The organism is Amycolatopsis sp. M39 (assembly GCF_001651785.1).
GTDB classification, from domain to species: Bacteria; Actinomycetota; Actinomycetes; order Mycobacteriales; family Pseudonocardiaceae; genus Amycolatopsis; species Amycolatopsis rubida.
Window position 1 is genome coordinate 1 of sequence record NZ_LWSF01000009.1, and the last position, 57,671, is coordinate 57,671.

Consider the following 57,671-nt stretch of genomic DNA (forward strand, 5'->3'; position numbering starts at 1 on the left):
ACCCTCGATCATGCCCACCGCGGCTTGACAACCACATAAGGACACCCCCTAGCTTGCCCCGACGGGGCCTTCGGATGATCTTTCGTCACGCTTCGCCCAGTCGTTACGAAACGGGCACCCCGAACAGCCCAGTGATCTCCTCGAAGGGGTGGACTCACGCGGGTGACCAGGAGAAATCGATGGTGGCGAGGCGACCACGTGGTGTAATCGCCCGTCCGGTCGTGAGAGGAGTTTCTGGATGCGCCGCTGGACTCCCGTGCTTGCTTTCCTCACCTCGCTGGCGGTCCTCGTGACCGCGATCGCGCCCGTCGCGGAAGCCGCCGGCAAGAAGCTGCTCGTACCCGGCTTCGGCTCGTACCCGCGGCTGATCCGGCTGGAGTACTCGCCGTTCGGTCGCGGGACCATCATCGCGTCGCTGACCAGCGAGGACGGCAACGGCCGGTTCGCGCCGATCCTGGAGAGCACCGACGAGGGCGCGAGCTTCCACCAGATCGGCGAGATCCGCGACCCCGACGCCAAGCTCGGCCAATGCTGCGGAACCCTCTACGAACTGCCGCGGCGGGTCGGCCGCATGCGGGCGGGCACGCTGCTGTGGGCGGCGACCTACCGGCAGGACGCGGGACCGCAGCGCCGGATGGGGATCAAGGTGTGGGCCAGCCGCGACGGCGGCCGCGACTGGCGGTATCTGTCCGAGGCCGCGCTCTCGCACAACCACGACGGCGTCTGGGAACCGGAGTTTACTGTGGACGCCGGCGGCACGCTCTGGCTGCACTACGCCGACGAGACGCAGGCGCCGAAGTACGGCCAGGTGCTCAACCGCGTCGCCTCGACCGACGGGGTCAACTGGGGCACCAAGCAGCTCACGATGGCCATCGGGCCGTCCCGGGTGCGTCCGGGCATGCCGATCATCCGCAGGCTGCCCGACGGCCGGTACTGGTTCGGCTACGAGATCTGCAACTACCGCGACCGCTACTGCGATCCGTACTACAAAATCTCCGCAGACGGCGCGAACTGGGGCGACCCGGCCGACCCCGGCGCCAGGGTGAACACCGCGAGCGGCAACTACTTCCAGCACGCACAGACCACCACCCTGTTCCCCGGCGGCCCGAACGGCGTGCGGCTGGTGATGGTCGGCCAGATCTACACGACCGCCGACGGCACCCCGGTGTCCGGAAACGGGCAGACGCTGCTGGCCAACGACAACTTCGGCACCGGGGACTGGTACGAGCTCCCCGCGCCGGTCCACATCACCGGCATCTACAACAACTACTGCCCCAACTACTCGTCCACCGTGCTGCCGGTCGAGGGCGGGAAGAACGTGCTGGAGATCGCCACCGAGTACGCGAACGGCTGCCAGGCGTTCTTCGGCAAGGGCCCGGCCTTCTGAGTTGAGGGAAGCCCCAGACGGCCTCCATGCTCACTCGGTACGGTGAACACCACCACCGCACGCGAGGAGGGGCTGTGAAGGGCATCGTGCTCGCCGGGGGCAGCGGAACACGTCTGCATCCGATCACGCAGGCCGTGTCGAAGCAGCTGCTGCCGGTCTATGACAAACCGATGATCTACTACCCGATCTCGGTGCTGATGCTGGCCGGGATCCGGGAGATCCTGATCATCTCGACGCCAGCCGACCTGCCGAACTTCCGCCGTCTGCTCGGCGACGGCAGCCAGTTCGGGCTGTCCTTCTCATTCGCGGAACAACCGAGCCCGAACGGCCTCGCCGAGGCGTTCGTGATCGGCGCGGACTTCGTCGGCGACGATTCGGTCGCGCTGGTGCTCGGCGACAACATCTTCTACGGCCAAGGCTTCTCCACGACCCTGCGCACCGCCGCGACCGACCTCGACGGCTGCGTCCTGTTCGGCTACCAGGTGAAAGACCCCGAGCGCTACGGCGTCGGCGAGGTCGACGAGAACGGCACCCTGCTGTCCATTGAGGAAAAACCCGAGAAGCCGCGGTCGAACAACGCGATCACCGGACTGTACTTCTACGACAACGAGGTCGTCGACATCTCCCGCAACCTGAAGCCCTCCGCGCGCGGCGAGCTGGAGATCACCGACGTCAACCTCTCCTACCTGCGCCGCGACCGCGCCAAACTGATCGAGCTGAGCCGCGGTTTCGCCTGGCTCGACACCGGCACGCACGATTCGCTGCTGGAAGCCGGTCAATTCGTGCAGGTACTGGAACACCGGACCGGAGTGCGGATCGCGTGCCTGGAAGAGGTCGCGCTGAAGATGGGCTTCATCAGCGCGGACGAATGCCACGCGCTGGGCACCAAGCTGGCCAAGTCGGGGTACGGCGAATACGTGATGAACGTGGCCGTGCTCGCGGGGGCGCAGAGCTGATCCTTTCCGGAAGGGATCTTGAGCTGCGACCTGGGGGTCTGGGCCGACGATCCCCCAGCCCGCTACGCCAGCCTTCGCGAGGGCTCGGGCCGGCTCGTCCTTGGCCGCGCGTTCTGTCGCGACTTGCGATCCAGCGCTCGCGCGTGTTGTCCTTGGCCTGGCTCGAAAACCCGGCTTGACGGTGTTCAATCCGCAGACCGGCGAAGTGCATCGGCCGAACGTGCTGGACCTGACCCGGTGCGACGGTTCCCGCGTGGAAAACGATCGAGGCGGCGCTGGGTCGGTTGTCGGCGAAGAGCCGGTGCGCCGTCTTGGAACGCGGCGACCACTATGTCCAAAATGGACACGGGAAGTTCGCGCTGGAGCGCCAGGACGGCGTTACCGCACGGAGGCGAAAGCCTGGCGGAGGTGGTGACGGCGTTCACCGGCTCCGCGGAGGGCGATTCGTCGTGGGTGGAAGGCTTTGAAGGGGGAAGCTCGACTTCTCTTGACGTGCTGCGAAGGGCTCCTTGGGGGAATCAGATTCCCCCAAGGAGCCCTTCACGGACCTACGATCAAGCAGCCTGCCGAATCTCCGAAGAAGCCGGCGTCAAAGCCAACTCCAGCACCTCCCGCACATTCGCCACCGCGTGCACCTCCAGCTGCGACAGCACCTCAGCCGGCACATCATCCAAATCCGGCTCGTTCCGCTGCGGGATGATCACCGTCTTCATCCCCGCCCGGTGCGCGGCCAGCAGTTTCTGCTTGACCCCGCCGATCGGCAGCACCCGCCCGGTCAGCGAAACCTCCCCGGTCATCGCCACATCGGCCCGGACCACCCGGCCCGACAGCAGCGAAGCCAGCGCGGTCGTCATCGTGATGCCCGCGGAAGGACCGTCCTTCGGCACCGCGCCCGCCGGGACGTGCACGTGGATTCCCCGCTCTCGCAGGTCTCCCACCGGCAGTTCCAGCTCCGCGCCGTGCGAGCGCAGGTACGACAGCGCGATCTGCACCGACTCCTTCATCACCTCACCCAGCTGCCCGGTCAGTTGCAGGCCCGAAGCTCCGCTCTCCGGATCGGCCAGCGACGCCTCGATGTACAGCACGTCACCGCCAGCGCCGGTGACTGCCAAACCCGTTGCCACGCCTGGCAAAGACGTCCGCTGGGTCGCCGTCGGCAGCGACGATTCCGGTACGTGCCGTGGCCGGCCGAGGTAGGTTTCCAGGTCCGCCGCCGAAATCGACAGCGGCAGCGAGACCGAACCGAGAGCCACCTTCGTGGCGATCTTCCGCAGCACCTTCGCGATCGTCCGGTTCGCGTCGCGCACCCCGGCCTCGCGGGTGTACTCCGCGGCGATCCGGCTGAACGCCTCGTCGGTCAGCACCACGTCGCCGGACGCCAGGCCGGCTCGTTCGAGTTCGCGGGGGAGCAGGTGATCCCGCGCGATGGTGACCTTCTCGTGTTCGGTGTAGCCGTCCAGCGTCACCAGTTCCATCCGGTCCAGCAGCGGGCCGGGGATGGTCTCCAGTGCGTTGGCCGTCGCGAGGAAGACCACATCGGACAGATCCAGTTCGACCTCGAGGTAGTGGTCGCGGAACGTGTGGTTCTGTTCCGGGTCCAGCACTTCGAGCAGCGCGGCCGTCGGGTCGCCGCGGTAGTCGGCTCCGACCTTGTCGATTTCGTCGAGCAGCACGACCGGGTTCATCGAGCCGGCCTCCTTGATGGCCCGCACGATCCGGCCGGGCAGCGCGCCGACGTAGGTGCGCCGGTGGCCGCGGATCTCGGCCTCGTCCCGGATGCCGCCCAGCGCGACGCGCACGAACTTGCGTCCCATCGCCTTCGCGACCGATTCGCCCAGCGACGTCTTGCCGACCCCGGGAGGGCCGGCGAGCGCGAGCACGGCACCGGAACGCCGTCCGCCGACCGGGCCGAGGCCCGATTCCGCGCGGCGCTTGCGTACGGCCAGGTACTCGATGATCCGTTCCTTGACGTCGTCCAGACCCGCGTGGTCCGCGTCGAGCACGGCCCGCGCGGCGGCGATGTCGTAGACGTCCTCCGTCCGCTCAGTCCACGGCAGCTCCAGCACCGTGTCGAGCCAGGTCCGGATCCAGCCGCCCTCGGGCGACTGCTCGGACGTCCGCTCCAGCTTGTCGACCTCGGCCAGCGCGGCCTTGCGCACCTCGTCCGGCAGGTCGGCGGCTTCCACCCGGGCGCGGTAGTCGTCGTCGGCCGCGGCGCCGTCGAGTTCGCCCAGTTCCTTGCGGATCGCTTCGAGCTGGCGGCGCAGCAGGAATTCCTTCTGCTGCTTCTCCATCCCGTCCGCGACGTCCTTGCGGATGGTCTCGGTGACCTCCAGTTCGGCCAGGTACTCCCGGCTCCACTCAAGGGCCTTCTCCAGCCGGACGCTGATGTCGAGCGCGCTCAGCAGCTCCAGCTTCTGGTCGGTGGACAGGTACGGCGCGTTGCCTGCCAGGTCGGCGATCGCGGACGGCTCCTCGACCTGCTGGACGGCGTCGATCATCTGCCAGCCGCCGCGTTGCTGCAGCACGGAGATGACCACGGCCTTGTACTCCGCGGCGAGCTGCGCGGTGCGGTCGTCGGAAGTTTCGTCCGCGGCGTCGGCGTGCACCCAGCGGGCCGCGCCGGGGCCGTCGGCGATCCGGCCGACGGAAGCGCGCGCGGTACCGCGGAGCAGCACCGCGGTCTTGCCGCCGGGAACGCGGCCGATCCGTTCGACGGTCGCGACGGTGCCCAGTTCGGCGTACTCGCCGTGCACGCGCGGGACGATCAGGACTTCGGCCTTGCTCGCCGCGCCCGAGCGGATCCCGGGGAACGACGCGGTCGCGGGGGTCTTGGCTTGGGCGGACTCCACTGCCTCCCGGGTCTCTGCGTCGCCGAGGTCGAGCGGGACCACCATGCCCGGCAGCACGACGTCGTCATCGAGCGGGAGGACGGGCAGGAGGCGGGGGTCGGACATGTGCACTCCTCGAATAGTTGAGTCGTAGGTGCTCAACTCTCTGAGGGGCGGGTTTGTTTCCCCGGGAGTGTTCGCTGGGAGAGAAGCCGGGGGGTCGTGAGTGGCAATCCCGGTTCTCACCGGCATGAACACTCACGACGGTTTCCGCGCGACCGCACCCCAGGCAAACGGCCGGACCTCCGCCGCGAACTCCGACACCGCTTCGTCCGGCCGCCAGTCCGGCAGCGCGCTCATCCCCGGCTCCAGCAGCGGCCAGCCGCCGAAGAACGGCAGGATCTCCTCGTCCGAGCGCAGGTACGCCGGGTTCGACGTGTCCCGGTACGCGTCGACGAACGCGCGGACCTCGGCCGCCCGCTCCGGCGGCGCGTCGTCCCGGCAGGTGCCGTGCGTGACGGCCAGCCACGAGCCGGGCGCGAGCTGGTCGCGGTAGGCGGCGACCAGCTCGTCCGGCCGGTCGCCGGGGCCGAGGAAGTGCAGCACGGTGATCATCAGCAGGCACACCGGCTGCGACCAGTCGATCAGCTCCTGGGTGATTTCGTCGGCGAAGATCGCCTCCGGATCGCGGATGTCGCGTTCGACGATCCCGGCCCATTCGGTCGCGTCCTCGCCTTCGAGGATCACTCGCGAATGCGCCGCCGCGACCGGTTCGTAGTCGACGTAGACGACCCTCGCCGGCAGCTGGTCACGGACGATCTCGTGCACGTTGCCCGCCGTCGGCACGCCCGACCCGAGATCGACGAACTGCCGGATCCCCGCGTCGAGCGCGGCCCGCACGACCCGGTTCATGAACGCCCGGTTCTCCCGCGACATCGGCCGGATGAGCGGCCACACCTTCTCGACGCGGCGGCCGAATTCCCGGTCCACCGCCCAGTTCTGGGTGCCGCCGAGGTACCAGTCGTAGATCCGGGCGGCGGAGGGCTTGTCGACGTCCACGCCCCGCGGTGCGTCGGGGGCGGTCACGGCTTGCGCGCCACCGCGCACCAGGCGAACGGGCGAGCCTCCGCCTCCACGGCGTTCAGCTCGCGCTCCGGCCGCCAGTCCGGCAGATGGGTGATCCCCGGCTCCAGCAGCGGCCAGCCGCCGAAGAACGGTTCGATCTCGTCGCGGTCCCGCAGCCACATCGGATTGCTCGTCTTGCGGTACTGCTCGACGAACCAGCGCAGTCCCTCCAGCGCGGGACCGCTGCCGTCGCCCTCGCTCATCTGCGAGATCGCCAGCCAGCTGCCGGACACGAGCTTGTCCCGATAGGCGCGCACAATGCCGTCCGGATCGTCGTCCGGGCCGACGAAGTGCAGCACCGCCATCAGCATCACGCACACCGGCTTGTCGAAGTCGATCAGCTCGCGGGTGCGCGGGTCGTTCAGCACGGCCCGGGGATCGCGCATGTCGGCCTGGACGATCCCGGCCCAGTCGGTGGCCGCCTCGTCCTCAAGGATCAGCGTCGCGTGCGCCACGGCCACCGGCTCGTAGTCGACGTACACCACGGTGGCCTCGTCGTCGTCGCCCAGCGCGGCCTCGACCACCTCGTGCACGTTGCCCGCGGTCGGCACGCCGGAGCCGAGGTCGAGGAACTGCCGGATGCCCGCGTCCAGCGCGGCGCGCACCACGCGGTTCATGAACTCGCGGTTCTGCTTCGCGCCAGGCCGGGCGAGCGACCACATCTTCTCGACGCGGCGGCCGAACTCCCGGTCCACCGCCCAGTTCTGCTTGCCGCCCAGGTACCAGTCGTAGACCCGCGCGGCCGAGGGTTTCTCGACATCGACGCCTTCCGGCGCTTTCGGCGCAGCGTCGGGTTTCTCGGTCACTGGGGCTCCCCTCGGATCGCCTGGCAACGCCAGACTAGCGAGAACGCACGGCGGGCCTTCGCTGCCAGCCGGTCCACAGCGGCCGGTAGCCCTGCGCGTACCAGAACGGCGTCGACCGAGGGTTCGCCACGGCGTGGTGCAGCAGCACGACATCCGCGCCCGCCTCGTCGAAGACCTGGTGCGCGTGCGCGGCCAGCGCGGTGCCGACACCGGAGGACCGAGCCGCCTCGGAAACCGCCAGCGACGACAGGTAACCCACGCGAGAAGCGGCCACCCGGTGCCGGATCCAGCCGGTCTCGTCGGGCATCTGCAGCACGACCATGCCGAGCGGCTGGCCGTACAGCTCCGCGATCCAGACCTGCGGCTCAGGCCGTTCGAGGTGGTGCAGCAGCTCCTTGGTGATCAGCTCCTCGACGCCGGGGCGGAGCGTGATCCGGCCGAACTGCGCGTCGTACCGCTGCAATTCGAGCTGCAGCGCGACCGCGGTGGAGAGGTCGTCCGGCGTCGCGTGCCGGATGCAGACGCCCGGTGTCGCGTCGGGTCCGGCGGCCATCCGCTGCGCCGGGCGGACCGCGAGCACGCCGACCGGGGCGAAGCCGTGCCGGAGGAGTTCGGTGGCTCCGGCGGTGTCGCGGCTGGGCCGGGAGAGCACCGCGGCGCACTCCGTATCCCCCACTCGGGCGAGGGACCGCAGGTGTTCATCCCATCGAGTGAGCAAGGCGTCGAGTCCGGCGGCCGGATCGGGGCCGGCCAGCTGGACCTCCAGCCGGTGCTCGACGAGTGCCCGCCACATCGACTGAGGGCTGTCCGGGCCGAGCCCGGTGCACGTCGTCAGACCGGCCGCGGTGGTGTCGCCGACCTCGGCGGAAAGCAGGACGGAATCCCCTCCGACCTCGAAGGGGAGTGGCGCGGGAAGCAGTGCGTCCACCGTGGCGATGCGCGCCGCATGGCCGGTGGCTGTCACGTCGTTGTGCATACCGCCATTGTCCGCCGACAGATGCGGAAAAGACCCCCAGAACACTCCCCGGCCCGGGGGTTCCGGGGCGAACCGGGAGTTTCACTCCTTGGTCCACGCAGGTCAGAGAAGAACGCCCATTGTTAACCCTGGGGTGATCTCCTACTGTCTCGAAAGGGACGCCGGTACGCCCTACGGGGTAAGGTGGCGCCCTCGCCCACACCTGACGTCACGGACGAGCGCGACCGGGCAGCCGGGAAGGAAGGTCGGATGCCGGACAGCAACGCCCATCCCGGTACCGCGCCGGAGGCGATGGGCTCGGGAGGAGCTGGCTCCGCACCGGCCGACGGCCGCACGGACGAAAGCCGCTTCCGCGTTTACACCTTCTTCGTGCTGGGCCTCGGCCTGCTCGCGGCCTTCGCCGTCGGCTCCTGGCTGCCGTTCCACGGCTCGGCGAAGCTCTGGTGGATCGGCCCGGTGCTCGCGGTCGCGTTCCTGCTCGCCGAACAGCTCGGCATCAACGTCGACGTCCGCAGCGGCATCTCGTGGACCATATCGTTCACCGAGATTCCGCTGGTAATCGGTTTCTTCGTCGCCCCGTTCGAAGTGGTGCTCGCCGCACATCTCGTGGCGGGAATCGGCACCCTGCTGGCGCGCAAGGTCGCCGGCCGCGTCCTCTACAACGCGGGCGCGTTCCTGCTCGAAATCACCGGCGCGTTCGCCGTCGCCGGGCTCGTGCACCTGGCCATGGGCGGCGGGCCGACCATGCCGTGGGTCGCCGCGCTCGCCGGAACGCTCACCGCGCCGCTGGTCAGCACGCTGCTCGCGCTGGCCGCGGTGCGCGTGCTGCGCCGCCGGATGCGCGTGAGCACCGCGATCCGGCTGACCGGCCGCATCCTCGTGGTCGGCTTCGTCAACGCTTCGGTCGGCCTCACCGGCTACCTCGTCATCGAGAGCACCCCGCAGGCCTGGCCGCTGGTGCTGGCGGTGTTCCTCGGCCTGACCGCGCTGTACTGGGCTTACTCCGATCTGCTTCGCGAACAGCGGGACATGGAAGCGCTGTCCGACGTCAGCCTGATGGTCGCGCGGTCCGGGCAGCAGGCGGCCGCTCGTCCGGCGAGCCGCGGCGAGGAGCTGGTGGGCGAGGTCGACGTGCGCGAATGGGCCACGATCGCCGAGCGGATCAAGGACCAGCTGGCCGCCGGACGCGTCGTGCTCCGCCTGCGGCTCGAGGCCGATGATCCGATGCGCGTCGTCGTCGCGGGCAACGAACTTCCGGCCTCGGACCCGGCCAGCGACGACCCGCTGCTGCGCCTGCCCGGTGCGCACGTGCGGCACTTCCGGATCACCGAGGCCAACCCGGACGTCCGTGCGGCGCTGCTGGAACGCAGTGCGCAGGAAGCGCTCGTGGTGCCGCTGCGCAGTGCGAACCGGCTGCTCGGAGTCGTCGAAGCGCACGACCGGCTCTCGCGCTGGCGCGGTTTCGGCAAGTACGACGTCCAGTTGCTCGGCACGATGGCCAGCCACCTCGCGACGTCGCTCGACAACCGGCGGCTGCTCGCCACGCTCCGCCACGACGCCTACCACGACCCGCTCACCGGGCACCTGAACCGGCCGGGATTCCAGCAGGTCTCGCGGGATCCGCTGCGCGAATCGGCGGAGGCCGTGGTGCTGCGGATCGACCTCGACGTCTTCTCCACGGTCAGCGACGCGCTCGGCTACTCGTGGGCGGACCGGATGGTCGTCGCCGCGGGCACCCGCATCCGCGGCGCACTCGGCCCGGACGTCCCGCTCGCCCGGCTCGAAGGCGCGTCCTTCGCCGCGCTGCTCGTGGACTGCACGATCGAAGACGCCCACCGTGCCGCCGAACGGCTGCGGGTGCAGCTGTCCGAGCCGTATCCGGTGGACCGGCTTTCGGTCGAGGCCAACGCGATGATCGGCTACGCCAGCTCCGTGGACGACGCCGGCGAGGTCGACGTCGACGGCCTGCTGCAGCGCGCCGACGTCGCCGTCCGCGCCACCCGCGGCGGCGAGGAAGTGCGCGGCTACGTACCGAGCATGGGCCAGATCTTCCTGCGCCGGTTCCAGATGGTCACGCAGTTCCGGCAGTCGCTGGAAGACGGCCACGTCTCGGTGCACTACCAGCCGAAGGTGACGCTGCCGAACCGGCAGGTGCAAGGCGTCGAGGCGCTCGTGCGCTGGGTACACCCGGAATTCGGCAGGCTCGGTCCGGACGAGTTCGTGCCCGCGATCGAGGCGGCCGGCCTGATCGGCGTGCTGACGTCGTTCGTGCTGGAGGAATCGCTGAAGCGCGTGCGCAAGTGGCTCGACGAGGGCTTGCGGATCTCCGCGGCAGTGAACCTTTCGGTGCGGAATCTGTCCGACGACGACTTCCCGGCGAAGGTCCAGCGCGAACTGGAACGCTTCGACGTGCCGCCGGAACTGCTGACGTTCGAACTGACCGAGTCCGGCGTGATGTCCGACCCGCAGAAGGCGCTGCCGATCCTGCGCGAGCTGCATTCGCTGGGCATCGTGCTGGCGGTGGACGACTTCGGCACCGGGTACTCGTCGCTGGCGTACCTGCGCCAGCTGCCGGTGGACCAGGTCAAGATCGACAAGAGCTTCGTGCTCGGCATGGGCACCGATCTNTATCTGATCTCGCGGCCGCTGCCGGAGGACCGCCTCGAGGCGTGGCTGCAGGCCCGCACGGCGCGCTCGCCGGGACGGCACTCGGAGACCGTGCTGACCCTGCTGACCTGAGGTTTTGTGGTTAACCGACCCCGGTTGCACAGCCGGGTGAACCCCCTTGCTAATCTTTCCAAGTCCTCGCGAGAGGCAGGCCCCTTTAGCTCAGTCGGCAGAGCGTCTCCATGGTAAGGAGAAGGTCTACGGTTCGATTCCGTAAAGGGGCTCGCGAGTAGGCGAGCTATGTCTGCGGAAAACGCGGACGTGGCTCGCTTCGCGGCGTCCATCTGGGGGTCGAACCCCCAGACCCCCGCCAGGGGCTAGCCCCCTGGACCCCCGGAGCGTTTCGGCCGGGTTGGGGTTGGCCGTCACGTAGGGCGGTGTAGCTCAGTTGGCAGAGCAAGCGGCTCATAATCGCTGTGTCGCCGGTTCAAGTCCGGCCACCGCTACGCGGTAACGACGGGGCTGGCCCCCGGATCTGAGAGAGAAGGAAACGCTGTGGCTGCCACCGACGTGCGACCCAAGATCACGCTGGCGTGCGAGGAGTGCAAGCACCGCAACTACATCACCAAGAAGAACCGGCGCAACAACCCGGATCGCCTGGAGATGAAGAAGTTCTGCCCGAACTGCGGTACGCACCGGACTCACAAAGAGACCCGCTGACGCAGGCGGTCTTTTACCAGCTTCGAAGAGCCGCCCCGGCACTGCGCCGGGGCGGCTTTTCGCTGTCTACTGGCCAGTTCTGGCACCCGCGCGGGTCGGCGCCGAGGTTCGGTTAGCCTTCTTCGCGTGCCTTTGGACCAGTCGTTCACCGGGCGGGAGTACCCGTCGGACAGCAAGTACTTCGTGAGCCGGGAGAAGATCCGCGAGTTCGCCGACGCGATCGACGACCCGAACCCGGTGTACCGGGACCCGGAGGCGGCCCGCGCGGCCGGCCACCCGGACGTGCTCGCGCCGCCCACCTTCCTCACCATCCTGAACCTGCCGAAGATCAACGGCATCGTGTCCGACCCCGCGCTCGGCCTCGACTACTCCCGGATGGTCCACGGCGACCAGGGCTTCCGCTACGAACGCCCGGTCCACGCAGGCGACGAGCTGGAAATCTCGGCCACGATCGAGGCGATCATGGCGAGGGCGGGCAACGACTTCATCAACCTCCGCGCGGAAATCACCGACGCGGACGGCAAACTCGTGTGCACGACGCGGGCGCAGCTCGTGGTTCGGGGGGCGGAAGCGTGAACGTCGGCGACGAACTGCCTCCGCTGGAGGTCCGCATCACCCGCGCGCAACTGGTCCGCTACGCCGGGGCCTCGCTCGATTTCAACCCGATCCACTGGAACGAGAACTTCGCGACCAAGGTCGGCCTCCCGGACGTGATCGCGCACGGCATGCTCACGATGGCCCTGTCCGGCCGCATCGTCACCGACTGGCTCGGTGACCCGGCCCGCCTCGTGGACTTCAGCACGCGCTTCACCCGCCCGGTCGTGGTGCCGGACAACGACGAGGGCGCTCTGGTCGAGGTGACCGGCAAGGTCGGCGCGCTGACGGACGAGGGGCTCGCGCGGATTGACCTGACGGTGAAGTTCGAGGGCAAGACCGTGCTGGGCAAACCGCAGGCTCTCGTCCGCCCCTGATCGCCCGGCTTCGCCCGCAGAGCCCGCTTCGCGCCCAATGTGGCGTTGGGTGCGCTCAACGCCCCTCACCCAGCGGAGCTACACGTAAAACTCCCCCCGCGGGTCTGGTGCCAGTCCGGCCAATGCCACGTTGGGTGCGTCGGGATACCCCAATGCCACATCGGGGGTTTCTCAGAAGCGTGCGGCCTCGCTGCGGAGGTGCACAGCCTGCGGGCCGAGCCGCGTGGTCCCGTTCACACCGGCGGGACCGGGGAGCTGCTGCACCAGTGTGCGGTGGTCGCGAACCCGCCGCGCAAGCAACCGGGAAAACCTCATTGGGCCGCCGCCTCAGTGCGCTCCGAGCACCGACTCCACCACGTCAGCCATCCCCGCCTCGCCCCGCGCGTTCGGGTGCAGGGCCGCGGCCGAGGACGTCGGGACCACCCCTTCGACCCATTTGACGTCCGAATTCGCGCAGACGTCGTGGCCCTTGCTCGGCTCGGCGGTGTCCGCGAATCCGGCGTCGTGCGACTTGGCCTGGTCGGACAGGGCGTCGTTGAGCTTGCCGAGGGCGTCCCGCAGGTACGCCACGTCGCCGGAGCCCAGCGGCAGCACCGGCCAGCAGCCGTCGCCGTCCGGGAGGACCGTGGGGTAGCCGACGACCACCACTCGCGCTTTCGGGGCCTTCTGGTGGATCTGGTCGAGCGCGGTGCCGACCTTCTTCGCGGTCCCGCTGATCCGGTCGGCCAGTTCGTCCTTGCCGCCCGCGGTGAGCCGGTCCTTGCACGGCGAGGCGCTCTGGTGGGCGGTCACGCAGGTCTGGGCCAGTGAGATGAATCCCACATCGTTGCCGCCGATGCCCAGGGTGACGAGCGTCGTGTTCGCGGTGACCGAGTCGAACTGCGGCGGGTTCGAGCCGTTGCGGGTCGACTGCGCGCCGGTCAAGTCCTCGGTCGTCGCGCCGCTGCAGCTGACGTCCACGAACTTCGCCGGCTTCAGCTTCGCCGACACCAGATGCGGATAGTTGTTGTCCGACCGCGCGCATCCGGTCGGCGAGCCCGCCTGCTTCCCGGTGCGCGGCGCCGACGTGTAGGAGTCGCCGAGCGCGACGTACCGGCCGCTGCCGCCGCCGGTGTCCGCGCCGGACGGCGGTGCGGACGACGAGTCGTGCTTCGACTTGTAGTAGCCGACGGCCAGCAGCGCCCCCACGACGACGAGGACGAGCAACCCGCATCCACCGCTTTTGTTTGCCCCCACCCGACCGTTTTACCGGTCCGGCCCCTCGCCGACGACCCGCTTACGGGTGATCACGCGAAGACAGCGGCATGCAACTCGCCCGCCAGCTCCAGCGCGTGCGGGACGGTTTCGGCCAGATAGTGCAGATCGACCAGGGCCTCGGTGATGCCGTCGGCTTCGGCGGCCTTCAGCTGAGCTGCGACGTCCTCGACGGTCGCCGTTTTCGAGCCCGGCGTCGGGTTGATCCGCAGCACCCGGCGCAGCGACTCGGGATCCCGGCCCGCCTTCTCCGCGGATTCGACGACCATCGCCCACTTCTGCCGCAGCAGCGGGATCGGGAGCCCGGCGGGCAACCAGCCGTCGGCGATCCGGCCGACGCGGCGCAGTGCCGCGTCCGACGCCCCGCCCAGCAGCACCGGCGGGCCGGGCTGCTGCAGCGGACGCAGGCCGATCAGGGAGTCCGGGATGTCCCAGCGTTCGCTCTGGTGCCCGGCCGGGTCCGCGGTCCAGAGCGTCCGCAGCACCTCGACCAGTTCGGCCAGCCGCGCGCCGCGGTGCTCCCACGGCACGCCGGCGGCGGTGTACTCGTCGCGAAGCCAGCTGAGCCCCAGTCCGACGTCGAGCCTGCCGCCGGACAGCAGGTCCAGCGAAGTCAGGGAGCGCGCCAGCAGCACCGGGGAGTAGAGCGGGCCGTTGAGGGTGCTCGACCCCAGCCGCGCGGTCTCGGTCGAATTCGCCGCGATGGTGAGCGCCAGCAGCGGATCGACGAAGCGGACGAACTCCGGCGGGTACGGCTGTTCGGGTGTACCGGACGGGTAATAGGTCTTCGGGGCGACCGGGGTCAGCACCCGGTCGCCGACCCACAGCGAAGCGAAGCCCATGCGCTCGGCTTCGGTGGCGAAGCCGGCGATGGCGGAGGGGTCGGCGAGCTTGCCGTACTGCGGCAAAGCGAGCCCAAGCCGGAATGAGGTCACCGATGCTCCTTGATCAGAGTTCCGCTTGCGAGTCAACGAAGATCATCTTCCCGTGGGCCGGTCTTGGCCGCCTGGCGGGGAAATTCGCGGGTGCGGAAGCGGTTTCGCTTGCCGTGCCAGCAATCCGGAACGGTTACGAAGCCGGGCGAGGCGGCGGTCGCCGGCGGCTTTGCGATTAATCGGATTACGGGCACGGGCTAATATTCGCACGATCAGGTGATCTTCGCCGAGGATTCCGGGGTGCTGCCCGAAGGGTCCGGAACGGCCGTCTCCGGGGTGCCGCGAGACCGCCGCGGCGCGGTCGAGGGGGCTGGGTTGCGAGGCTTCATCCGGCTTGCCGTAGACTTCGGAACTCGGAACGCACTACGGTCATCCCCGCCGGATGGTGGGGATGATGGAATGCGTCCTCCGGAGCCAGGGTGACCGGGCTCCACAGGGGTGTAGCTCAATTGGCAGAGCAGCGGTCTCCAAAACCGCAGGTTGCAGGTTCAAGTCCTGTCACCCCTGCGTACGGGAACTGGTGGAGCGGAGGAGTGGTCGTGAGCGACAGCGACGCCAGCGGCGAGCACGAGCAGGACGATTCGGGCAAGCAGTCCGGAGTCGAATCCCGCCCGGTGTCCGCCGCGGCTCGGCGCGAACGCCGCGCTTCCGCTCGGCCGGCAGGCAAGTCCGAGGCACGGCCGGGCTCGACCCGTCCGTCCGGCAAGGCGGGCGACAAGGTCGCGAAGCCCGCCGACGCCAAGGGCGCGCCTACCCCCAAACGGGACCGGAAGGCCAAGAAGGCCTCGGTGTTCGCCCGGTTCACGCGGTTCATCCGCGAGGTCTGGGCCGAGCTCCGCAAGGTCATCTGGCCCAACCGCAAGCAGATGGTCACCTACACCGCGGTCGTGCTGGTGTTCGTGGTGTTCATGGTGGCCCTCGTGAGCGGCCTCGATCTCGGCTTNCTCGGCTTCAAGGAGCTGGTCGGGCTGGTCTTCGGCTGACGCCCGCAACGGGCGCGCCACCGCGCTGGCCGGGCCCCGGTCCGGCCCGGCAAGCGATCAACTGAGAGGACGGAACGTGACCTCCGACAACGGCACCGAAGCCGGTCGCGACCTGACCGAGCTTTCCGACGAGCAGGTGCAGACGGCACCCGGCGACGAGGAGTCCGCCGACGCCGTCGAGGTGCCCGTCGCCGAGGACGAGGTCGTCGCCGAAGAAGCCTCCGCCGACGACAGCGACGCGGACGACGCCGACGTGACCGAGCCCGCCCCCGAGGCGGACGACCCGGTCGCCGCGCTGCGCGCCGAGCTCAAGGCCGCGCCGGGCGAGTGGTACGTCGTGCACTCGTACGCCGGTTACGAGAACAAGGTCAAGACCAACCTCGAGACGCGTACCCAGACCCTGGACGTCGAGGACTACATCTTCCAGATCGAGGTTCCGACCGAAGAGGTCACCGAGATCAAGAACGGCCAGCGCAAGCAGGTGCAGCGCAAGGTGCTGCCCGGCTACATCCTGGTCCGGATGGACCTCAACGACCAGTCGTGGAGCGCGGTCCGCAACACCCCGGGCGTCACCGGGTTCGTCGGAGCCACCTCGCGGCCGTCGCCGCTGACCGTGGACGAGGTGCTGAAGTTCCTCGCCCCGCAGGTCGAGAAGGAAGCCCCGGCCAAGGCGGCCAAGGGCGGCGAGTCCGCCGCCGCCGCGCCGTCCGGTGCGCCCGCCGTCGAGGTCGACTTCGAGGTCGGCGAGTCGGTTACCGTCATGGACGGCCCGTTCGCCACGCTGCCCGCCACGATCTCCGAGGTCAACGTCGACGGGCAGAAGCTGAAGGTCCTGGTGTCGATCTTCGGCCGGGAGACCCCGGTCGAGCTCTCGTTCAGCCAGGTCTCCAAGATCTGACGGCCGGGCCATCCCGGTCGGCAGTCCCCGCGTACTGGCAGGTGTGCGGGGGACTCACGTCAGTTAAGAAGGACACAAGGTAATGCCACCCAAGAAGAAGAAGCTTGCGGCGATCATCAAGCTGCAGATCAAGGCGGGTGCGGCCAACCCCGCGCCGCCGGTCGGCCCGGCGCTGGGTCAGCACGGCGTCAACATCATGGAGTTCTGCAAGGCCTACAACGCCGCGACCGAGTCGCAGCGCGGGGACGTCGTCCCGGTCGAGATCTCCGTGTACGAGGACCGGTCGTTCGACTTCAAGCTGAAGACGCCGCCGGCCGCCAAGCTGCTGCTCAAGGCCGCGGGCGTGGAGAAGGGCTCCGGCGAGCCGCACAAGACCAAGGTCGCCAAGGTCACCTGGGACCAGGTCCGCGAGATCGCGAAGACCAAGGAGACCGACCTCAACGCGCACGACATCGACCAGGCCGCGAAGATCATCGCCGGCACCGCCCGTTCGATGGGCATCACGGTCGAAGGCTGACCTTTCACCGCAATCCGTGGGAGAGCCGGGTGCGGCTCGCCACCACACTGATCCATTGATTTGAGGACAGAAGCATGACCAAGCACAGCAAGGCCTACCGCCAGGCCGCGGAGCTGATCGACAAGGCGCGGCTGTACGCGCCGCTCGAGGCCGTGAAGCTGGCGAAGGAGACCTCCAAGACGAAGATGGACGCGACCGTCGAGGTCGCGATGCGTCTCGGGGTCGACCCGCGCAAGGCCGACCAGATGGTCCGCGGCACCGTGAACCTGCCGCACGGCACCGGTAAGACCGCCCGCGTCATCGTTTTCGCCGTCGGCGACAAGGCCGCTGAGGCCGAGGCCGCCGGCGCGGACGCGGTCGGCACCGACGAACTGATCGAGCGCATCCAGGGTGGCTGGCTCGACTTCGACGCCGCGATCGCGACGCCGGACCAGATGGCCAAGGTGGGCCGCATCGCCCGCATCCTCGGCCCGCGCGGCCTCATGCCGAACCCGAAGACCGGCACGGTGACCCCCGCGGTCGAGAAGGCCGTGAAGGACATCAAGGGCGGCAAGATCAACTTCCGCGTCGACAAGCAGGCGAACCTGCACCTGGTGATCGGCAAGGCGTCGTTCGACACCGAGAAGCTGGTGGAGAACTACGCGGCCGCGCTGGACGAGATCCTGCGCGCCAAGCCGTCGTCGGCGAAGGGCCGCTACGTCAAGAAGATCACCTTCACCACGACGATGGGCCCGGGCATCCCGGTCGACCCGGCGCGGACCCGCAACCTCCTCTCCGAGGAAGCGGCGGTCTGAGTCGCACATCACGCGAAAGGGTGGTCACGCAACGTGGGTGACCACCCTTTTTTCGTGTCTCATGGACATATGCCAACGACGTTCCTCGCCCCCGACGGGCTCCAGCTGAGCTACACCGTTTGGGAGGGCGACGGACGGCACCGGCGGCCCGTCGTGCTGCACCACGGTTTCGCCGCCGATTCCCAGGTGAACTGGGTCAACCCCGGAGTCGTGGACGCGCTGGTCAAGGCCGGGTTCACGGTGATCGCACCGGACGCGCGCGGCCACGGCGCGTCGGAGAAACCGCACGACCCGGCGGCCTACGGCGAGGACATCATGGCCGCGGACCTGACCGCGCTGTTCGACGAACTCGGCCTGGACGAGGTGTGCCTGGCGGGCTACTCGATGGGCGCGATCGTCTCGCTGCTGGTGGCTACGAGTGACCCGCGAGTCCGCTGCCTCGCGGTCGGCGGCGTCGGCGCGGGAATCGTGGATTTCGGCGGGGTGGACGCCCGGGTGATCAACCGGACTCAGATCGCGGAGGGCCTGCTGGCCGAAGACCGGTCCCAGGTGCCCTCGGCGGTGCGCCCGTTCCGCCGGCTGGCCCGCCGCGCGGGCGCGGACGTCGAAGCGCTGGCCGCGGTCATGCACGCGACCCCGCACGGCCCGATGCGGCTGACGAACCTGTCGGCGGCGACGCTGATCCTGGCCGGGGAGTCGGACGAACTGGCGACTCAGCCGGAACGCCTCGCCGCGGGGATCGCGGGCGCGCGGCTGATGCGGGTACCGGGGAACCACATGGAAGCGGTGGCACACCCGGCTTTCGCGGCGGCGTTGGTGGACTTCTTCGCGTACTCGGACACGGGGGAGACCCGGTTGCCGATCAGTTCGCCTGCCTGACGGGTCAGCCCGGGGTGGAGGTCGCCGTGGGCGGAGGGCACTTCTCGGGTCCGGACGAGTGACCGGTGATCAGCCACTGGCCTTTGTCCACTTTGGTCACCTCGAACACGCCTAGCGCCGGACCGCCGCTCACGTTGAACGAGCAGGAATCGATCTTCACCACCGGCGGCGGAGTCGGACCGGAGACGTAGGACGGGAGCGATTCGGCGTAGTCGTTCACGTTCTTCACTTGCGCGTGGAGCTGTTCGACCGCGATCTTGCAATCCGGCTGGCCGGTGGTGTCCTTGGCGAACTTGTCCTGGATATCCTCACGGAATCGCCCGCAGGCGTCGGCGACCCGGCCCTGGGCGATGTTGTGGTAGACGAACCGCACCGCCTCGTTCGGATTGGTCGAGAAGATGTGGTTCGTGTGGTAGGTCCCGCCGCCCTCAGCGGCGATCTGGGCTGAGCTTTTGCCGTCGTCGCTGGGAAAGATCTGGTGATACCCCCAGTTGACCAGGATGCCGAGGATGACCAGTGCGATCACCCAGCCAAGGATTTTCCCGCCGAGCCGCTTGACCCAGCGCGGCACCGGGCGGCGGTTGCGCGGCGGTTGCTCGTACTCGGTCAGCGCGCCCGGCTGGTTCGGCGGGGCGGGCGGCTGCCCGCCGGCGAGTGGTTGCGGCTGGCGGTTGCCGGCCGGGACCAGGCCCGGGTCGGGCGCCGGAGCCGGTTCGGCGCCCCGCTGGGACTGGGTGAACCGCAGATACTCCTGGAATCGCTGGAATTCCTGGAACTGCCGCAGCTGCTCCGGATCCAGCTGCGGCTCGGCTGATCCGCTCGGCTGCGGGAGATTCGGCGCGGCCGGTTGGGGCGGGTTCGCCGACGGCGGGGCGGGAGTTCGCGGCGCGACCTCGTCCCTGCCGGGCTGCGGCAGTGCGGGCGGTTGCGCCGAGGATCCACCCGAACCGGGAGAGGGGGTTTCTTCCGGCTTTCCGTGATCACGCTGTTCCGCCACGTCACCAATGATGCCCGCTCCGCCGGGATTTCCCGAGACTGCCCCGGTTCTCGCAGCTCAGCAAGGGGGTGCCCGCTAAGGCCGCGGAGCCCTCCCGTATGCTGGTCGACGGTTCTACCAAAGACCGCTGGTTCTCTCCGGATTCCCGGGGAGCGAAGGTTCGCCCGCAACGGCGACGGCCCGCGCAGGAGGAACGAGGCCCTAACCCAGTCTTCATGGCTGGGCAACGCCCCGCGTCTGACTGCGCGTGGGCGTTTTTTCGTTCGGGGGCGCCTCCGCCGAAGCCAGTGGTGACACTAGCCAAGAGAGGAGGCGACCATGGCGAAGCCCGACAAGGTGGCGGCCGTCGCCGAGATCGCGGAGAGCTTCCGCAGCAGCTCGGCCACCGTCGTTACCGAGTACACCGGCCTCTCCGTGACTCAGCTGTCCCAGCTGCGCCGCGCTCTCGGCACCAGTGCCAAGTACCGGGTCGCGAAGAACACCCTCGTCAAGCGTGCCGCTGAGGACGCCGGCCTTGAGGGGATCGAGGACCTGTTCGTCGGCCCGACCGCGATCGCTTTTGTGCACGGCGAGGCAGTCGACGCCGCGAAGGCGCTTCGCGACTTCGCGAAGGACAACAACGCGCTTGTCATCAAGGGCGGCTACATGGACGGCAAGTCGCTGTCCGTGGACGAGATCACCAAGATCGCCGATCTCGACAGCCGCGAGGTGCTGCTCTCCAAGGCGGCGGGCGCGTTCAAGGCGAAGCTTTCCCAGGCCGCCGCGCTGTTCCAGGCGCCGGCGTCCCAGGTTGCCCGCCTGGCTGCCGCGCTGGAGGAGAAGCAGCGCAACGCCACCGGTACCGAAGCAGCCGAAGCACCCGCCGAGAGCTGAACCACCCCACCCCGAACGTCTCGTTCGTTTTTCTGAGAGGAAGCCATCATGGCGAAGCTGAGCACCGCCGAGCTGATCGACGCCTTCAAGGAGCTGACCCTTCTTGAGCTGTCCGAGTTCGTGAAGGAGTTCGAGGACACCTTCGACGTCACCGCCGCCGCCCCGGCCGCCGTCGTGGCCGCCGCCCCGGGTGCCGCGCCCGCCGAGGCCGCCGCGGAGCAGGACGAGTTCGACGTCGTCCTCGACTCGGCAGGCGACAAGAAGATCCAGGTCATCAAGGTCGTCCGCGAGGTCGTCTCCGGTCTGGGCCTGAAGGAGGCCAAGGAGCTGGTCGAGGCCGCTCCGAAGGCGCTCCTGGAGAAGGTCGACAAGGAGGCCGCCGACGCCGCCAAGGAGAAGCTCGAGGCCGCCGGCGCCAAGATCACCATCAAGTGATCCCGGGCGCGCAAGCGCCTGCCGCACCACCTCGAAAGGGGCGGACACCCGACACGGGTGCCCGCCCCTTTCGCTGTTCGGACAAAAAGCGCACAGTCGCCGAGCCGGACCCGCGGCACCCTCGTTCAGGCGAACACACTGTTCGCCCGACGGCCCCGAGTCACCCGCTGTTGGCCGCGTTTCCGCCGGTTAACCCGTCAGGGTGAGCGACGGTCGGCCATCTGAATCTGCGCCCGAACGTGACGTGCACTACCGTGCTGCCAGCGGTCGCCGTACTGGATCCCCGTCGCGTGAGGTGTGCACGGGGGCTGGCCAGCGAACAAAACTGGTGAGTAACCTGTTCGCGCTCAGCTCGTTGCACCTGGTTGAAGCGGAGTTCGCCGCGCGAGCTCCGCCGCTGCCAGCGGTGACGGGGCGGCGGTGCGCGACGACGCGGAACAGCTCCTGGAGGTGCGATGGGTGCCGAGGTGGTCATCGAAGGTCTGACGAAGTCCTTCGGAAAGCAGACCATCTGGCGGGACGTGACGCTGACCCTGCCTCCCGGCGAGGTCTCGGCGATGCTCGGCCCGTCCGGAACCGGCAAGTCCGTGTTCCTGAAGTCGATGATCGGCCTGCTCAAGCCGGATCGCGGACGGTGCGTCATCAACGGCGTCGACATCGTCACCTGCTCCGAGCACAAGCTGTACGAGATCCGGAAGCTTTTCGGCGTCCTCTTCCAGGACGGCGCGCTGTTCGGCTCGATGAACCTCTTCGACAACGTGGCCTTCCCGCTGCGGGAGCACACGAAGAAGTCCGAGACCGAGATCCGCCGGATCGTGCTGGAGAAGCTTGAGATCACCGGTCTCGCCGGCGCGGACAAGAAGCTCCCCGGCGAGATCTCCGGCGGTATGCGCAAGCGCGCCGGCCTCGCCCGCGCCCTCGTGCTGGACCCGGAGATCATCCTGGTCGACGAGCCGGACTCCGGTCTCGACCCGGTCCGCACGACCTACATCTCGCAGCTCTTCCTCGACGTCAACGCCCAGATCGACGCGACGTTCCTCATTGTGTCGCACAACATCAACCTCGCCCGCACGGTGCCGGACAACCTCGGCATGCTCTTCCGCAAGGAACTCGTCATGTTCGGCCCGCGCGAGGTGCTGCTGACCAGCGAAGAGCCGGTGGTCGAGCAGTTCCTCAACGGCCGCAAGCTCGGCCCGATCGGCATGTCCGAGGAAAAGGACAGCGCCCAGATGGCCCGCGAGCAGGCGGAGGCCGAGGCGGGCCACGGCGACGTGCTCAACGAGGACGTGCGTGGCGTCGTGCCGCAGATGCAGGTCAGCCCGGGCGTTCCGGAGCGGGCCGGGGCGAAGCGGCGGATGGACCGGGTCATGCGGATCCTGCACACGCTCCCGGCGAACGCGCAGGAGGGGATCATCGAATCCCTGACGCCGGAGCAGCAGCGCCACTACAACGTGCGGCCGCACGCGAGCGCCCCCCGCCAGCCCGGCCCCGAGGACACCCAGCAGCTGCCGCCGGTCACGTCACCGGGTCCGGTGCCCAACCAGCACCAGGGACAGCTTCCCGCCGACCAGGTCGCGCGCATTCCCGGTGCCGCGGACCGCCGGTCGCCCCGGCACGGGCAGGGTGGCGCGTGAGCACCACCTCGGCCAAGATCCCCGGCTACGGAATGCTGCGGGAGACCGGGAACCTGTTCGCGCTCGGCCTCGACATCATCCGCGGCATCTTCCAGCGCCCGTTCCAGTTCCGCGAGTTCATCCAGCAGGCCTGGTTCGTCGCGAGCGTGACGATCCTGCCGACCGCGCTCGTCGCGATCCCGTTCGGCGCGGTCATCTCGCTGCAGTTCGGCGCGCTCGCCCGCCAGCTCGGCGCGCAGTCCTACACCGGTGCTGGTTCGGTGCTGGCGACCGTGCAGCAGGCCAGTCCGCTGGTCACCGCGCTGCTGGTGGCCGGCGCGGGCGGCAGCGCTGTCTGTGCTGACATCGGCGCGCGGACCATCCGCGAGGAGATCGACGCGATGGAGGTGCTGGGCGTCTCCGCGGTCCAGCGCCTGATCGTGCCCCGCACGCTCGCCATGATGCTCGTCGCGCTCCTGCTCAACGGCATGGTCAGCGTCATCGGCGTGCTCGGCGGCTACTTCTTCAACGTCGTGCTCCAGGGCGGCACCCCGGGCGCGTATCTGTCCAGCTTCTCCGCGCTCGCGCAGCTGCCCGACCTCTGGGTCGGTGAGATCAAGGCGCTGATCTTCGGCTTCATCGCCGCGGTCGTGGCGGCCTATCGCGGCCTGCACCCGAGCGGCGGCCCGAAGGGCGTCGGCGACGCGGTGAACCAGTCGGTGGTCATCACGTTCCTGCTGCTGTTCGTCGTGAACTTCGTGATCACGCTGATCTACCTGCAGCTCGTGCCCGGAAAGCTGGACTGACCATGACGTTCCTCTCGGGGGCGAAGCGGATCGCCAACCGCCCGCTGGAGACCCTGGACACGCTCGGCGACCAGATGTCGTTCTACGGCCGGGCTCTGCTGTGGACGCCGCGCACGCTGCGCCGCTACACCAAGGAAGTGCTGCGGCTGCTGGCCGAGGTGAGCTTCGGTTCCGGCTCGCTCGCGGTCATCGGCGGCACGGTCGGCGTGATGGTCGGCCTGACGCTGTTCACCGGTGTCCTCGTCGGCCTCCAGGGCTACTCGGCGCTGAACTCGATCGGCACCTCGGCCTTCACCGGCTTCCTCACCGCGTTCTTCAACACCCGCGAGATCGCGCCGCTGGTCGCCGGGCTGGCGCTGTCGGCGACGGTCGGCGCGGGCTTCACCGCGCAGCTCGGGGCGATGCGGATCTCCGAGGAGATCGACGCGCTCGAAGTGATGGGCGTGCCGAGCCTTCCGTACCTGGTGACCACGCGGATCATCGCCGGGTTCGTGGCGGTGATCCCGCTGTACGTGATCGGCCTGCTGAGCTCGTACCTCGCCTCGCGGCTGGTCGTTATCTATATCTACGGACAATCCGCGGGTACCTACGATCATTACTTCGACCTGTTCCTACCACCGCAAGACGTGCTCTATTCGTTCATCAAAGTGCTGATCTTCAGCGTTTTGATCATTCTTTCGCACTGCTACTTCGGGTACCGGGCCAGCGGCGGGCCCGCCGGGGTGGGCGTGGCCGTCGGCCGCGCGGTGCGGCTTTCCATCGTCACGGTTTCGGTCGTGAACTTCTTCATCGGTTTCGCGATCTGGGGAACCGACGTCACGGTGAGGATTGCGGGATGACCACACTACGGCGCAGGTTGCTCGGCCTGCTGCTGGTGGCGGTGCTCGTCGGCGGGATCGCGCTCAGCATCGCGATGTATGACAAGGCGTTCAGCAAGTTCGTCACGGTGAAGCTCGACGCGGGCAGCATCGGCAACCAATTGCTGAAGCAGTCGGACGTGAAGGTCCGCGGTTTGATCGTCGGTTCGGTGGAGGACATCAAGGCCACCGGGAACGGCGCGGAACTGACGCTGGCGATGGACCCGGAGTCGGTGAAGCTGATTCCGCAGAACGTGTCCGCGCGATTCCTGCCGAAGACGTTGTTCGGCGAACGCTATGTGTCGCTGGAGATTCCGAAGGACCCGTCGGCCAAGACGCTTTCCCAGGGCGACGTGATCACCCAGGACCGCACGTCGAGCGCGGTCGAGCTGGAGCAGGCGCTGGAGCACCTCATGCCGGTGCTGCAGGCGGTTCAGCCGCAGAAGCTGTCCAGCACGCTCACCGCGATCTCGACCGCGCTGCAGGGCCGCGGCAAACCGCTCGGCGAAACGCTCTCGCAGCTCGGCCAGTACATCGGCGACCTGAACCCGCACGAGCCGGAACTGCAGCACAACCTGCAGGCGCTCGCGGAGTTCTCCGGTCACCTGAGCAACGCGACGCCGGATCTGGTGCAGAGCCTGGACAACCTGAGCACGACCACCCGCACCGTGGTCGCCGAGCAGGCGAACCTGTCGAGCCTCTACGGCAACCTCACCACCGCGTCGCAGGACCTGCAGTCGTTCCTCGAAGCGAACTCGCAGAACCTGATCAGTCTCGCCAGCACCGCGCGGCCGACCGCTGAGCTGCTCGCCAAGTACTCGCCGGAATACCCGTGCGTGCTCGGCCAGATGGCGAAGATCGTCCCCACGGTCGACAAGGCGCTGGGCAAGGGCACCGGCAAGCCCGGTCTGAACGCCACTCTGGAGATCGTGGTGAACCGCGGGCCGTACAAGCCGGGCGAGGAGCCGCGGTTCGAGGACAAGCGCGGCCCGCGCTGCTATGACCTCAACCCGCTGCCGGACCCCTTCCCGCAGCAGCCGCCGGACGGCCCGTTCAAGGACGGCACCAAACAGGGCCCGGCTCCGAAGACCGTGGGCGAGGGCCTGAACCCGGCCAACTTCAAGGCGGACGCGGCGGGGATCAACGGCGGCGGCGCCTCGGGCGGCAACCCGGTCAACACCGCGGCCGAGAACAACTTCCTCGCCGCGCTGGTCAGCCCGGAGATGGGGATTTCGCAAAACCAGTTCCCGGGCTGGGGCTCGCTGCTCGTCGGCCCGCTCTACCGGGGCACGGAGGTGACGGTCAAGTGAGGGGACTCGCCGCACCGCTGATCAAGCTGACGATCTTCGTGGTCATCACGGTGCTGTTCACGACCGTGCTGGGCATCAGCATCGCGAACATCAACACCACCAGCACCAGCGCATACTCCGCGCGGTTCACCGATGCCACGCTCCTGCTGCCGAACGACGACGTGCGCATCGCCGGCGTCCGGGTCGGCCAGGTCAAGGACGTGAAGATCGTCGACAAGCGCCAGGCGCAGGTGGACTTCGAGGTCGACGCCGGGCGCAAGCTGCCGGCCGGCGTCACCGCGCAGATCAAGTTCCGCAACCTGGTCGGCCAGCGCTACGTCTCGCTCGGCGAGGGCGACGACACCAGCGGCGCGACGCTCAAGCCGGGCGACACCATCCCGCTCGAACGCACCACGCCCGCGCTGGACCTGACCGAGCTGTTCAACGGCTTCAAGCCGCTGTTCACCGCGCTGAACCCGGCCGACGTGAACAAGCTGTCGTACGAGGTCATCCAGGTACTCCAAGGCGAGGGCGGCACGGTGGAAAGCCTGCTGTCGCACACCGCGTCGCTGGCCACCACGATCGCCAACAAGGACCAGGTGATCGGCGAGGTCATCGACAACCTCAACTCGGTGCTCGACACGGTCAACCAGCACACCCCGCAGCTCAACGACCTGATCGTGAAGCTGCAGCAGCTGGTCTCCGGCCTCGCCGCGGACCGCAAGCCGATCGGTGACGCGATCGAGGGGCTGGGCAACCTGGCCACCACGACCGCCGGTCTGCTCACCGACGCGCGGGCCCCGCTGAAGGACGACATCGCCGCGCTGGGCAAGCTCACCACGAACCTGAACCAGAACGAGCCGCTCGTCGAGCACTTCATCCAGTTCATGCCGAAGAAGGTCAGCGCGCTCACCCGCACCGCCGACTACGGCTCGTGGTTCAACTTCTACGCGTGCGAGATGACGGGGACGGTCGGCGCGCCGCCACTGCTGCCGAACACGGACTTCACGCTCTTGCCGACGAACCGGGACAGGTGCAAGGGATGAAGTCCTTCCAGAAACGCAACCCGATCCCGATCGCACTGGTCGGCATCGCGGTGATGGCGCTCGGCCTCGTCGCCGCGATGAACTCCGAGGACCTGCCGGTGATCGGCGGCGGCACCACCTACAGCGCGGACTTCTCCGAAGCGGCCGGGCTGCAGAAGGACAACGACGTGCGGATCGCGGGCGTGAAGGTCGGCAAGGTGTCCGACATCAAGCTGGACGGCGCGTCGGTGAAGGTGTCGTTCAAGGTCAAGGACGCCTGGATGGGCGACAAGACCACGGCGGCGATCAAGATCAAGACGCTGCTCGGCCAGAAGTACCTCGCGCTCGACCCGCAGGGCAACGGCAACCTCGACCCCGGCTCGCCGATCCCGCGCGACCGCACGATGTCGCCCTACGACGTGCTCGACGCCTTCCGCGGCCTGTCGCAGACGGTCGACGCGATCGACACGAACCAGCTGTCGAAGAGCTTCGAGGCGATCACCCAGACGTTCTCGAACACTCCGCAGGATGTGAAGGGCGCGCTGTCGGGGCTTTCGAAGCTGTCGGACACGATCGCCAAGCGCGATTCGCAGCTGGCGAACCTGCTGGCCAACACGCGCCAGGTGTCGCAGACCCTGGTCGACCGCGACGCCGAGGTGCAGAAGCTGATCACCGACGGCAACCAGCTGCTCGACGAGATCGGCAAGCGCGAGCAGGCGATCAAGACGCTGCTCGACGGGTCGAAGCAGCTGTCGGCGCAGCTGCAGGGCCTGATCGACGACAACGACGGCCAGCTGAACCCGGTGCTCACCCAGCTCGACCAGCTCACGTCGATGCTGCAGCGCAACCAGGACTCGCTGGCGCAGGGAATCCAGAAGTTCGCGCCGTTCATCCGGGTCTTCAACAACACGATCGGCACCGGGCACTGGTTCGACAACTACATCTGCGGCCTGGTGCTTCCTTCGGTCGGCCCGCTCAATCCGGAGGGGTGCAACTCCAAATGACCGACACCCGCTTCGGCCAGTCGCTCATGCGCGGCATGACGATCGCGATCGTGCTCGCGCTCGTGGTCGCGGGCGCGCTCTGGTGGACTCTCAAGGACGCCGGTCGCACCCACCTGACCGCGTACTTCTCCGGTGCCGTCGGCCTTTACGAGGGCAACAGCGTCCGGATGCTCGGCGTGGACATGGGCACGGTGACCAAGGTCCAGCCGATGGGCAACCAGGTCCGGGTCGACCTCGAATACGACCGCTCGGTCGCGGTGCCCGCCGACGCGAAGGCGGTCATCGTGTCGCCGTCGCTGGTGAGCGACCGTTACGTCCAGCTGGCCCCGGCCTACACCGGCGGCCCGCGGATCTCCGACGGCGCGACGATCGGCCTCGACCGCACCGAGGTGCCGCTGGAGGTCGACCAGCTCGCCGCCAGCCTGGCGAAGGTCAGCGAGACGCTGGGACCGAACGGGGCCAACAAGAACGGCTCGCTCTCGGACCTGCTGAACACCGCGGCGAACAACCTCGACGGCAACGGCAAGGCGCTGCACGACACGATCACCAAGCTCGGGCAGGCGTCCGGCACGCTGGCGGGCAACAAGGACGACCTCTTCCAGACGGTGCAGAACCTCGGCAAGTTCTCCCAGTCGCTGGCCAACAGCGACGGCCAGGTGCGCCAGTTCGAGAGCCAGCTCGCCGACGTGAGCGGATTCCTCGCCGGGGAGAAGGACAATCTCGCCCAGACCGTGCAGCAGCTCGGCACCACGCTGCAGTCGGTGCAGGGCTTCATCGAACGCAACCGCGGCCGGTTGAAGTCCAATGTGGACAAACTGGCCAGCGTGACCAAGGTGCTGGTGGACCAGCGCAGCTCGCTCGCCGAGATCCTCGACGTCGCGCCGGTCGCACTGTCCAACATCGTCGGCGTCTACAACGGCTCGTCCGGCACGCTCGACGCGCGGCCGAACCTCAACGAGCTGACCCAGCCGCCGCTGGTGATGGTGTGCAGCCTGCTCAAGCAGACCTCGGTGACCAAGCAGCTGCTCGGCAACGCCTGCGACGGCATCGCCAAGGTGGTCGACGGCACGATTCCGCTGCCGTCCACCGCGCAGGTCCTCCAGGCGTTGCAGAACGGCCAGCTGCCGCCGCTGCCGCTCCCGCTGCAGGGCCAGGTCTACGGGACGCAGGGGAGCTGACGTGAAGCGACTGACGAAGTTCGCCGCGGGCGGGGTGCTCACCACGGTGACCGCGCTCGTGCTGAGCGGCTGCGCGTTCAACGGCGTCTACGACGTCCCGCTGCCCGGCGGGGCCGACCTCGGCAGCCACCCGTACACGGTGAAGATCCAGTTCAAGGACGTGCTCGACCTCGTCCCGCAGTCCGGGGTGAAGGTCAACGAGGTGCCGGTCGGGCAGGTCAAAGCGATCGGGCTGACGCCGGACGGCTGGCACGCCGAGGTGACCGTCGAGGTCAACGGCGACGTCAAGCTGCCCGCCAACGCGATGGCCAACGTGAAGCAGTCGAGCCTGCTCGGCGAGAAGTACGTCGAGCTGGCCTCGCCGGGCGGCACCGAGGCGACCGGGCAGCTGGCGAACGGGGCGACCATCCCGCTCGCGCGCACCGGCCGCGACGTCCAGGTCGAAGAGGTGCTCGGCGCGCTGTCTCTGCTGCTCAACGGCGGCGGCGTGGAGCAGCTCAACACGATCACCAAGGAACTCAACAACGCCACGGCCGGCCGCGAGCCGGACATCAAGGCGCTGCTGGCCAACGCGAACGAGCTGGTCACCAACCTCGACAACCAGTCGGCCAACATCACCCGCGCGCTCGACGGCCTCAACCGGCTGTCCATGACGCTGCGGGACCAGAAGGACAAGCTGGTCGGCGCGGTCGACAACCTCGGGCCCGGGCTCGGCGTGCTGGAGCAGCAGCGCGGCCAGCTGGTGACCATGCTGAACGCGCTCAACAACCTCTCCGGCGTCGCGACCGACACGGTCAACAAGAGCAAGGCGGACCTGGTCGCCGACCTCAAGGCGCTCACGCCGACGCTGCAGAAGCTCGGCGAGGCGGGCAGCGACCTGCCGAAGGCACTGGAGATCCTGCTGACCTATCCGTTCACCGACCAGGCCTACAACGACGTCAAGGGCGACTACTTCAACCTGTTCGCCAAGGTCGACCTGAACCTCAAGGACGTCGTCGACAACCTCGGCCGCAGCAGGCAGAACGCGCTGAACGGGCTCATCCCCGCGCCAGGACTGACCGGCGGCGTCGAGGGCACGCCGGCGAACCAGCCGCCGCCGCTGTCGTTCCCGGGCAGCCAGCCCGCGCAGCAACAGCAGCAGGCTCCGTCCTCGACCGGCGGCCAGGGCGGCGGACAGCCGGCGCAGAGCGGGCTGTCCGGCCTGTTCGGGGTGCTTTCCGGAGGTGCTGGCTGATGTTGCTGCGCAGGACGAAACTCCAGCTGGTGGCCTTCGCGATCATTTCGATCGTGGCCATCGTGTACGCGCTGATCCGCTTCGCCGGCCTCGGCACAGTGTTCGGCAGCAGCGGGTACACGGTGAAGCTGCAGCTCAACGAATCCGGCGGGATCTTCACCAACGCCGAGGTGACCTACCGCGGCTTCAACGTCGGCCGGGTCGGGCAGCTGCGGCTGACCCAGACCGGGCTCGAAGCCGACCTGAACATCGACCCGTCGGCCCCGCGCGTGCCCTCCGATCTGGACGTGGTCGTCGCCAACCGGTCCGCGGTCGGCGAGCAGTACGTGGACCTGCGGCCGAAGAACGACCAGGGTCCCTACCTCGCGGGCGGTTCGGTCATCCCGGCCGCGCGCACGACCACGCCGGTCAGCACCGACCGGCTGCTCGGCGACCTCGACTCGCTGTCGGCCTCGGTGCCGACCGATGCGCTGCGGAAGGTCGTCGACGAGTCCTATGACGCGTTCCGCGGCACCGGCGGCGACCTGCAGCAGCTGCTCGACACCGCGCGCAGCTTCACCACCACCGCCCAGCAGTACCTGCCGCAGACCGTGCAGCTGCTGCAAGCCGGCGGCAAGGTGCTGGACACGCAGAACGACGAGGCGTCGAACTTCGCGTCCTTCTCCAAGAGCCTCAACCAGCTCAGCGGGACGCTCAAGAACTCCGACGGCGACCTGCGCAAGCTGATCAGCGTCACCCCGCAGGTGGCGACCCAGATCAGCCAGGTGCTCAAGGAGACCGGGCCCGGCCTCGGCGCGCTGACCGCGAACCTGCTGACGACGGCCAACCTGACCGTGACCCGGCTGGACGGCCTCGAACAGGGCCTGGTGACCTATCCGGCACTGGCGGCCGCCGCGCCGTCGGTGGCCCCCGGCGACGGGACCGCGCACCTCGGCCTGGTGCTGAACCTGTTCAACCCGCCGTCGTGCACGAAGGGCTACCTGCCCTACAGCCAGTACCGTCCGGGTTCGGACACCTCGGCCCGGCCCGCGGACGACAAGGCCTACTGTGCCGAGCCGAAGGGGAGCCCGATCAACGTCCGGGGTTCCCAGAACGCGCCCTACAACGGCGTGCCGGTGCAGCCGTCGCAGCAGGACATCGCGGCCAACCAGAACCGGCCCGCGCAGGAGCTGCAGGAGATGCGCGACGCTCAGGTGCCGGGCGTCGTCGGCAGCCCCGGGGTGTCCCTGAACAGCATGGGCTCGCTGCTGGGACTCGGCTGACCGGGATTTGATGACTGTTACCTACTCTGGAGTGTTATGAGTGCCGAGCGCGCGGTCGCCGAGGAAGAGGTGACCGCAGATACGCCCGAACCGGCAACGGCGGTGGCGGCGAAGGAAAAGTGGACGCTTCCCGGATCGCCGCGCGTCTGGCTGTTCGGGTCCGGGGCGTTCGCTCTCGCCGCGCTGGTGGTGGCGATCGTGTTCGGGATCATGTGGCTGGTCGCGGAGATGGACGGAGACCGGGGTCTCGCTTCGGCGCGCGACGACGTGCTCAAGGACGGCACCGCCGCGGTGCTGGCCTACACCCAGGTCGACTATCAGCACCTCGACGACTACTTCGCCAAGCAGAAGGACGTCTCCAGCGACGACATGGCCAAGCAGATCCAGCAGGCCCAGCCGAACTACTCGAAGGCGCTGACCGACCAGAAGGTCAAGGTCACCACCACGATCCAGGACATCGCGGTCGAGGAGCTCAACGACCACGACGGCAAGGCCAGCTTCCTGGCCGCGATCAGCACGGACACCTCGGCGGGCGGGAAGAACGCCACCAAGGCGCTGCGGCTCGAGGTCCAGATGACCCGGGTCGAGGGCAAGTGGAAGCTGTCCGGGATCGACCAAGTGCCGCTCGTCGCCGCCGGCAAGTAGCTTCACCCGCAGATCGGAGTTCCGCAGTGCCCCCCTCCCGTCGCCAGCCACCGCGCAGCAGCAGCACGCCACCGGCCCGCAGGCCGAAGGTCGCCGGGCTGCGCAAGCCGTCGGACCCGGCGGCACCGGCGGCCTCGCCCAAGCCGCGCCCCCGGCCGCGGCCGCTCCCCGACGCGGATCCGGCCGAGGTGACCCAGGAGCTGCGGATTCCCCGCGGCGGGCTGGTGCGCCCGGCCGAGGCCGAGCCGGTCGAGACCGAGCCGGTCGAGACCGAGCCTGCCGAGGCCGAGCCTGCCGAGGCCGAGGTCGCGGAGACCGCGGTCGAGGAAGACACCGTCGCCGACCCCGAAGCCGAGGTCTCCGGGGTAACCAAGGAAGCCCCGGCCGAAGAGGTCGACGCGCTCACCGGCGAGACCGTCGAGGACGAGAAACCGGCCCGGCCGAGCCCGCGGCGCAAGAAGCGGGACACCGGCTCGGAGAAGCCCTCGGACGTCGAGGAAGCCGAGAACAAGGCCCGGGCGGACGAGGAGGCTGAGGTACCGGCGCAGCGGTCCGTGGTCAGCCGCAACACCGTGCGGGTCGCGCTGCTGCTGGTGGTCGGGCTGGCCCTGGTCGCCGCGGCGGTCATCTTCCAGGTCAAGGGCTCGGACGCGGCCGATTCGACGAGCAACCGCGCGGTGCTCGACGTGGCGAAGACCGCGCAGGTCAAGGACCAGGTCTCGAAGTCGATCGAGACGCTGTTCTCCTACGACTTCAACAACATCAAGAAGACCGAGGACGCGGCCAACCAGCTGCTCGCCACCGACCAGGTCAAGACGAGCTACAACGCGCTGATGGGCCAGGTCAAGAAGCTCGCGCCGGAGCAGAAGGTGGTCGTGACCTGCAAGGTCACCCGCAGTGCGGTGATCCGGCTGAACGGCGACCTCGCCAGGGTGATGCTGTTCATCGACCAGACGTCGACGCGCGCGGACACCAAGCAGACCGCCGCCGGCACGGCGCAGATGCACGTGGACGCCCAGTTGCAGGGCAACACGTGGAAGATCACCGACATGGACACGTACAAGGCCGCCGGTGCGCCTGCGCCGTCCGCGCCCGCGTCTTCCGCGCCCGCGTCGGCTCCGCCGTCGAAGTAAGCGTCTTCAGCAGATGTCACGGCCCGCTCCCGGAAGCTCCGGGGGCGGGCCGTGGTCGTGTCAGCAGGTGCCCCGCTGGGTCAGGGACCGGAAGGCCGTCCGGAGCGGCTCCTTCAGCTCGTCCGGGCTTTCCGGCGGCCCCATGGCCGCCGAGCCGCTCACGGTGAGCCGGTCCAGCAGAGCGACCGTGAGACCGTCCAGTTCGGCCCGGAGCACGGACAGGTCAGGACCGCCCTCGGGCAGGTCGCCGGGATGCGCGGTCCAGTGCGCGAAGAGCCGGCGCTGGACCTGTTTGCTCGCCAGGATCTGATCGGAGAGGAACCTGGCGGCGAGGTCCGGGTCGAGGCCGATTTCGCGGGCGAGCGTCCGTACGCGGGCCAGCTCCCGCTGCTCGCGGACCGGATCGTCGACCGGCCGCCCGGCCTCGAACTTCGCGGCGGCGACCTGCTCGCTGATCGCCAGCCTGCGCAGGACCAGTTCGGGAAGCGACGCGTCGGGTCCGGGCATCGTGCGCACCTCCGGGAGTTCGGCCCCGCCCAGTTGATCACCGGGACGCACCCGTTGCCAACCGCCGATTCCGGCGCGCGCAACCCCTGTCCGGGGGACCCGGAATCCGGGGCCGAGCTGCCCGAAGTTCCCCTGTTCCGACCACGGTGCCCCGCGCGCGACCGCTCGCGGATTGTGATCCATCCCGCGCCCGCCGCGCCGATGCGGAAACCACCGCCGAAACCGCGTTCCGGCCGCTCACCTGCACCGCTGTCCGGCCGACCTGCGCGGTGATCCCGGGGTACCCGGCGGTAACCGGGACGGCGGGCGGATCGGTCACCCTGCGCTGTCCGGGTTCGACGCTGCGCCAACCGGCGGGAGAGCCGCGCGGCATCTTGACTCCAAAGCCGCGTGGGTTCACGCTTACTGCCAACGGTCACGGCCGGGGAACGCGAACCTTGCGGGAGGGGCGCGAAAACCCGGGCGAACCGGGAGCCGGAAGGACGCAGTGAGGCTCAGGGAGACGCACTGCCCCAAGGTGACGCGATGCAGGCTGGGCCCCGTCGGGAGCGCCCCCTGGACAGACCGCGCCATCGGGGCTAGACTGCTTCTTTGCGCTGCCCTCTTTCAGGCTGCCCGGAGCCGGTAGTTAGGATAGTGGGCACACGGCACCCCTGACAGTCCGCGACAGCTGTTGCCATCGCGGCTGCTCACCGCTCATTGTCCCCGGAAGGACGCATCTTGGCAGTCTCTCCCGCGAACCAGGCCACTGCTGCGACCACCTCGGCTGAATCCCGCGCGCAGGCCACGGGAATCCCCGGAGCGCCCAAGCGGGTCTCCTTCGCGAAGATCCGCGAGCCACTCTCCACCCCCAACCTGCTTGACGTCCAGATCCAGTCGTTCCAGTGGTTCACCGGCAACGAGGCGTGGTTCGAGCGCCGCGTCAACGAAGGCGAAGAAAACCCGGTCGGCGGCCTGGAAGAGGTCCTCAACGAGATCTCGCCGATCGAGGACTTCTCGGGCTCGATGTCCCTCTCCTTCTCCGCTCCGCGCTTCGACGAGGTCAAGGCCTCGATCGAGGAGTGCAAGGACAAGGACATGACGTACGCGGCCCCGCTGTTCGTCACCGCCGAGTTCGTCAACAACAACACTGGCGAGATCAAGAGCCAGACGGTCTTCCTGGGCGACTTCCCGGTGATGACCGACAAGGGCACCTTCATCATCAACGGGACCGAGCGGGTCGTCGTGTCCCAGCTGGTGCGTTCTCCGGGTGTGTACTTCGACAGCAGTGTCGACAAGACGACCGACAAGGACGTCTTCAGCGTGCGCGTGATCCCGAGCCGCGGCGCGTGGCTCGAGTTCGACGTGGACAAGCGCGACACCGTCGGCGTCCGCATCGACCGCAAGCGCCGCCAGCCGGTCACCGTGCTGCTGAAGGCGCTGGGCTGGTCCACCGAGGCGATCCGCGAGCGCTTCTCGTTCTCCGAGACGCTGCTGGCCACCCTTGAGAAGGACCACACCGCGGGCACCGACGAGGCGCTGCTCGACATCTACCGCAAGCTGCGCCCGGGCGAACCGCCCACGAAGGAGAGCGCGCAGACGCTGCTGGAGAACCTGTTCTTCAAGCCGAAGCGCTACGACCTGGCCAAGGTCGGCCGCTACAAGGTCAACAAGAAGCTGGGCCTCGACACCCCGTACGAGACCGGCACGCTGACCGAAGAGGACATCGTCTCGGCCATCGAGTACCTGGTCCGGCTGCACGCCGGCGAGGACAAGATGACCAGCTCCGCCGGCGTCGAGGTGCCGGTCGAGACCGACGACATCGACCACTTCGGCAACCGCCGCCTGCGCACGGTCGGCGAGCTGATCCAGAACCAGATCCGGGTCGGCCTCTCCCGCACCGAGCGCGTCGTGCGCGAGCGCATGACCACCCAGGACGTCGAGGCGATCACTCCGCAGACCCTGATCAACATCCGCCCGATCGGCGCGGCGATCAAGGAGTTCTTCGGCACCTCGCAGCTGTCGCAGTTCATGGACCAGAACAACCCGCTGTCGGGCCTGACGCACAAGCGTCGCCTTTCGGCGCTGGGCCCGGGCGGTCTGTCCCGTGAGCGCGCCGGCATGGAGGTCCGCGACGTCCACCCGTCGCACTACGGCCGGATGTGCCCGATCGAGACGCCGGAAGGCCCGAACATCGGCCTGATCGGCTCGCTGTGCTCCTACGCGCGGGTCAACCCGTTCGGCTTCATCGAGACGCCCTACCGCAAGGTCGTCGAGGGCCAGGTCACCGACCAGGTCGACTACCTGACCGCGGACGAGGAGGACCGTTACGTCAAGGCGCAGGCCAACGCGCCGCTGACCGACGACAGCCACTTCGTCGAGGCCAAGGTCCTCGGCCGCCGCAAGGGCGGCGAGGTCGAGCTGATCGACCCGCTCGAGATCGACTACATGGACGTGTCGCCGCGGCAGATGGTCTCCGTCGCCACCGCGATGATCCCGTTCCTGGAGCACGACGACGCGAACCGCGCGCTGATGGGCGCGAACATGCAGCGGCAGGCTGTTCCGCTGCTGCGCAACCAGGCCCCGTACGTGGGCACCGGCGTGGAGCTGCGCGCCGCGGTCGACGCCGGGGACGTCCTGGTCGCCGAGCAGGCAGGCGTGGTCGAGGAGCTGTCCGCGGACATCATCACGATCATGCACGACGACGGCACGCGCAAGAGCTACGGACTGTACAAGTTCCGCCGCTCCAACCACGGCACGTGCTTCAACCACCGGCCGATCGTCAACGAGGGCGACCGGGTCGAGCAGGGCCAGGTCATCGCCGACGGCCCGTCCACCGAGAACGGTGAGATGGCGCTCGGCAAGAACCTCCTCGTCGCGGTCATGCCGTGGGAGGGGCACAACTACGAGGACGCGATCATCCTCTCCGAGCGCCTGGTGCAGGACGACGTGCTGACGTCGATCCACATCGAGGAGCACGAGATCGACGCCCGCGACACCAAGCTGGGCGCCGAGGAGATCACCCGGGACATCCCGAACGTCTCCGAGGAGGTGCTGGCCGACCTCGACGAGCGCGGCATCATCCGGATCGGTGCCGAGGTCCGCGACGGCGACATCCTGGTCGGCAAGGTCACGCCGAAGGGCGAGACCGAGCTGACCCCGGAGGAGCGCCTGCTCCGCGCGATCTTCGGCGAGAAGGCGCGCGAGGTCCGCGACACCTCGCTGAAGGTGCCGCACGGCGAGACCGGCAAGGTCATCGGCATCCGGGTGTTCTCCCGCGAGGACGACGACGAGCTGCCCCCGGGCGTCAACGAGCTGGTCCGCGTCTACGTGGCCCAGAAGCGCAAGATCCAGCCGGGCGACAAGCTCGCCGGCCGGCACGGCAACAAGGGTGTCATCGGCAAGATCCTGCCGGTCGAGGACATGCCGTTCATGGAGGACGGCACCCCGGTCGACATCATCCTGAACACCCACGGTGTGCCGCGACGGATGAACATCGGCCAGATCCTCGAACTGCACCTCGGCTGGCTGGCCTCGCAGGGCTGGACGATCGAGGGCGACCCGGACTGGGCGAAGAACCTGTCGCAGGAGCTCTACGATGTCGCGCCGAACACGAACACCGCGACCCCGGTGTTCGACGGTGCGAAGGAGGAGGAGCTCACCGGTCTGCTGGGTGCGACCAAGCCGAACCGCGACGGCGAGCGCATGGTCAAGGAGAACGGCAAGGCCACGCTGTTCGACGGCCGCTCCGGCGAGCCGTACCCGTACCCGGTGTCGGTCGGCTACATGTACATCCTGAAGCTGCACCACCTGGTCGACGACAAGATCCACGCCCGCTCCACCGGCCCGTACTCGATGATCACCCAGCAGCCGCTGGGCGGTAAGGCGCAGTTCGGCGGCCAGCGCTTCGGCGAGATGGAGTGCTGGGCGATGCAGGCCTACGGCGCGGCTTACACGCTGCAGGAACTGCTCACGATCAAGTCGGACGACGTGGTCGGCCGCGTCAAGGTGTACGAGGCGATCGTGAAGGGGGAGAACATCCCCGAGCCGGGCATCCCGGAGTCGTTCAAGGTGCTCCTCAAGGAGCTCCAGTCGCTGTGCCTCAACGTCGAGGTGCTCTCCAGCGACGGCGCGGCGATCGAGATGCGCGACTCCGACGACGAGGACCTCGAGCGCGCAGCGGCGAACCTCGGCATCAACCTGTCCCGCAACGAGTCGCCCTCGGTGGACGACGTCGTGCACTAAGTCCGGAGCGAGCGGGGACCTGCCTCCCGTGGGTCCCCGCCCCGCCTCCGACCCCTCTTAGTCGAAACAACCCCAAGGGGATTCAGACTTGCTGGACGTCAACTTCTTCGACGAGCTTCGCATTGGCCTCGCCACCGCCGACGACATCCGTCAGTGGTCCTTCGGCGAGGTCAAGAAGCCGGAGACCATCAACTACCGCACGCTCAAGCCGGAGAAGGACGGGCTCTTCTGCGAGAAGATCTTCGGTCCGACCCGGGACTGGGAGTGCTACTGCGGCAAGTACAAGCGCGTCCGGTTCAAGGGCATCATCTGCGAGCGCTGCGGCGTCGAGGTCACTCGCGCCAAGGTGCGCCGTGAGCGGATGGGCCACATCGAGCTGGCCGCGCCGGTCACCCACATCTGGTATTTCAAGGGCGTTCCGTCGCGCCTTGGCTACCTGCTGGACCTGGCGCCCAAGGACCTCGAGAAGATCATCTACTTCGCGGCCTACGTGATCACCGGCGTGAACACCGAGCTGCGGCACAACGACCTGCCGACGCTGGAGAACGAGATCGGCGTCGAGCGCAAGAACCTGGAGACGAAGCGCGACTCCGACATCGAGGCCCGCGCGCAGAAGCTGGAAGCCGACCTGGCCGAGCTGGAGGCGGAGGGCGCGAAGTCCGACGTGCGCCGCAAGGTCAAGGAGGGCGGCGAGCGCGAGATGCGCCAGCTGCGCGACCGCGCCGGCCGCGAGCTGGACCGGCTTGAGGAGGTCTGGACGACCTTCACGAAGCTTGAGCCGCGTCAGCTGATCGCCGACGAACTGCTCTACCGCGAGCTGATCGACCGGTACGGCGAGTACTTCACCGGCGGCATGGGCGCGGAGGCGATCCAGAAGCTGGCGACCGAGTTCGACGTCGCCGCGGAGGCCGACAGCCTGCGCGACACCATCCGCAACGGCAAGGGGCAGAAGAAGCTCCGCGCGCTGAAGCGGCTCAAGGTCGTCGCCGCGTTCCAGGCGACCGGCAACGACCCGCGCGGCATGGTGCTCGACGCCGTCCCGGTCATCCCGCCGGACCTGCGCCCGATGGTGCAGCTCGACGGTGGCCGCTTCGCCACCTCGGACCTGAACGACCTGTACCGCCGCGTGATCAACCGGAACAACCGGCTCAAGCGGCTGATCGACCTCGGCGCGCCCGAGATCATCGTCAACAACGAGAAGCGGATGCTGCAGGAGGCCGTCGACGCGCTGTTCGACAACGGCCGCCGCGGGCGTCCGGTCACCGGCCCGGGCAACCGGCCGCTGAAGTCGCTGTCCGACCTGCTGAAGGGCAAGCAGGGCCGGTTCCGGCAGAACCTGCTGGGCAAGCGTGTCGACTACTCGGGTCGTTCGGTCATCATCGTCGGTCCGCAGCTGAAGCTGCACCAGTGCGGTCTGCCGAAGGACATGGCGCTTGAGCTGTTCAAGCCGTTCGTCATGAAGCGGCTGGTCGACCTGAACCACGCGCAGAACATCAAGTCCGCCAAGCGGATGGTGGAGCGGTCGCGGCCGCAGGTGTGGGACGTGCTCGAAGAGGTCATCACCGGCCACCCGGTGATGCTGAACCGCGCACCGACCCTGCACCGGCTGGGCATCCAGGCCTTCGAACCGCAGCTGGTCGAGGGCAAGGCCATCCAGCTGCACCCGCTGGTCTGCGAAGCGTTCAACGCGGACTTCGACGGCGACCAGATGGCGGTGCACCTGCCGCTGTCGGCCGAGGCGCAGGCCGAGGCCCGGATCCTGATGCTGTCGGCGAACAACATCCTGTCGCCGGCCTCGGGCCGTCCGCTCGCCATGCCGCGACTGGACATGGTCACCGGTCTGTTCCACCTGACCCGGCTGAACGAGAACGCCGAGGGCGCGGGCAACGCGTACTCCTCGCCCGCCGAGGCGATCATGGCGTTCGACCTCAAGGCGCTGAGCCTGCACGCCCCGGTCAAGATCCGTGTCACCGACCGTCAGCCGGCGAAGGCCGACGAGGCGCGGCTCGCGGAGGCGGGCTGGGAGCCGGGCAAGGCGTGGCTGGCCGAGACCACCCTGGGCCGCGTGCTGTTCAACGACCTGCTGCCGGCGGACTACCCGTTCATCAACGAGCCGATGCCGAAGAAGCGGCAGGCGGCCATCGTGAACGATCTCGCCGAGCGGTACTCGATGACGCAGGTCGCGCAGACGCTGGACAAGCTCAAGGACGCCGGTTTCTACTGGGCGACCCGCTCGGGCGTCACGGTCGCGATCTCGGACGTGCTGACCCCGGTCGGCAAGAAGGCCATTCTCGACGAGTACGAGGGCAAGGCCGACCAGGTCGAGAAGCGCTACCAGCGCGGTCAGCTGTCCCACGCCGAGCGCAACAACGAGCTCGTCAAGGTGTGGACGCAGGCGACCGAAGAGGTCCACAAGATCATGGAGACGGCGCTGCCGGACGACAACCCGATCGCCATGATCGTGAAGTCGGGCGCGGCGGGCAACATGACCCAGGTCCGTTCGCTGGCCGGCATGCGTGGTCTGGTGTCGAACCCGAAGGGCGAGTACATCCCGCGTCCGATCAAGGCGAACTTCCGTGAGGGCCTGTCGGTGGCGGAGTACTTCATCGCCACGCACGGCGCCCGGAAGGGGCTGGCGGACACGGCGCTGCGTACCGCGGACTCGGGTTACCTGACCCGTCGTCTGGTGGACGTTTCGCAGGACGTCATCGTCCGCGAGGTCGACTGCGGCACCACGCGCGGCATCATGATGCCGATCGGCGAGGACCTCGGCGACGGCAAGGTCGTGCGCGACCAGCACGTCGAGACGTCGGTGTACGCGCGGAACCTCGCGACGGACGCGGTGGACGCCAAGGGCAACGTCGTGCTGAACGCGGGCGACGACATCGGCGACCCGGCGCTGGACAAGCTGATCTCCAGCGGCATCACCAAGGTGAAGGTCCGCTCGGTGCTGACGTGTGAGTCGGCGGTCGGGGTGTGCGCGACCTGCTACGGCCGTTCGATGGCGACGGGTGAACTCGTCGACGTCGGCGAGGCCGTCGGCATCGTCGCCGCCCAGTCGATCGGTGAGCCGGGCACGCAGCTGACGATGCGTACCTTCCACCAGGGTGGTGTCGCCGGTGACGACATCACGACCGGTCTGCCCCGGGTCACCGAGCTTTTCGAGGCTCGGGTGCCGAAGGGCAAGGCTCCGATCGCGGACGTCGACGGCCGCGTGCGGATCGAGGAGAGCGAGCGGTTCTGGAAGATCACCCTGATCCCGGACGACGGGTCGGAGGAGATCGTCTTCGACAAGCTGTCCAAGCGGCAGCGGCTCGCGAACACCCCGAGCGGCCCGCTGGGCGACGGCGACCACGTCGCGGTCGGCCAGCAGCTGCTTGAGGGCACGCCGGACCCGCACGAGGTCCTGCGCGTCATGGGCCCGCGCGAAGCGCAGATGCACCTCACCGACGAGGTCCAGAAGGTGTACCGGGCGCAGGGTGTGTCGATCCACGACAAGCACATCGAGGTCATCGTGCGGCAGATGCTGCGCCGCGTGACGATCATCGACTCCGGTGCCACGGACTTCCTGCCGGGCGAGCTGCCCGAGCGGACGAAGTTCGAGGCGACGAACCGGGCCGCGGTCGCCGAGGGCGGCGAGCCGGCCTCGGGCCGTCCGGTGCTGATGGGCATCACGAAGGCGTCGCTGACCACGGACTCGTGGCTGTCGGCGGCCTCGTTCCAGGAGACCACGCGAGTCCTGACCGACGCGGCCATCAACGGCCGCTCGGACAAGCTCGTGGGCCTCAAGGAGAACGTCATCATCGGTAAGCTCATCCCGGCCGGTACGGGCATCAACAAGTACCGGAACATCCAGGTGCAGCCGACCGAGGAGGCGCGGGTAGCGGCGTACGCGATCCCGTCCTACGACGACGGTTACTACACCCCGGACGTGTTCGGTTCGGGCACCGGTGCCGCGGTTCCGCTGGACGACTACGACTTCGGTCGCGACTTCCGCTGATCCGCTCCGCTTCGACGAAACGCCTCCGGCTTCGGCCGGGGGCGTTTCGCTGTGCGGGGGGTCAGACTGCGGCGAGGACGTCGATCCGCTCCAGGAATTCGGCGATCAGGTCGATGCTGGCCAACAGGGTTTCCGGGGCGAGCTTTTCCCGATATACGGCCATAGCACCAGGCGCGGTCGAGACCGATGAGGTCCGGCAACTGGTCACGATCGCCGCGCAGCCAGTCCACGGTGTCCGGGGTGGCCGCCCGGGCGGCGAACTGCGGTCGCTGGTGAACCCGTTTCGGGCAGCGGACATTCGTCCCAGCGGCCGACCAGGCACCTCGGCGTCGAACGCTTCGTATCGGGCTTTCAGCCCACTCCTGGTTCGCCCGTAGACCCGACCCTCACGGCTCGGATACGCCTTGGCGATCCTCATGCCGGGAATCGACCCGCACTCGTACTCTCTCGGTTCCCTCGGCGCACATCGATCGCGACGTCGACCGTGGGCGATTCCTTGGCTGGCAGGTGACCGCAGCGCGGCGATCCTGGCTTGCTCCGCTTGTTTCTCTCTCCGGTGCGACCGATACCGGAAGTAGCCGGGAATCCCGAAGATCACCAGCATTCCTGCCGCGAGCTTCAGCATCGCGGACGGTATCCGGCTAAACACGGCAAACCGTAAAAATACCCGGCCGCGCGGCCCTGGTCACGGTCGCGGTGCGTAGCGGGTCCGGAGACGGTACTTGTGCGGTCGTGCGTTGTCTTCGGCTGGCATACCTTCGCGCGCGTGGCTGATGTCGTGCCGTTCACGGACAACTTCTCGGATCTCTCCAATGCCCAGGGCTACCAGTTCGAGTTCCGTTGCGAGCGCTGCGGAAACGGCTACCGGTCGGCGTTCCAGCGGGACGCGATGGAGACCGGGCGCAGCATGTTGCGCGCGGTGGGCTCGTTCTTCGGCGGGACGCTGCAGCAGCTGAGCAGCTCTGCCGACCAGTGGAAGTACGACCGGGCGACGAACTCGTCGGCGAAGGACCGCGCGCTGAGCGCGGCCGTCGAAGAGATCACCCCGCGCTTCCGGCAATGCCGGGGTTGCGGCGACTGGATGTGCGCGGATCAGTGCTGGAACGAGGAAATCGGCCAGTGTCTGCGGTGCTCGCCGAGCGTGGCCGAGGAGGTCTCGCGGGCGCAGGCGGCGGCGCAGCGGGACCAGATCTGGGACAAGGCGCGCGAGAAGAACTGGACCGAGGACTTGGATCTGGGCACTCGCGCGAAGCTCACGTGCCCGGACTGCGGCCTGAAGGTGGACGGCGGGAAGTTCTGCACCGGATGCGGAAGCTCACTGGCCCCGACTGTCCACTGTAGAGAGTTCGGCAAGGAGTCCAAGGCGGGCGCGGTGTTCTGCGCGGATTGCGGGCACCGGCTCTGACCGACAGCCCCGGGCATCGCTGCTGTGCGGTGCCCGGGACCGGGCTCAGTGCAGCGGCGGAGCCAGTCGCGGCCGCTCAGCCTGCTTGCGCTCGCGCCGGATCCGGCGCGGCGGCCGGGGCAGATAGGTCGCCTTGGCGAGCCAAGCGCCGAGGAGCAGGCCGGGCACAGTGAAGACGAGCATGAACCAGGCGGTGAAGGTGCTGTCGAACACCGGATGCCACCACACCGGCCCGATCTTGAGCGGGACGGTGTCGCCGACCTCGGGGTGGCCGGGCGGGCCGGTGACCCTCGCCTGGTGCTGTACCCCGCCGACCTCGTAGGTCCCGTCGACGACCAGGTGCTCGTTCTTGCCGCAGATCAGGTCGCGATGGCCGGTTTTCCGGTCGTAGCAAGTGTCCCTGACTCCGGTGCTGGTCACCGTCAACGGGATGGTTTCGGCCTGGCCGGTCAGCGCCGCGACCGCGTTCACCGTCGGCAGGGCGCAGCCCACCAGCAGCGCCAGCGCGATTGCGGACCGGACCGTCAGCGCGAGCCCGGTCATCGGCTTCCGGCTCGCGAGTTCCCGCCGGGCGTTGACACCCGCCAGCACGGAACCGCCGCCCTGCCCGCGCCATGCTTCGACGGAGGTCTGGGCTCCCGCGACCNGGCGCCACCGCGGCGGCGAAGAGCGCGAGGGTCCGGCCGCTGCTGATGATCCGGTCGCGGGACATCCCGCCGGAATCGACCGTCCACAGCGCGTCCTGGTCGAACGCGAACGCCCGGCCCTGGAACACCGGGTCGGTCTGGAGCGTTGCACGGATTTCCGGAGTGAGCACGGCGGTGGCGAAGGCCGGGTCGTTCGTGCTGACGTCGTACCGCTTGTCGAACTCCGGATCCACCGGCATCGGCTGCACGTCGGCCGGTTTCGGGGTGCCGAACGCGGTGTGGCCGAGGCGGGCGTCCTTCATCGGCGATCCTAGCGTCGCCCCGCCGGACATCATCGACCGCGGCGCGATCAGCAGTGCGGGCCCGGGCGGGATGCGCAATTCGGTCAGCGAGAACGTGCCGCCGAGGTCGTACTCGAAGCCCAGCAGCCGGTGGCCCTGGTGCTCGAACTCGGCCGACCGCGGCGGCAGTTCGGGGGCCGGGCCGCGGACCGGCCAGGTCCGCCCCGAACTCGGGAACACCCCGAACGTCGGCCCGGAAGTGCCGTGCTGCAACGGGGTCTTCAACCGCCGCTTCCGCAGGACCACGATCACCGTGACGATCGCGGCCGCCGCGGCCACGCCGTACACCAGGCCGAACCGGGTGAAGCCGGAACTCAGCCAGAAGACGGTCGTGCCGGCGAAGAAGAGCACGGACAGCACGGCCATGGCGGTGGCGCCGGGCGCGCCGTTTTCCTTGATCTTGCTGCGGGCCCAGAGGAAAAGCCCGCCCGCGGCGTAGCCGATGACGATGATCCACGGCAGGTTGACGTCGTTCATCGATCAGCTCATGTCGAGGTTGTCGCGGGTCTCCTCGGTGCTGTGGTAATGCTCCGCGCGGTCGGTGGCCTCCGCGACTTTCTTCCCGGCCTTGTACGCGTTCGTCGCCTTTTTGATCTTGCCGTCGGCTTCCCAGTCGTCCTTGGAGACGCCGGTGTACTCCTCGACGGTCTTTTCGCCGAGCTTCTCCCCGAACTTCTTCGGGGCTTCCTTCAAGGTCTTGCCCGCCGCGTCGAGCAGCGCCGCGCCCTTGGTGTTCGTGGCGTTCGCGAATGCTCCGTTCAGCACGTCCGGGGCCTTCGGGTGCATGCCGCCCTTGGCCAGCGCGCGGAACTTGCCTTCCTCGTCGAACATCTTCCCGGCCCATTTGCCGAGGAAGGCCATGAACTTCTCCAGCAGCTTGCCCAGTTTGCCGAGCCGTTTGGTGATCTTCGCGAACGCACCGGCGACCTTCGCCACCGTCGCGGTCGTCGCCGCGGCGACGCTCGTGCCCGCGGTGATCAGGGACGCGGCCAGCGCGGGCAGCCAGATGTAGATGAGCGTGCTGATGAGCTCCGAGATGATCGCCTTGACGACCTCCTCGATCACCTCCATCACCATCGACCACATCTTGAGCGTGTCGGCGACCGCGTTCGCGGCGCAGCCGATGCCCTCGATGCCCTGGGAGAACTTGGCGAGCGCCGCGCGGGCGGCGTCACCTGCCTCGCCTTCCCATTCCTTCAGCGTTTCGTCGCCGGTCTGCACGAAGTCCTCGGCGAGCGAGACGAAACCCTCGCCGATCTTGCCGAAGTCGCCGGACGCGTCGCTGAGCGCCGGGCCGTCGCCGGTCACGAAGTGCAGCGCGTCCTGCAGCGGCTGGACCACTTCCAGCAGCATGTCCAGTCCGTTGCTGACCAGGGTGCCGACCGGGTCGATGGCGAAGCTGACCACCTCGCTCGCGGCGTCGGTGACGAATCCCGCGCCGTCGGAAACGAGATCCTTGCCCGCACTGACGATGTCGCCCATGCCCTCGGCTTCGCCGAGGTTCTCCTTGGCGTTCAGGATCGTCTTGACGCCGCCGCCCACGATGGGCACGGACTCGGCGACCTTGCGCGCGTACGAGTCTTCTTTGTGCAGCTCGATGCCGTCCGCGATGCTCTGCTCAGCCACGGTCGCCCGTCCCGTTCTCGCTGTCGATCGCCTTGCCGATCTTTTCCAGGGCGTCGACGACTTCCTTTTCCTGCCCGGCGTAGATTTCCGAGGCTTTGCCCATCTTCTCGGTGAGCGCGTCGGTGCCGGCTTTCATCGCTTCCAGCAGTTGGCGCAGGTCGCCCAGCTTGCTGGTGTACATCTGCTTCGCGACCAGCCCGATCAGGCCCCAGGACTTGTCGCCGACGTCGGCGGTGCTGATCAGCGTGCCGAACTTCCCGGCCTCATCCTTGTAGTGGCCGAGACCGGTTCCGTAGTCCTGCAGCGTGGTGGTGTTCGTCTTGAAGGTCATCGGCGATCGTCCCGGCCGAGGATGTCGTTGTCGAAGTAGTCGTCGTCCGGCTCGCCCGGGGCCGGGCGGCGGCGCACCGGGGGCGGGGGCGGCGGCTTCGGATCGTCGCGGAGTACGTCCTCCGGGTCGAAGGCAGCGGGTTCCGGTGCGGGCTCGGGCAGTTGCGCCTGGATGGTTTCGGGAGTGGTGCCGAGGGCGTCGGCCTGCGCGGCGAGCACCCGCTCGGTCGTGTTCAGGCCGAAGGCGTCGCCCACGGCCGCGTCGACCACTTCGGCCTGCTCGACGGTCGCCGCGGCGACGGCCTGCTGCAGTGTGTTCAGGATGGTAGCGGCCAGCGCCTCCGGAGCCGCGCGATAGGCGTCCGCGGTCAGCCGGATGTTCTTGACCGACCCGCTCGGCCCGGCCGTCACGGTGACCGTGCCGTCGGAAGAGGTCGCCGACGCTTCGAGCGCGGCCACCTCTTCCTGCATGTCGGCGACCTTGGCGAACTGCGCCTGCGCCTTTTCTAGCTTGGTCTGGAACTTCGAGAACTCGGCGACCAGCCGGTCCATCTCTGTCGACATGACGATCTCCCCTCTGTACTCGGTTGCCGAGTATGCCCGTTGTGCCGGGATGCCGGAGCCGAATGGGGTAATCGCTGAGCGTGAACGTCCAAATGGGGGGCCCGTTGGTCACGAAACAGTTACGAACATAACGGGCGATCGCGGGTCGAACCGGTCGCTTCCGGAGATCCGGAGCGCTGGCCGGGCGGCCCGGCGCAGGTCGCTGCTCCGTTCGGCGGCAGCGGCTGCGCAACTTGGTCCAGTGGGTGAGATAGTCACCCATTCGACGGACATTCCCATTATCGCCCACTGGATTGACAGTAAGTGGGCTTTTCCCGACTATTTCCCGCATGCTCTTTCCGGTCGCCCTGGTGTGCCGGCGACATGTCGATCTGCGCCAGCAGGCCAGTGCGCTGTGTTGCCGCCGCTGAGCTGATTCCGCTTGTCCGGCACTGGCTTTTCTGCTCCGCCGGAAGAACTGACTCCCTGGTTTCGCGGGTTTTTCCGTGCTGCCCGGAAACGGGGGAAGGGCACCTTCGTGCTGCCCGGACAACTCCAAACCGACAAGGAGACACAATGCGATTCAACTCCTCCTCGGGCGCCCCGCCCCGATGGCGGAAAGCGTTGACCGTCGCCGGCGCGGTCGCGCTCGCGATCGGCGCGGTGACCTACACCGGGTCCAGCGCCAGCGCCTACGCCGACGTCCAAGTGGTCACCGACGCCAAAACCGCGTCCGACGGCAAGCAGTACTGGGTGCAGAACCACCTGGTGGGCAAAGACCTTGCCGCGCAAGCGCGGTCCGCGGACGGCACGCCGAAGAAGTGGCTGCTGGTCTGGGCCGGCGACGAGAACATCGCCGACACCGCGGTGAAGGACGTCAAAAACCTGCCTGGCTCGCTCGGCGGCGGACTCGGCAAAGTCAAGAATGCCTTGCCCGGCCCCGATTTCCTCGCGGTGATCGACGCGACGCAGGGCTCGCCGACGTACGGCAAGGTGGTGAACACCGCGACCGTCGGGCCGCTCGTCGAGAACGAGCCACACCATATGCAGTACGTGTGGCACAAGGGCGACACGATTTACGCCGGTGCGTTGTTCGCCGCGGCGACGTACGCGTTCGACGTCAGTGCGTTGCCGCAGCTGAAACTCAAGGGCATCAGCCTGCCGACACAGACGCTCGGCGGTTCCGTCCCCGACGCGTACTGGGTGCTGAAGGACGGCACCGCGTACGGCACGTACATGGGCGGGCCGGTCGTGCCCGGTCCGTACGCGTACCAGGACGGTTCTACGCAGATCGGCAACGGCTTCGCCGGCAGTCCGGGCGAGGTCGTGCACTTTGACCAGAACGCGCAGGTGCTGTCGCAGAATCCGGCGGCGACCCCGCAGGGCGACAACGCGAAGCTGTGCGACAACCTGCCGCAGCTGGGCAAACCGTCCTGCGCGAACCCGCACGGCGTCCAGGCGCGCGAGGACCTCAACACCCTCGTCACCAGCGACTACGCCGAACCGCGCAACATCATTCTCGACCCGGTGAAGCAGCCGTCGCCGTATCTGCGCCGTCCGACGATCCGCACCTGGGACATTTCCGACCGCAATCACCCGAAGCTGAAGGCGGTGTCCTACCTGCAAGACGGCCCGCGGGCGAACCCGGCCGACCCGCTGCACTCGGAAAGCCGCGCGGTCATGGAGACCACGGTGACGAACCTGCCCGGCCACAAGGGTGCGTTCGCCGAGACGATGCAGGGCGGCGCGATCTTCTACACGCCGGACATCACGGCGAAGGACCCGCACTGGATCGAGGTGTTCGACGACGGCACCGCGGGCAAGCCAATCTACTCGCAGAACGACTCCAACGGCGCCAGCTCCAACGGCGGCTGGCTGCAGACCAGCCCGGACGACCGGTTCCTGTACCACGCGGTGCAGGGCAGGCAGAAGGGCGCGCTCGGCCCGGACGACCCCGGCACCACCGGCGGCGTGTACGTGCTCGACATCCAGAAGCTGGTCGCGGCCGGTGACAAGGTCGAGGACATCAAGGGCCGCGTCGACACCTTGGAGAAGGCGCAGCAGGGCGGCGGGGGAGACCTGCCGACCGTCGTCGGCTCCGCGCCGATCAACCCGGGCGTGCCCGGAGCCGGACCGCACTGGGGCGCGTACGACAACTTCGTGCTCGGCCAGGACGGTTTCTACCACGAAACGCAGCAGCCGCAGCACATCGCGGTGTCGAACTACTTCGTCGCCCGGTCCGGTTTGGACGGTGACCACAAGGTCAACCTGCTGAATCTGGCACCGGACGGGAAGGTCGCGGTCGATCAGAACTTCCGCGACGAGTTCACCGGCCAGGTCGGCATCAACTTCAACCGGAAATCGTGGCCGCACGGAGACTTCGGCAACGCCAAGCCGCACTCCGAGCTGTTCGTGGTCGCCGACCAGAACGTGAAGTAACTCCCGCTGGACGCGTGCGGTGAAGGACTCCTTGCGGGAATCAGATTCCCGCAAGGGGCCCTTCCCGGACCAGCCCGGGACAAGTCCGGAAGGTAGCTATGGATCACCACGTCACTCCGGTCGCCACTGGATCGTCCGGTGTGGACAGTGCCGCGCTGGTGCTGCGGCTGATACTGCTGCTGGCGACGGCATTCCTCGCCGGCACCGGGATGCTGCGTCCGCTCGTCGGTCCGTTGCCGCGCAAGCTGTGGCTCACCACCGGCGCGCTGGGGGTGGGCTCGGCGGTGCTGGCCGCGGTGTCGGCGGCGACGGTCGAGGTCAACCTCGTCGCGCTGATCGTGCACATCGTGCTCGCGCTGGCGGTGCCGGTGCTGCTTCGGTGGCCCTCGGCAGGCCGTTGGGCTTCGCTCGCGCTGGTCGTGCTCGTGGTTTTGGAGACCTCCGTCGACGGCACGGGTATCTCCTTCGCCATCGACACTGTGTACGTCGCCGCGGCTGCACTGTGGTTCGGCGTGACGCTGTTGTCGGCGTGGGTGCCGGTGGAGGAGTGGCGGTCGACGCCGTTGCGCGTCGGTCCGCTGTCGGTCAGCCTCGCCGGACTGTTGACGCTCGCGGGCGTCGTGCAGCTCGGTGTCTCCGGAGTTGCCTTCGACCGACGGCTGTACGAAACGCTCTTCGGCATCTCGCTGATCGTGGTGGTCCTGCTGCCCGCGGCGGTCACCGTGGTGTCGGCGATCTTGTTATCCCGCAACGCTTCTATCCGTGGCTACCGCTACGGCGTCGCCGGGGTCGCACTCGGTTTCGTCGCGTGGAGTGCGCTCGCCGCGGTGCCGCAACCGGCGCCGCTGCCCGTGCCCGGAGTACCGCTGCTGGCGGACGCGACCGTCGGCGGTGCGACCGTGCCGGTGCTGGTCAGCCCGCAGCGGCCGGGACGCAACCTCGTGCACTTCCCGGCGAGCGCGGGCACGGATCTGTCCGCTGGAGTCGAGGGTGCGACCGTGACCGCCGCGGCGGCGCGCGCCGGTGCGGAAGGCAGCTGGGCCGAGGTCGAACTTCCGCCCGGACGCAGCACTCTCGTGGTGCACAAGGGCGACGCGACTACCACGGTCGATGTCGACGCGGGCACCGAGGCTGGCCCAGCGGTGCCGGACGCCGACGCACCGGAATGCGCGGAAGCCGCACTCGGCGGTCTGATGGCGGAGAAACGCGACGTGCTCGCCAGCTGCCCGGCGGACGCGTTGTCTCCGGAGGACCGCGGTTCGCTGGTGAAGCTGGTCGAATTCCTCGCCTCGCGGAAACCGTCGGCGATCACGCTGGTCGAGGACAAGTCGCCGCGCGGGGTGCAAGCCGCTCAGCTGGTCCGCGAAACCGCCGCTCGCGCCGGGTTGCCGGTGCGTCCGGACGCGGCGGCGGACACCGCGCTGGTAGTCGTCTCCGGCTGGAGCGACGGGTACCTCGCGATGAGCCGCGCCGCCGAGTCGCAGCGGCTCAAGCCGACCCATCAGTTCGGCCTGTACCTCGCGCCGTGGCTGCTCAACGGACCCATCGTCAACGCCGTGGCCAGTGCGGCCATGCCGCTGCGCTTCGACCCGCGTGACCAGCTCGCGGTCAGCTACGCGGTGGCGGTCGGCAACAGGTTCGGCGGCGAAAGCCCGTCGCTGGGCGGTTTCCGGACCTGGCTCGGTCCACAGTGGACAGCGGTGAACGGCGAGGTGCAGCTGTTCGCGGCCGCGCAGGTCAACGCGATGCCGATGTACCCGAACGAACCGCACGCGCCCGGCATGCAGGCCGTGCGCGACTACGCCGGGCAGTGGATCCCCGACGGAACCATCGTCCCGATCAGCGGCGCGCTCCGCTGACCCCAGTTCCCCGAAGAACCCCGAAGAAAGGAAACCCTGATGAAACGCACTGCCGCCCGGATCCTGCTGCCGCTCGCCGCGGCCGGGGCGTTCGCCGGATTCGCCGGGGGAGCGGCCGGCGCCGCCACCCAGGACGAATCCGCCGCCGCTCAGCCCGCTGGCCTGCCTTCCCTGCCGACCGGTGGCTTGCCGTCCCTCCCGGGCCTGCCCGGACTCCCCGGCGCACCGACCGGCGGCAGCCCGTCGATCTGGGTCGTCCCCGGCCTCGACGCGGGCAGCCTCCTCGGCCCGACCACCCAGGCCCCGGCCCAGCTCCTCGCGCCGGTGTTCAACCTCGTCACCGCCGTTTCCTGAGCACTGAAGGAGAAAGTCATGAAGAAGACAGTCGTCCGCGCCGTCGCCGCTGCCGCGCTCGCCGGAGCCGCGGTACTCGGTGCCGCCGCTCCCGCGCTGGCCGCCACGCAGGACCAGCCCGGTGTCACCGTCGTCGACGAACCGGACACGTCGAATCTGAACAACATCTGGACGTTCGCGCCGCTGGGCGTGCCCGTGCTGGGCCTGATCCAGTCGCTCAACGGCGTCCCCGGCCGGATCCTGCCCGGCTGACCCGGCTCCGCCGGTGGTTCCCCTCGTCCCCGGGAACCACCGGCGGCCCTCGGAAAGAAGGAACATGGACAGACAGCTGATCGGCCGGCTCGCGATCGCCGGGATCGCAGTGGCCGCCGTTGCCGCGGCAGTAGTGATCCTCGGCGACGACCCCGCGCCCACCCCGGTCGCGGTCTCCGCGCCGACGGCCGCCGTGCCGCAGCGCGCCCCGGATCGCACAGTCACCCGCACCCTGGCCCCGACGACGTCCACCGCGCCGGTCGCGCCCGCTCCGTCCAGCTGGCAGATCACCTACGAACTCGCCGGCTCCGGCACCGCCACCGTGGTTTACGACGACAACGGCCTCGGCCTGGTGCACCAGGAACTGTCCGTGCCCCTGCCCTGGCGCAAGACCCTGACCTGGCCGAAGACCGCCGTCGCGCCGACCGTGCAGCTGATGGGCCAGTCAGGCGGCCCGGTCGAATGCCGGATCTCGGTGAACGGCGTGCTGGCACGGTCCGTGAAAGCCGCCGACGGCGAGGTCGCCAGCTGCGCGGGACGGCTCAGCTGAGGTCTTTCGAGAACCAGTGCTCGGCGTACTGGTCGTCGTTGAACGCCTCGACCTCCGCGTAGCCCATCGACGCATATAGGGCGCGGGCTTCGACCAGGTCATCCCGCGTATCGAGCCGCATCCGGACCGAGCCCAGCCGCTTCGCCACCGCTTCGGCCGCCGCGACGATCAGCTTGCCGCCGCCGTGCCCGCGATGCTCCGGGCGCACGTACACCTTGGTCAGCGCGCTCAGCCCCGGCTCGACCATCCGGACCCCGGCGCAACCGGCCGGTTTCCCGTCCCGGCAGGCCAGAACGAACGCGCCGTCCGGCGCGACGAGGCCGTCGCTCGGCTCGTCGGCCAGCGCCTCGTCCACCTCGGTGCCGGTGGCCGGACGGCCGTAGTACCGCGACGCCAGCTCGTCCATGTACTCGCGCAGGATCCCCGCCGCGGCGGGGTGTTCGGCCGGGAATTCGCTGATCTTCCAGTCCACGTCCCTCATCTTGGGGAGTCCGTCCACCGATTTCCCCGGCAGGTACCGTGCAGACCGGCAGGGGAACCGAACGAGGAGGCGACATGGACGGCAGCGAGAACGTCGCCCAGCCGGGGGACAAGAAGACCGGCGGCAGCCATGCCGCGCCGGAGGGGGCTGGAGTGCACCCGCTGATCGATCTGTCGCGCGACCCCAACCCGGGCAAGCCCGACCACGCGAAGCCGGACGAGGACTGAACCCCGGCCCGGCCCGGCGGGTGCACACCGCCGGACCGGGTTTCGCGGTTCCGCCCCGGTGAGGTGATTGTCACCCCGGGGACGAGGTCCATTGTGGAACAGCCGGCAGCTCTTCTCCTTGCCGCCGAAGAGTTTCTCTCGCGCTTTTCACGCGGCCGCGAGCCCCGCCGGTGCGAACGCAGGTCCGCGGGGGCGGAGAAGCGGGTCCATCTGGTGGTCGCCGCGTCCCGGCAGGCGAACCGAGTGTGCTCTGACCGCGGGAACCCCTCCGGGAATAGCGTCCCGGAGCCCCGTGTTCTGCATGACGGGAAGTCCCGCGCGGCACCGTCCCAGTGCCCCGATCTGGGGTTACGATGACCGGTCGGCGACCGTAGCGACCCCCGCCCGGACCGCTCCGCGAGTGGACGGGTATCTTTGGAGACCGTGCCCGGCAGGCGTCGGGCCGCTCCGCGTGCCGTTGGGCATGAGCGGGGTGCTTTTGCACCCGGTTCACCGGCCTCGCCACGTGGGGTTCCGACGGAAAATCCCTCCGGGAAGTTACCGGTCGCGAGACCGTGACGCGGGCCGACACGCCCGACCGCGGGGACCGGTGAAGACACGAAGAAGCAAGATCACGACAGGAAGCTGGTCCATTGCCCACGATCCAGCAGCTGGTCCGCAAGGGCCGCCAGGACAAGGCTGCCAAGCAGAAGACCGCGGCCCTCAAGGGGAGCCCGCAGCGTCGTGGCGTGTGCACTCGCGTGTACACCACGACCCCGAAGAAGCCGAACTCGGCCCTGCGCAAGGTTGCTCGTGTGAAGCTGACCAGCGGTATCGAGGTCACCGCGTACATCCCGGGCGAAGGCCACAACCTCCAGGAGCACTCCATGGTGCTCGTGCGCGGTGGCCGGGTTAAGGACCTGCCGGGTGTTCGCTACAAGATCATCCGCGGTTCGCTCGACACCCAGGGTGTGAAGAACCGTAAGCAGGCGCGCAGCCGGTACGGCGCGAAGAAGGAGAAGAGCTAATGCCTCGCAAGGGTCCGGCGCCGAAGCGGCCGCTGATCTCCGACCCCGTCTATGCCTCCCCGCTGGTCACCCAGCTGGTGAACAAGGTGCTGAAGGACGGCAAGCGGTCCCTGGCCGAGCGCATTGTCTACGGCGCTCTCGAAGGCGCTCGCGAGAAGACGGGCACCGACCCGGTCGTCACGCTGAAGCGCGCGCTCGACAACGTGAAGCCCACCATCGAGGTGAAGAGCCGCCGCGTCGGTGGTGCCACCTACCAGGTGCCGATCGAGGTCAAGCCCGGCCGCTCCACCACGCTGGCGCTGCGCTGGCTGGTCTCCTTCTCGCAGGCCCGCCGCGAGAAGACGATGATCGAGCGGCTGCAGAACGAGCTGCTGGACGCGAGCAACGGCCTTGGCGCCAGCGTCAAGCGTCGCGAAGACACGCACAAGATGGCCGAGTCCAACAAGGCCTTCGCGCACTACCGCTGGTAAGTAGTCCGGTGCCGCCGCCCGGTCCTTCGGGTCGAGCCATGCCGGGCCCCACGTTCGAGACAGGGGAACATTCTCGTGGCACGTGAAGTGCTGACCGACCTCAACAAGGTCCGCAACATCGGCATCATGGCGCACATCGACGCCGGTAAGACCACCACCACTGAGCGGATCCTGTTCTACACCGGGATCAACTACAAGCTCGGCGAAGTCCACGACGGCGCCGCCACGATGGACTGGATGGAGGAGGAGCAGAAGCGGGGTATCACCATCACCTCGGCTGCGACCACCACCTTCTGGAACGACTATCAGATCAACCTGATCGACACCCCCGGGCACGTCGACTTCACCGTCGAGGTGGAGCGCAACCTGCGGGTGCTCGACGGCGCGGTCGCCGTCTTCGACGGCAAGGAAGGCGTCGAGCCGCAGTCCGAGCAGGTCTGGCGGCAGGCGGACAAGTACGACGTCCCGCGCATCTGCTTCGTCAACAAGATGGACAAGCTGGGTGCGGACTTCTACTACACCCTGAAGACCATCTCGGACCGTCTCGGCGTCCGGCCGCTGGCCATCCAGCTGCCGATCGGCGCGGAGAACGACTTCGAGGGCGTCATCGACCTGGTCCGGATGAAGGCACTGGTCTGGAAGGGCGAGGTCCAGAAGGGCGAGGACTACGCCGTCGAGGACATCCCGGCCGAGCTGGCCGACCGCGCGGCCGAGTACCGCGAGAAGCTGATCGAGGCCGTCGCCGAGACCGACGACGCGCTGATGGAGAAGTTCCTTGAGGGCGAGGAGCTGACCCAGGACGAGATCAAGGGCGGCATCCGCCACCTGGTCGTCACCCGCGAGGCGTTCCCGGTCCTGGCCGGCTCCGCGTTCAAGAACAAGGGCGTGCAGCCGATGCTGGACGCGGTCATCGACTACCTGCCGTCCCCGCTGGACGTGCCGCCGGTCGAGGGCACGCTGCCGGACGGCGAGACCCCGGTCACCCGGCACGCGACGACCGAGGAGCCGTTCTCCGCGCTCGCGTTCAAGATCGCCGCGCACCCGTTCTTCGGGAAGCTGACCTACATCCGGGTCTACTCGGGCAAGGTCGCCTCCGGTGCCCAGGTCGTCAACGCGACCAAGGAGCGCAAGGAGCGCATCGGGAAGATCTTCCAGATGCACTCCAACAAGGAGAACCCGGTCGACGAGGCCCTGGCCGGCCACATCTACGCGGTCATCGGCCTGAAGGACACCACCACCGGTGACACCCTCGCCGACGCGCAGAACCCGGTCGTCCTTGAGTCGATGACCTTCCCGGACCCGGTTATCCGGGTGGCCATCGAGCCGAAGACCAAGGCCGACCAGGAGAAGCTGTCCCTGGCGATCCAGAAGCTCGCCGAGGAGGACCCGACTTTCCAGGTCCAGCTCGACGAGGAGACCGGTCAGACGATCATCGCCGGCATGGGCGAGCTCCACCTCGAGGTGCTCGTCAACCGGATGAAGTCCGACTACAAGGTCGAGGCGAACATCGGCAAGCCGCAGGTCGCCTACCGCGAGACCATCAAGAAGACCGTGGACAAGCTCGACTACGTCCACAAGAAGCAGACCGGTGGTTCCGGCCAGTTCGCGAAGGTCATCGTGAAGCTGGAGCCGCTCGAGCGCACCGACGGTGCTCTCTACGAGTTCGACAACAAGGTCACCGGTGGCCGCGTGCCGCGGGAGTACATCCCGTCGGTCGACGCGGGCGCACAGGACGCCATGCAGTACGGCGTGCTGGCCGGCTACCCGCTCGTCGGGTTGAAGTTCACCTTGTTGGATGGCGCGTACCACGAGGTCGACTCTTCCGAAATGGCGTTCAAGATCGCCGGTTCCATGGCGATGAAGGAAGCCGCCCGGAAGGCGGGCCCGGTCATCCTCGAGCCGATGATGGCCGTCGAGGTCACGACTCCCGAGGACTACATGGGTGACGTGATCGGCGACCTCAACTCCCGCCGTGGCCAGATCCAGGCCATGGAGGAGCGCGCCGGTACCCGTGTCGTGAAGGCACTGGTCCCGCTGTCGGAGATGTTCGGCTACGTCGGCGACCTGCGGTCCCGTACCCAGGGCCGGGCGAACTACTCCATGGTGTTCGACTCCTACGCCGAGGTTCCCGCGAACGTCGCGAAGGAAATCATCGCGAAGGCGACGGGGGAGTAATCCCCTCCGCTCGCGGGCATTAAGGGACTCTCCTGAACGTCCGCAGCAACGACGAAGGAACATTCGCAGGGCGGCAGCCACGCTGCCCCGCGAGCACAAAGCAAATCCAGTCCAGGAGGACATTCCAGTGGCGAAGGCGAAGTTCGAGCGGAGCAAGCCGCACGTCAACATCGGCACCATCGGTCACGTCGACCACGGCAAGACCACGCTGACCGCGGCGATCACCAAGGTTCTGCACGACGCGTACCCGGAGCTGAACGAAGCCCGTGCGTTCGACCAGATCGACAACGCGCCGGAAGAGAAGCAGCGCGGTATCACGATCAACATCTCGCACGTCGAGTACCAGACCGAGAAGCGTCACTACGCGCACGTGGACGCCCCCGGTCACGCTGACTACATCAAGAACATGATCACCGGTGCCGCGCAGATGGACGGCGCGATCCTGGTGGTGGCGGCCACCGNGGCCACCGACGGCCCGATGCCGCAGACCCGCGAGCACGTGCTGCTGGCCCGCCAGGTCGGCGTGCCCTACATCGTCGTGGCGCTGAACAAGGCCGACATGGTCGACGACGAGGAAATCCTCGAGCTCGTCGAGCTGGAGGTCCGCGAGCTGCTGTCCTCGCAGGAGTTCCCGGGCGACGACGCGCCGGTCGTGCGCGTCTCCGGCCTCAAGGCCCTTGAGGGCGACCAGAAGTGGGCCGACGCCGTGCTTGAGCTGATGCACGCCGTCGACGACAACGTGCCGGACCCGGTGCGCGAGCTCGAGAAGCCCTTCCTGATGCCGATCGAGGACGTCTTCACGATCACCGGCCGCGGCACCGTCGTGACCGGTCGCGTGGAGCGCGGCCAGGTCAACGTCAACGAAGAGGTCGAGATCGTGGGTATCCGCGAGAAGTCGACCAAGACCACCGTCACCGGTGTCGAGATGTTCCGCAAGCTGCTCGACTCGGGCCAGGCGGGCGACAACGTCGGCCTCCTGCTGCGCGGCATCAAGCGCGAGGACGTCGAGCGCGGCCAGGTCGTCGTGAAGCCGGGCACCACCACCCCGCACACCGAGTTCGAGGGCCGGGTCTACATCCTGTCCAAGGACGAGGGCGGTCGGCACACCCCGTTCTTCAACAACTACCGCCCGCAGTTCTACTTCCGCACCACGGACGTGACCGGCGTCGTGACCCTTCCCGAGGGCACCGAGATGGTCATGCCGGGCGACAACACGGACATCAGCGTCGTGCTGATCCAGCCGG

Annotated in this window: 51 protein-coding genes and 3 tRNA genes (1 of these 54 running past the window's edge); 41 read left to right on the forward strand and 13 right to left on the reverse strand. The window is 68.4% G+C overall.

Translation table 11 applies throughout. The features are described 5' to 3' along the window. Positions 1 to 238 precede the first annotated feature (238 nt). Together A4R44_RS21465 and rfbA are read left to right on the forward strand one after the other, a co-directional pair. Entirely contained in the window at positions 239 to 1,387 is a 1,149-nt protein-coding gene (locus tag A4R44_RS21465; protein ID WP_067583561.1) for a hypothetical protein, read from the forward strand. Positions 1,388 to 1,461: 74 nt separating this feature from the next. Continuing rightward, a complete protein-coding gene (rfbA, locus tag A4R44_RS21470) occupies positions 1,462 to 2,343 on the forward strand; it encodes a glucose-1-phosphate thymidylyltransferase RfbA (RefSeq protein ID WP_067583564.1) in 882 nt (293 codons plus the stop codon). A 554-nt stretch (positions 2,344 to 2,897) separates the two neighbouring features. On the opposite strand, the gene lon is transcribed toward rfbA, so the two are convergent. The 4 genes from lon to A4R44_RS21490 all read right to left on the reverse strand — a co-directional run bounded on the left by lon (position 2,898) and on the right by A4R44_RS21490 (position 8,081). Next, a complete protein-coding gene (gene lon, locus A4R44_RS21475; RefSeq protein ID WP_067583567.1) occupies positions 2,898 to 5,300 on the reverse strand; it encodes an endopeptidase La in 2,403 nt (800 codons plus the stop codon). A 132-nt stretch (positions 5,301 to 5,432) separates the two neighbouring features. Beyond that, positions 5,433 to 6,260 carry an SAM-dependent methyltransferase gene (locus tag A4R44_RS21480; RefSeq protein ID WP_095213522.1) on the reverse strand — a complete coding sequence of 276 codons (828 nt, stop codon included), beginning with the start codon at positions 6,258 to 6,260 and terminating at the stop codon, positions 5,433 to 5,435. After that, complete coding sequence (locus A4R44_RS21485) at positions 6,257 to 7,105, reverse strand: SAM-dependent methyltransferase (RefSeq protein ID WP_067583573.1); 849 nt, start codon at positions 7,103 to 7,105, stop codon at positions 6,257 to 6,259. The genes A4R44_RS21480 and A4R44_RS21485 overlap by 4 nt, the downstream gene beginning before the upstream one ends. Before the next feature lie 34 nt (positions 7,106 to 7,139). Beyond that, positions 7,140 to 8,081: a GNAT family N-acetyltransferase gene (locus A4R44_RS21490; protein WP_067583576.1), complete on the reverse strand. Its 942-nt coding sequence runs from the start codon at positions 8,079 to 8,081 to the stop codon at positions 7,140 to 7,142. A gap of 249 nt (positions 8,082 to 8,330) precedes the next feature. Between A4R44_RS21490 and A4R44_RS21495 the strand changes: the two genes are divergently transcribed. The 6 genes from A4R44_RS21495 (at position 8,331) to A4R44_RS21520 (ending at position 12,379) form a co-directional block, all read left to right on the forward strand. Further along, a complete protein-coding gene (locus A4R44_RS21495) occupies positions 8,331 to 10,820 on the forward strand; it encodes a bifunctional diguanylate cyclase/phosphodiesterase (protein WP_067583579.1) in 2,490 nt (829 codons plus the stop codon). A gap of 79 nt (positions 10,821 to 10,899) precedes the next feature. Beyond that, positions 10,900 to 10,972, forward strand: a tRNA-Thr gene (locus tag A4R44_RS21500). Positions 10,973 to 11,121: 149 nt separating this feature from the next. Continuing rightward, a tRNA-Met gene (locus tag A4R44_RS21505) sits at positions 11,122 to 11,194 on the forward strand. 49 nt (positions 11,195 to 11,243) lie between these two features. Next, complete coding sequence (gene rpmG, locus A4R44_RS21510; protein WP_005152047.1) at positions 11,244 to 11,408, forward strand: 50S ribosomal protein L33; 165 nt, start codon at positions 11,244 to 11,246, stop codon at positions 11,406 to 11,408. A 126-nt stretch (positions 11,409 to 11,534) separates the two neighbouring features. Next, a complete protein-coding gene (locus A4R44_RS21515) occupies positions 11,535 to 11,984 on the forward strand; it encodes a MaoC family dehydratase N-terminal domain-containing protein (protein ID WP_067583582.1) in 450 nt (149 codons plus the stop codon). Further along, entirely contained in the window at positions 11,981 to 12,379 is a 399-nt protein-coding gene (locus tag A4R44_RS21520; protein WP_043827683.1) for a MaoC family dehydratase, read from the forward strand. Before A4R44_RS21515 ends, A4R44_RS21520 begins: the two co-directional genes overlap by 4 nt. 327 nt (positions 12,380 to 12,706) lie before the next feature. Here A4R44_RS21520 and A4R44_RS21525 read toward each other — a convergent pair whose 3' ends face one another. Together A4R44_RS21525 and A4R44_RS21530 are read right to left on the reverse strand one after the other, a co-directional pair. Then, positions 12,707 to 13,615, reverse strand: coding sequence for an SGNH/GDSL hydrolase family protein (locus A4R44_RS21525; RefSeq protein ID WP_067583585.1), 909 nt, complete (start codon positions 13,613 to 13,615; stop codon positions 12,707 to 12,709). Between the two features lie 50 nt (positions 13,616 to 13,665). After that, on the reverse strand, positions 13,666 to 14,568 hold the full coding sequence (locus A4R44_RS21530; RefSeq protein ID WP_161269655.1) for a TIGR03619 family F420-dependent LLM class oxidoreductase: 903 nt from the start codon (positions 14,566 to 14,568) through the stop codon (positions 13,666 to 13,668). 434 nt (positions 14,569 to 15,002) lie between these two features. Here A4R44_RS21530 and A4R44_RS21535 point away from each other — a divergent pair. The 6 genes from A4R44_RS21535 (at position 15,003) to A4R44_RS21560 (ending at position 18,639) form a co-directional block, all read left to right on the forward strand. Beyond that, positions 15,003 to 15,075 (forward strand) — tRNA-Trp (locus A4R44_RS21535). A 32-nt stretch (positions 15,076 to 15,107) separates the two neighbouring features. Beyond that, complete coding sequence (secE, locus tag A4R44_RS21540; protein ID WP_157904954.1) at positions 15,108 to 15,551, forward strand: preprotein translocase subunit SecE; 444 nt, start codon at positions 15,108 to 15,110, stop codon at positions 15,549 to 15,551. A gap of 76 nt (positions 15,552 to 15,627) precedes the next feature. Next, positions 15,628 to 16,449, forward strand: coding sequence for a transcription termination/antitermination protein NusG (gene nusG, locus A4R44_RS21545; RefSeq protein ID WP_067583594.1), 822 nt, complete (start codon positions 15,628 to 15,630; stop codon positions 16,447 to 16,449). 82 nt (positions 16,450 to 16,531) lie between these two features. Continuing rightward, the gene (gene rplK / locus A4R44_RS21550; RefSeq protein WP_009072206.1) at positions 16,532 to 16,966 is read left to right on the forward strand and encodes a 50S ribosomal protein L11; all 435 of its coding nucleotides are present in this window, start codon (positions 16,532 to 16,534) and stop codon (positions 16,964 to 16,966) included. A 74-nt stretch (positions 16,967 to 17,040) separates the two neighbouring features. Beyond that, positions 17,041 to 17,760 (forward strand): 50S ribosomal protein L1, encoded by a 720-nt coding sequence (gene rplA, locus A4R44_RS21555; RefSeq protein ID WP_037816302.1) that lies wholly within the window; start codon positions 17,041 to 17,043, stop codon positions 17,758 to 17,760. A gap of 69 nt (positions 17,761 to 17,829) precedes the next feature. Further along, entirely contained in the window at positions 17,830 to 18,639 is an 810-nt protein-coding gene (locus A4R44_RS21560; RefSeq protein WP_067583597.1) for an alpha/beta fold hydrolase, read from the forward strand. A gap of 4 nt (positions 18,640 to 18,643) precedes the next feature. On the opposite strand, the gene A4R44_RS21565 is transcribed toward A4R44_RS21560, so the two are convergent. Further along, complete coding sequence (locus A4R44_RS21565) at positions 18,644 to 19,636, reverse strand: hypothetical protein (RefSeq protein ID WP_067583600.1); 993 nt, start codon at positions 19,634 to 19,636, stop codon at positions 18,644 to 18,646. Positions 19,637 to 19,954: 318 nt separating this feature from the next. On the opposite strand from A4R44_RS21565, the gene rplJ reads away from it, so the two are divergent. The 13 genes from rplJ (at position 19,955) to A4R44_RS21630 (ending at position 32,990) form a co-directional block, all read left to right on the forward strand. After that, the gene (gene rplJ, locus A4R44_RS21570; RefSeq protein ID WP_067583603.1) at positions 19,955 to 20,509 is read left to right on the forward strand and encodes a 50S ribosomal protein L10; all 555 of its coding nucleotides are present in this window, start codon (positions 19,955 to 19,957) and stop codon (positions 20,507 to 20,509) included. A gap of 48 nt (positions 20,510 to 20,557) precedes the next feature. After that, positions 20,558 to 20,944, forward strand: a complete 387-nt coding sequence (rplL, locus tag A4R44_RS21575) for a 50S ribosomal protein L7/L12 (protein WP_067583609.1) — start codon at positions 20,558 to 20,560, stop codon at positions 20,942 to 20,944. A 455-nt stretch (positions 20,945 to 21,399) separates the two neighbouring features. Further along, positions 21,400 to 22,578, forward strand: coding sequence for an ABC transporter ATP-binding protein (locus A4R44_RS21580; RefSeq protein ID WP_067583612.1), 1,179 nt, complete (start codon positions 21,400 to 21,402; stop codon positions 22,576 to 22,578). A 32-nt stretch (positions 22,579 to 22,610) separates the two neighbouring features. Further along, positions 22,611 to 23,363 (forward strand): ABC transporter permease, encoded by a 753-nt coding sequence (locus A4R44_RS21585; protein ID WP_051165981.1) that lies wholly within the window; start codon positions 22,611 to 22,613, stop codon positions 23,361 to 23,363. 2 nt (positions 23,364 to 23,365) lie between these two features. Then, a complete protein-coding gene (locus A4R44_RS21590; RefSeq protein WP_037360186.1) occupies positions 23,366 to 24,202 on the forward strand; it encodes an ABC transporter permease in 837 nt (278 codons plus the stop codon). After that, positions 24,199 to 25,530: an MCE family protein gene (locus A4R44_RS21595; protein ID WP_067583614.1), complete on the forward strand. Its 1,332-nt coding sequence runs from the start codon at positions 24,199 to 24,201 to the stop codon at positions 25,528 to 25,530. Before A4R44_RS21590 ends, A4R44_RS21595 begins: the two co-directional genes overlap by 4 nt. Further along, complete coding sequence (locus tag A4R44_RS21600; protein WP_067583617.1) at positions 25,527 to 26,555, forward strand: MCE family protein; 1,029 nt, start codon at positions 25,527 to 25,529, stop codon at positions 26,553 to 26,555. Before A4R44_RS21595 ends, A4R44_RS21600 begins: the two co-directional genes overlap by 4 nt. Next, the gene (locus tag A4R44_RS21605) at positions 26,552 to 27,538 is read left to right on the forward strand and encodes an MCE family protein (protein WP_067583620.1); all 987 of its coding nucleotides are present in this window, start codon (positions 26,552 to 26,554) and stop codon (positions 27,536 to 27,538) included. The genes A4R44_RS21600 and A4R44_RS21605 overlap by 4 nt, the downstream gene beginning before the upstream one ends. Beyond that, positions 27,535 to 28,716 carry an MCE family protein gene (locus tag A4R44_RS21610; RefSeq protein ID WP_067583622.1) on the forward strand — a complete coding sequence of 394 codons (1,182 nt, stop codon included), beginning with the start codon at positions 27,535 to 27,537 and terminating at the stop codon, positions 28,714 to 28,716. The genes A4R44_RS21605 and A4R44_RS21610 overlap by 4 nt, the downstream gene beginning before the upstream one ends. A gap of 1 nt (position 28,717) precedes the next feature. Then, entirely contained in the window at positions 28,718 to 29,950 is a 1,233-nt protein-coding gene (locus A4R44_RS21615; RefSeq protein ID WP_198545391.1) for an MCE family protein, read from the forward strand. Then, on the forward strand, positions 29,950 to 31,212 hold the full coding sequence (locus tag A4R44_RS21620; RefSeq protein ID WP_067583625.1) for an MCE family protein: 1,263 nt from the start codon (positions 29,950 to 29,952) through the stop codon (positions 31,210 to 31,212). Before A4R44_RS21615 ends, A4R44_RS21620 begins: the two co-directional genes overlap by 1 nt. A 36-nt stretch (positions 31,213 to 31,248) precedes the next feature. Then, entirely contained in the window at positions 31,249 to 31,857 is a 609-nt protein-coding gene (locus A4R44_RS21625; RefSeq protein ID WP_232791705.1) for a hypothetical protein, read from the forward strand. A 26-nt stretch (positions 31,858 to 31,883) separates the two neighbouring features. Further along, positions 31,884 to 32,990 carry a hypothetical protein gene (locus A4R44_RS21630; RefSeq protein ID WP_232791706.1) on the forward strand — a complete coding sequence of 369 codons (1,107 nt, stop codon included), beginning with the start codon at positions 31,884 to 31,886 and terminating at the stop codon, positions 32,988 to 32,990. A gap of 60 nt (positions 32,991 to 33,050) precedes the next feature. Here the strand turns inward: A4R44_RS21630 and aroQ are convergent, their stop codons facing one another. After that, on the reverse strand, positions 33,051 to 33,497 hold the full coding sequence (gene aroQ / locus A4R44_RS21635) for a gamma subclass chorismate mutase AroQ (RefSeq protein ID WP_095213523.1): 447 nt from the start codon (positions 33,495 to 33,497) through the stop codon (positions 33,051 to 33,053). A 720-nt stretch (positions 33,498 to 34,217) separates the two neighbouring features. On the opposite strand from aroQ, the gene A4R44_RS21640 reads away from it, so the two are divergent. The 3 genes from A4R44_RS21640 to A4R44_RS21650 all read left to right on the forward strand — a co-directional run bounded on the left by A4R44_RS21640 (position 34,218) and on the right by A4R44_RS21650 (position 43,126). After that, entirely contained in the window at positions 34,218 to 37,721 is a 3,504-nt protein-coding gene (locus A4R44_RS21640) for a DNA-directed RNA polymerase subunit beta (protein ID WP_067583631.1), read from the forward strand. Between the two features lie 88 nt (positions 37,722 to 37,809). Next, positions 37,810 to 41,721 carry a DNA-directed RNA polymerase subunit beta' gene (locus A4R44_RS21645; protein WP_067583634.1) on the forward strand — a complete coding sequence of 1,304 codons (3,912 nt, stop codon included), beginning with the start codon at positions 37,810 to 37,812 and terminating at the stop codon, positions 41,719 to 41,721. Positions 41,722 to 42,487: 766 nt separating this feature from the next. After that, positions 42,488 to 43,126, forward strand: a complete 639-nt coding sequence (locus A4R44_RS21650) for a zinc ribbon domain-containing protein (RefSeq protein ID WP_232791707.1) — start codon at positions 42,488 to 42,490, stop codon at positions 43,124 to 43,126. 45 nt (positions 43,127 to 43,171) lie between these two features. Here A4R44_RS21650 and A4R44_RS21655 read toward each other — a convergent pair whose 3' ends face one another. Continuing rightward, the gene (locus A4R44_RS21655; RefSeq protein WP_067583637.1) at positions 43,172 to 43,717 is read right to left on the reverse strand and encodes a hypothetical protein; all 546 of its coding nucleotides are present in this window, start codon (positions 43,715 to 43,717) and stop codon (positions 43,172 to 43,174) included. Between the two features lie 218 nt (positions 43,718 to 43,935). On the opposite strand from A4R44_RS21655, the gene A4R44_RS21660 reads away from it, so the two are divergent. Next, entirely contained in the window at positions 43,936 to 44,553 is a 618-nt protein-coding gene (locus A4R44_RS21660; protein ID WP_157904955.1) for a hypothetical protein, read from the forward strand. Positions 44,554 to 44,594: 41 nt separating this feature from the next. Here A4R44_RS21660 and A4R44_RS21665 read toward each other — a convergent pair whose 3' ends face one another. The 3 genes from A4R44_RS21665 to A4R44_RS21675 are packed head-to-tail and all read right to left on the reverse strand — an operon-like array spanning position 44,595 to position 46,634. Continuing rightward, the gene (locus A4R44_RS21665; protein WP_067583643.1) at positions 44,595 to 45,740 is read right to left on the reverse strand and encodes a hypothetical protein; all 1,146 of its coding nucleotides are present in this window, start codon (positions 45,738 to 45,740) and stop codon (positions 44,595 to 44,597) included. Beyond that, positions 45,733 to 46,071 carry a hypothetical protein gene (locus tag A4R44_RS21670; protein ID WP_067583645.1) on the reverse strand — a complete coding sequence of 113 codons (339 nt, stop codon included), beginning with the start codon at positions 46,069 to 46,071 and terminating at the stop codon, positions 45,733 to 45,735. The genes A4R44_RS21665 and A4R44_RS21670 overlap by 8 nt, the downstream gene beginning before the upstream one ends. Further along, complete coding sequence (locus A4R44_RS21675; protein ID WP_067583648.1) at positions 46,068 to 46,634, reverse strand: YbaB/EbfC family nucleoid-associated protein; 567 nt, start codon at positions 46,632 to 46,634, stop codon at positions 46,068 to 46,070. The genes A4R44_RS21670 and A4R44_RS21675 overlap by 4 nt, the downstream gene beginning before the upstream one ends. 555 nt (positions 46,635 to 47,189) lie before the next feature. Between A4R44_RS21675 and A4R44_RS21680 the strand changes: the two genes are divergently transcribed. From A4R44_RS21680 to A4R44_RS21700, 5 genes are all read left to right on the forward strand, one after another. Further along, entirely contained in the window at positions 47,190 to 49,052 is a 1,863-nt protein-coding gene (locus A4R44_RS21680) for a selenium-binding family protein (RefSeq protein ID WP_232791708.1), read from the forward strand. A gap of 98 nt (positions 49,053 to 49,150) precedes the next feature. Beyond that, complete coding sequence (locus tag A4R44_RS21685; RefSeq protein WP_067583654.1) at positions 49,151 to 50,911, forward strand: hypothetical protein; 1,761 nt, start codon at positions 49,151 to 49,153, stop codon at positions 50,909 to 50,911. Positions 50,912 to 50,950: 39 nt separating this feature from the next. Next, on the forward strand, positions 50,951 to 51,265 hold the full coding sequence (locus tag A4R44_RS21690; protein ID WP_067583657.1) for a hypothetical protein: 315 nt from the start codon (positions 50,951 to 50,953) through the stop codon (positions 51,263 to 51,265). 18 nt (positions 51,266 to 51,283) lie between these two features. Next, entirely contained in the window at positions 51,284 to 51,517 is a 234-nt protein-coding gene (locus A4R44_RS21695) for a hypothetical protein (RefSeq protein WP_067583659.1), read from the forward strand. Between the two features lie 64 nt (positions 51,518 to 51,581). After that, positions 51,582 to 52,067, forward strand: a complete 486-nt coding sequence (locus A4R44_RS21700; RefSeq protein ID WP_067583662.1) for an MmpS family transport accessory protein — start codon at positions 51,582 to 51,584, stop codon at positions 52,065 to 52,067. Here the strand turns inward: A4R44_RS21700 and A4R44_RS21705 are convergent. Then, complete coding sequence (locus A4R44_RS21705) at positions 52,060 to 52,548, reverse strand: GNAT family N-acetyltransferase (RefSeq protein WP_067584062.1); 489 nt, start codon at positions 52,546 to 52,548, stop codon at positions 52,060 to 52,062. The two genes, A4R44_RS21700 and A4R44_RS21705, sit on opposite strands and share 8 nt — an antisense overlap. A 74-nt stretch (positions 52,549 to 52,622) precedes the next feature. On the opposite strand from A4R44_RS21705, the gene A4R44_RS47400 reads away from it, so the two are divergent. The 5 genes from A4R44_RS47400 to tuf all read left to right on the forward strand — a co-directional run. After that, complete coding sequence (locus tag A4R44_RS47400) at positions 52,623 to 52,775, forward strand: hypothetical protein (RefSeq protein WP_107648869.1); 153 nt, start codon at positions 52,623 to 52,625, stop codon at positions 52,773 to 52,775. A 632-nt stretch (positions 52,776 to 53,407) separates the two neighbouring features. Continuing rightward, positions 53,408 to 53,782, forward strand: a complete 375-nt coding sequence (gene rpsL / locus A4R44_RS21710) for a 30S ribosomal protein S12 (RefSeq protein WP_003102113.1) — start codon at positions 53,408 to 53,410, stop codon at positions 53,780 to 53,782. Continuing rightward, entirely contained in the window at positions 53,782 to 54,252 is a 471-nt protein-coding gene (gene rpsG, locus A4R44_RS21715; RefSeq protein WP_007031033.1) for a 30S ribosomal protein S7, read from the forward strand. Before rpsL ends, rpsG begins: the two co-directional genes overlap by 1 nt. 75 nt (positions 54,253 to 54,327) lie before the next feature. Continuing rightward, a complete protein-coding gene (fusA, locus tag A4R44_RS21720) occupies positions 54,328 to 56,427 on the forward strand; it encodes an elongation factor G (RefSeq protein ID WP_067583665.1) in 2,100 nt (699 codons plus the stop codon). Positions 56,428 to 56,554: 127 nt separating this feature from the next. Then, a protein-coding gene (tuf, locus tag A4R44_RS21725) for an elongation factor Tu (protein ID WP_067583668.1) crosses the window boundary here: on the forward strand, positions 56,555 to 57,671 show its 5' portion. It continues 86 nt past the right edge of the window; only the first 1,117 of its 1,203 coding nucleotides appear in the window; the start codon lies at positions 56,555 to 56,557; its stop codon lies off the right edge, out of view.

Bases quoted from the DNA above. Each gene is read 5' to 3' on its own strand.
- A4R44_RS21465 (WP_067583561.1), top strand. From the start codon at position 239: ATGCGCCGCTGGACTCCCGTGCTTGCTTTCCTCACCTCGCTGGCGGTC.
- lon (WP_067583567.1), bottom strand. From the start codon at position 5,300: ATGTCCGACCCCCGCCTCCTGCCCGTCCTCCCGCTCGATGACGACGTC.
- A4R44_RS21490 (WP_067583576.1), bottom strand. From the start codon at position 8,081: ATGCACAACGACGTGACAGCCACCGGCCATGCGGCGCGCATCGCCACG.
- rplK (WP_009072206.1), top strand. From the start codon at position 16,532: ATGCCACCCAAGAAGAAGAAGCTTGCGGCGATCATCAAGCTGCAGATC.
- rplA (WP_037816302.1), top strand. From the start codon at position 17,041: ATGACCAAGCACAGCAAGGCCTACCGCCAGGCCGCGGAGCTGATCGAC.
- A4R44_RS21560 (WP_067583597.1), top strand. From the start codon at position 17,830: ATGCCAACGACGTTCCTCGCCCCCGACGGGCTCCAGCTGAGCTACACC.
- rplJ (WP_067583603.1), top strand. From the start codon at position 19,955: ATGGCGAAGCCCGACAAGGTGGCGGCCGTCGCCGAGATCGCGGAGAGC.
- rplL (WP_067583609.1), top strand. From the start codon at position 20,558: ATGGCGAAGCTGAGCACCGCCGAGCTGATCGACGCCTTCAAGGAGCTG.
- A4R44_RS21580 (WP_067583612.1), top strand. From the start codon at position 21,400: ATGGGTGCCGAGGTGGTCATCGAAGGTCTGACGAAGTCCTTCGGAAAG.
- A4R44_RS21585 (WP_051165981.1), top strand. From the start codon at position 22,611: ATGCTGCGGGAGACCGGGAACCTGTTCGCGCTCGGCCTCGACATCATC.
- A4R44_RS21590 (WP_037360186.1), top strand. From the start codon at position 23,366: ATGACGTTCCTCTCGGGGGCGAAGCGGATCGCCAACCGCCCGCTGGAG.
- A4R44_RS21595 (WP_067583614.1), top strand. From the start codon at position 24,199: ATGACCACACTACGGCGCAGGTTGCTCGGCCTGCTGCTGGTGGCGGTG.
- A4R44_RS21605 (WP_067583620.1), top strand. From the start codon at position 26,552: ATGAAGTCCTTCCAGAAACGCAACCCGATCCCGATCGCACTGGTCGGC.
- A4R44_RS21610 (WP_067583622.1), top strand. From the start codon at position 27,535: ATGACCGACACCCGCTTCGGCCAGTCGCTCATGCGCGGCATGACGATC.
- A4R44_RS21620 (WP_067583625.1), top strand. From the start codon at position 29,950: ATGTTGCTGCGCAGGACGAAACTCCAGCTGGTGGCCTTCGCGATCATT.
- A4R44_RS21625 (WP_232791705.1), top strand. From the start codon at position 31,249: ATGAGTGCCGAGCGCGCGGTCGCCGAGGAAGAGGTGACCGCAGATACG.
- aroQ (WP_095213523.1), bottom strand. From the start codon at position 33,497: ATGCCCGGACCCGACGCGTCGCTTCCCGAACTGGTCCTGCGCAGGCTG.
- A4R44_RS21670 (WP_067583645.1), bottom strand. From the start codon at position 46,071: ATGACCTTCAAGACGAACACCACCACGCTGCAGGACTACGGAACCGGT.
- A4R44_RS21675 (WP_067583648.1), bottom strand. From the start codon at position 46,634: ATGTCGACAGAGATGGACCGGCTGGTCGCCGAGTTCTCGAAGTTCCAG.
- A4R44_RS21680 (WP_232791708.1), top strand. From the start codon at position 47,190: ATGCGATTCAACTCCTCCTCGGGCGCCCCGCCCCGATGGCGGAAAGCG.
- A4R44_RS21685 (WP_067583654.1), top strand. From the start codon at position 49,151: ATGGATCACCACGTCACTCCGGTCGCCACTGGATCGTCCGGTGTGGAC.
- A4R44_RS21690 (WP_067583657.1), top strand. From the start codon at position 50,951: ATGAAACGCACTGCCGCCCGGATCCTGCTGCCGCTCGCCGCGGCCGGG.
- A4R44_RS21695 (WP_067583659.1), top strand. From the start codon at position 51,284: ATGAAGAAGACAGTCGTCCGCGCCGTCGCCGCTGCCGCGCTCGCCGGA.
- A4R44_RS21700 (WP_067583662.1), top strand. From the start codon at position 51,582: ATGGACAGACAGCTGATCGGCCGGCTCGCGATCGCCGGGATCGCAGTG.
- A4R44_RS21705 (WP_067584062.1), bottom strand. From the start codon at position 52,548: ATGAGGGACGTGGACTGGAAGATCAGCGAATTCCCGGCCGAACACCCC.
- A4R44_RS47400 (WP_107648869.1), top strand. From the start codon at position 52,623: ATGGACGGCAGCGAGAACGTCGCCCAGCCGGGGGACAAGAAGACCGGC.
- rpsG (WP_007031033.1), top strand. From the start codon at position 53,782: ATGCCTCGCAAGGGTCCGGCGCCGAAGCGGCCGCTGATCTCCGACCCC.